Origin of the sequence: Nostoc sp. CCY0012, from assembly GCF_963920855.1 — a bacterium.
GTDB lineage: Bacteria > Cyanobacteriota > Cyanobacteriia > Cyanobacteriales > Nostocaceae > Cyanocohniella.
On record NZ_CAWUDM010000038.1, the window covers coordinates 1 to 55,201 of the forward strand.

At 41.2% G+C, this 55,201-nt stretch carries 50 protein-coding genes, 1 tRNA gene and 1 pseudogene; 23 read left to right on the plus strand and 29 right to left on the minus strand.

Going from position 1 to position 55,201, the window contains the following annotated elements; all coding sequences use genetic code 11:
• Positions 1–197: 197 nt before the first annotated feature.
• Both ACM0OS_RS12875 and ACM0OS_RS12880 read right to left on the minus strand, forming a co-directional pair.
• On the minus strand, positions 198–1,535 hold the full coding sequence (locus ACM0OS_RS12875; protein WP_414543583.1) for a TRAP transporter large permease: 1,338 nt from the start codon (positions 1,533–1,535) through the stop codon (positions 198–200).
• Complete coding sequence (locus ACM0OS_RS12880) at positions 1,519–2,073, minus strand: TRAP transporter small permease subunit (RefSeq protein ID WP_414543629.1); 555 nt, start codon at positions 2,071–2,073, stop codon at positions 1,519–1,521. Before ACM0OS_RS12880 ends, ACM0OS_RS12875 begins: the two co-directional genes overlap by 17 nt.
• A 225-nt stretch (positions 2,074–2,298) precedes the next feature.
• Here ACM0OS_RS12880 and ACM0OS_RS12885 point away from each other — a divergent pair, with 225 nt between their 5' ends.
• The 4 genes from ACM0OS_RS12885 to ACM0OS_RS12900 all read left to right on the plus strand — a co-directional run bounded on the left by ACM0OS_RS12885 (position 2,299) and on the right by ACM0OS_RS12900 (position 6,461).
• On the plus strand, positions 2,299–2,898 hold the full coding sequence (locus tag ACM0OS_RS12885) for a cytochrome b/b6 domain-containing protein (RefSeq protein ID WP_414543584.1): 600 nt from the start codon (positions 2,299–2,301) through the stop codon (positions 2,896–2,898).
• A gap of 165 nt (positions 2,899–3,063) precedes the next feature.
• Complete coding sequence (locus ACM0OS_RS12890; protein ID WP_414543585.1) at positions 3,064–3,771, plus strand: molybdopterin-dependent oxidoreductase; 708 nt, start codon at positions 3,064–3,066, stop codon at positions 3,769–3,771.
• A gap of 30 nt (positions 3,772–3,801) precedes the next feature.
• Positions 3,802–5,241, plus strand: a complete 1,440-nt coding sequence (locus ACM0OS_RS12895; protein ID WP_414543586.1) for a bifunctional orotidine-5'-phosphate decarboxylase/orotate phosphoribosyltransferase — start codon at positions 3,802–3,804, stop codon at positions 5,239–5,241.
• Positions 5,242–5,360: 119 nt separating this feature from the next.
• Entirely contained in the window at positions 5,361–6,461 is a 1,101-nt protein-coding gene (locus tag ACM0OS_RS12900) for an AI-2E family transporter (RefSeq protein ID WP_414543587.1), read from the plus strand.
• 17 nt (positions 6,462–6,478) lie between these two features.
• Here ACM0OS_RS12900 and ACM0OS_RS12905 read toward each other — a convergent pair whose 3' ends face one another.
• The gene (locus ACM0OS_RS12905; protein WP_414543588.1) at positions 6,479–7,000 is read right to left on the minus strand and encodes a DUF4174 domain-containing protein; all 522 of its coding nucleotides are present in this window, start codon (positions 6,998–7,000) and stop codon (positions 6,479–6,481) included.
• Between the two features lie 241 nt (positions 7,001–7,241).
• Here ACM0OS_RS12905 and ACM0OS_RS12910 point away from each other — a divergent pair, with 241 nt between their 5' ends.
• Positions 7,242–8,594 (plus strand): histidine phosphatase family protein, encoded by a 1,353-nt coding sequence (locus ACM0OS_RS12910; RefSeq protein WP_414543589.1) that lies wholly within the window; start codon positions 7,242–7,244, stop codon positions 8,592–8,594.
• A gap of 145 nt (positions 8,595–8,739) precedes the next feature.
• Here ACM0OS_RS12910 and ACM0OS_RS12915 read toward each other — a convergent pair whose 3' ends face one another.
• Entirely contained in the window at positions 8,740–10,149 is a 1,410-nt protein-coding gene (locus ACM0OS_RS12915; RefSeq protein ID WP_414543590.1) for an MATE family efflux transporter, read from the minus strand.
• Positions 10,150–10,290: 141 nt separating this feature from the next.
• On the opposite strand from ACM0OS_RS12915, the gene ACM0OS_RS12920 reads away from it, so the two are divergent.
• Both ACM0OS_RS12920 and ACM0OS_RS12925 read left to right on the plus strand, forming a co-directional pair.
• Positions 10,291–11,106 carry a helix-turn-helix domain-containing protein gene (locus tag ACM0OS_RS12920; RefSeq protein ID WP_414543591.1) on the plus strand — a complete coding sequence of 272 codons (816 nt, stop codon included), beginning with the start codon at positions 10,291–10,293 and terminating at the stop codon, positions 11,104–11,106.
• The gene (locus tag ACM0OS_RS12925; RefSeq protein WP_414543630.1) at positions 11,096–11,176 is read left to right on the plus strand and encodes an AraC family transcriptional regulator; all 81 of its coding nucleotides are present in this window, start codon (positions 11,096–11,098) and stop codon (positions 11,174–11,176) included. The genes ACM0OS_RS12920 and ACM0OS_RS12925 overlap by 11 nt, the downstream gene beginning before the upstream one ends.
• Before the next feature lie 102 nt (positions 11,177–11,278).
• Here ACM0OS_RS12925 and ACM0OS_RS12930 read toward each other — a convergent pair.
• The 10 genes from ACM0OS_RS12930 to ACM0OS_RS12975 form a co-directional block, all read right to left on the minus strand.
• A tRNA-Ser gene (locus ACM0OS_RS12930) sits at positions 11,279–11,363 on the minus strand.
• A 75-nt stretch (positions 11,364–11,438) separates the two neighbouring features.
• On the minus strand, positions 11,439–12,548 hold the full coding sequence (proB, locus tag ACM0OS_RS12935) for a glutamate 5-kinase (protein ID WP_414543592.1): 1,110 nt from the start codon (positions 12,546–12,548) through the stop codon (positions 11,439–11,441).
• A 226-nt stretch (positions 12,549–12,774) separates the two neighbouring features.
• Positions 12,775–13,314 carry a YqeG family HAD IIIA-type phosphatase gene (locus tag ACM0OS_RS12940; protein WP_414543593.1) on the minus strand — a complete coding sequence of 180 codons (540 nt, stop codon included), beginning with the start codon at positions 13,312–13,314 and terminating at the stop codon, positions 12,775–12,777.
• Between the two features lie 99 nt (positions 13,315–13,413).
• A complete protein-coding gene (locus ACM0OS_RS12945) occupies positions 13,414–13,986 on the minus strand; it encodes a DUF3727 domain-containing protein (RefSeq protein ID WP_414543594.1) in 573 nt (190 codons plus the stop codon).
• Between the two features lie 139 nt (positions 13,987–14,125).
• Complete coding sequence (ruvX, locus tag ACM0OS_RS12950) at positions 14,126–14,602, minus strand: Holliday junction resolvase RuvX (protein ID WP_414543595.1); 477 nt, start codon at positions 14,600–14,602, stop codon at positions 14,126–14,128.
• 1 nt (position 14,603) lies between these two features.
• Positions 14,604–15,842 (minus strand): N-acetyltransferase family protein, encoded by a 1,239-nt coding sequence (locus tag ACM0OS_RS12955; RefSeq protein WP_414543596.1) that lies wholly within the window; start codon positions 15,840–15,842, stop codon positions 14,604–14,606.
• Positions 15,843–16,077: 235 nt separating this feature from the next.
• The gene (locus tag ACM0OS_RS12960) at positions 16,078–16,278 is read right to left on the minus strand and encodes a hypothetical protein (RefSeq protein ID WP_414543631.1); all 201 of its coding nucleotides are present in this window, start codon (positions 16,276–16,278) and stop codon (positions 16,078–16,080) included.
• Positions 16,279–16,530: 252 nt separating this feature from the next.
• Positions 16,531–18,117, minus strand: coding sequence for a DUF4335 domain-containing protein (locus tag ACM0OS_RS12965; RefSeq protein WP_414543597.1), 1,587 nt, complete (start codon positions 18,115–18,117; stop codon positions 16,531–16,533).
• Between the two features lie 27 nt (positions 18,118–18,144).
• Entirely contained in the window at positions 18,145–18,750 is a 606-nt protein-coding gene (locus ACM0OS_RS12970) for a DUF3038 domain-containing protein (protein WP_414543598.1), read from the minus strand.
• Between the two features lie 351 nt (positions 18,751–19,101).
• Complete coding sequence (locus tag ACM0OS_RS12975) at positions 19,102–21,501, minus strand: endonuclease MutS2 (protein WP_414543599.1); 2,400 nt, start codon at positions 21,499–21,501, stop codon at positions 19,102–19,104.
• A 451-nt stretch (positions 21,502–21,952) separates the two neighbouring features.
• Between ACM0OS_RS12975 and ACM0OS_RS12980 the strand changes: the two genes are divergently transcribed.
• From ACM0OS_RS12980 to ACM0OS_RS13005, 6 genes and pseudogenes are all read left to right on the plus strand, one after another.
• On the plus strand, positions 21,953–22,609 hold the full coding sequence (locus ACM0OS_RS12980; RefSeq protein WP_414543600.1) for a DUF1449 domain-containing protein: 657 nt from the start codon (positions 21,953–21,955) through the stop codon (positions 22,607–22,609).
• A gap of 199 nt (positions 22,610–22,808) precedes the next feature.
• Entirely contained in the window at positions 22,809–24,743 is a 1,935-nt protein-coding gene (locus ACM0OS_RS12985) for a flotillin family protein (RefSeq protein ID WP_414543601.1), read from the plus strand.
• A gap of 189 nt (positions 24,744–24,932) precedes the next feature.
• Positions 24,933–26,096: a GuaB3 family IMP dehydrogenase-related protein gene (locus ACM0OS_RS12990; RefSeq protein ID WP_414543602.1), complete on the plus strand. Its 1,164-nt coding sequence runs from the start codon at positions 24,933–24,935 to the stop codon at positions 26,094–26,096.
• A 331-nt stretch (positions 26,097–26,427) separates the two neighbouring features.
• Positions 26,428–26,775, plus strand: a pseudogene (gene trxA / locus ACM0OS_RS12995) (thioredoxin); the annotation flags it as partial.
• A 348-nt stretch (positions 26,776–27,123) separates the two neighbouring features.
• Complete coding sequence (locus tag ACM0OS_RS13000) at positions 27,124–28,194, plus strand: LOG family protein (protein WP_414543603.1); 1,071 nt, start codon at positions 27,124–27,126, stop codon at positions 28,192–28,194.
• 934 nt (positions 28,195–29,128) lie between these two features.
• Positions 29,129–31,675, plus strand: a complete 2,547-nt coding sequence (locus tag ACM0OS_RS13005; protein WP_414543604.1) for a PAS domain S-box protein — start codon at positions 29,129–29,131, stop codon at positions 31,673–31,675.
• 20 nt (positions 31,676–31,695) lie between these two features.
• Here the strand turns inward: ACM0OS_RS13005 and ACM0OS_RS13010 are convergent, their stop codons facing one another.
• Positions 31,696–33,948 carry a tetratricopeptide repeat protein gene (locus ACM0OS_RS13010; RefSeq protein WP_414543605.1) on the minus strand — a complete coding sequence of 751 codons (2,253 nt, stop codon included), beginning with the start codon at positions 33,946–33,948 and terminating at the stop codon, positions 31,696–31,698.
• A 436-nt stretch (positions 33,949–34,384) separates the two neighbouring features.
• Between ACM0OS_RS13010 and ACM0OS_RS13015 the strand changes: the two genes are divergently transcribed.
• Together ACM0OS_RS13015 and ACM0OS_RS13020 are read left to right on the plus strand one after the other, a co-directional pair.
• Entirely contained in the window at positions 34,385–35,848 is a 1,464-nt protein-coding gene (locus ACM0OS_RS13015) for a DUF2157 domain-containing protein (RefSeq protein WP_414543606.1), read from the plus strand.
• A gap of 24 nt (positions 35,849–35,872) precedes the next feature.
• Positions 35,873–36,505 (plus strand): GDYXXLXY domain-containing protein, encoded by a 633-nt coding sequence (locus ACM0OS_RS13020; protein WP_414543607.1) that lies wholly within the window; start codon positions 35,873–35,875, stop codon positions 36,503–36,505.
• Between the two features lie 43 nt (positions 36,506–36,548).
• On the opposite strand, the gene cysK is transcribed toward ACM0OS_RS13020, so the two are convergent.
• Positions 36,549–37,493, minus strand: coding sequence for a cysteine synthase A (gene cysK, locus ACM0OS_RS13025; RefSeq protein ID WP_414543608.1), 945 nt, complete (start codon positions 37,491–37,493; stop codon positions 36,549–36,551).
• Between the two features lie 1,003 nt (positions 37,494–38,496).
• Here cysK and ACM0OS_RS13030 point away from each other — a divergent pair.
• The 6 genes from ACM0OS_RS13030 to ACM0OS_RS13055 all read left to right on the plus strand — a co-directional run bounded on the left by ACM0OS_RS13030 (position 38,497) and on the right by ACM0OS_RS13055 (position 41,493).
• Positions 38,497–38,922, plus strand: a complete 426-nt coding sequence (locus ACM0OS_RS13030) for a hypothetical protein (protein WP_414543609.1) — start codon at positions 38,497–38,499, stop codon at positions 38,920–38,922.
• Positions 38,923–38,963: 41 nt separating this feature from the next.
• On the plus strand, positions 38,964–39,230 hold the full coding sequence (locus ACM0OS_RS13035) for a hypothetical protein (protein WP_414543610.1): 267 nt from the start codon (positions 38,964–38,966) through the stop codon (positions 39,228–39,230).
• A gap of 2 nt (positions 39,231–39,232) precedes the next feature.
• Positions 39,233–39,544 (plus strand): hypothetical protein, encoded by a 312-nt coding sequence (locus ACM0OS_RS13040; protein WP_414543611.1) that lies wholly within the window; start codon positions 39,233–39,235, stop codon positions 39,542–39,544.
• A 227-nt stretch (positions 39,545–39,771) separates the two neighbouring features.
• The gene (locus tag ACM0OS_RS13045) at positions 39,772–40,128 is read left to right on the plus strand and encodes a hypothetical protein (RefSeq protein ID WP_414543612.1); all 357 of its coding nucleotides are present in this window, start codon (positions 39,772–39,774) and stop codon (positions 40,126–40,128) included.
• The gene (locus ACM0OS_RS13050) at positions 40,125–41,129 is read left to right on the plus strand and encodes an LLM class flavin-dependent oxidoreductase (RefSeq protein ID WP_414543613.1); all 1,005 of its coding nucleotides are present in this window, start codon (positions 40,125–40,127) and stop codon (positions 41,127–41,129) included. The genes ACM0OS_RS13045 and ACM0OS_RS13050 overlap by 4 nt, the downstream gene beginning before the upstream one ends.
• Entirely contained in the window at positions 41,122–41,493 is a 372-nt protein-coding gene (locus ACM0OS_RS13055; protein ID WP_414543614.1) for a hypothetical protein, read from the plus strand. The genes ACM0OS_RS13050 and ACM0OS_RS13055 overlap by 8 nt, the downstream gene beginning before the upstream one ends.
• A gap of 40 nt (positions 41,494–41,533) precedes the next feature.
• Here ACM0OS_RS13055 and ACM0OS_RS13060 read toward each other — a convergent pair whose 3' ends face one another.
• On the minus strand, positions 41,534–42,214 hold the full coding sequence (locus tag ACM0OS_RS13060) for a Coq4 family protein (protein ID WP_414543615.1): 681 nt from the start codon (positions 42,212–42,214) through the stop codon (positions 41,534–41,536).
• Between the two features lie 459 nt (positions 42,215–42,673).
• Here ACM0OS_RS13060 and ACM0OS_RS13065 point away from each other — a divergent pair, with 459 nt between their 5' ends.
• Positions 42,674–43,042, plus strand: a complete 369-nt coding sequence (locus ACM0OS_RS13065) for a Crp/Fnr family transcriptional regulator (protein WP_414543616.1) — start codon at positions 42,674–42,676, stop codon at positions 43,040–43,042.
• 16 nt (positions 43,043–43,058) lie between these two features.
• Here ACM0OS_RS13065 and hypB read toward each other — a convergent pair whose 3' ends face one another.
• The 12 genes from hypB to ACM0OS_RS13125 all read right to left on the minus strand — a co-directional run bounded on the left by hypB (position 43,059) and on the right by ACM0OS_RS13125 (position 53,519).
• Positions 43,059–43,922 carry a hydrogenase nickel incorporation protein HypB gene (hypB, locus tag ACM0OS_RS13070; protein ID WP_414543617.1) on the minus strand — a complete coding sequence of 288 codons (864 nt, stop codon included), beginning with the start codon at positions 43,920–43,922 and terminating at the stop codon, positions 43,059–43,061.
• Positions 43,913–44,254 (minus strand): hydrogenase maturation nickel metallochaperone HypA, encoded by a 342-nt coding sequence (hypA, locus tag ACM0OS_RS13075; protein WP_414543618.1) that lies wholly within the window; start codon positions 44,252–44,254, stop codon positions 43,913–43,915. Before hypA ends, hypB begins: the two co-directional genes overlap by 10 nt.
• 21 nt (positions 44,255–44,275) lie before the next feature.
• The gene (hypE, locus tag ACM0OS_RS13080) at positions 44,276–45,367 is read right to left on the minus strand and encodes a hydrogenase expression/formation protein HypE (protein WP_414543619.1); all 1,092 of its coding nucleotides are present in this window, start codon (positions 45,365–45,367) and stop codon (positions 44,276–44,278) included.
• 58 nt (positions 45,368–45,425) lie between these two features.
• The gene (locus ACM0OS_RS13085; protein WP_414543620.1) at positions 45,426–45,641 is read right to left on the minus strand and encodes a tautomerase family protein; all 216 of its coding nucleotides are present in this window, start codon (positions 45,639–45,641) and stop codon (positions 45,426–45,428) included.
• Between the two features lie 54 nt (positions 45,642–45,695).
• Positions 45,696–46,832 (minus strand): hydrogenase formation protein HypD, encoded by a 1,137-nt coding sequence (hypD, locus tag ACM0OS_RS13090; protein ID WP_414543621.1) that lies wholly within the window; start codon positions 46,830–46,832, stop codon positions 45,696–45,698.
• Between the two features lie 133 nt (positions 46,833–46,965).
• Positions 46,966–47,226: a HypC/HybG/HupF family hydrogenase formation chaperone gene (locus ACM0OS_RS13095; protein ID WP_414543622.1), complete on the minus strand. Its 261-nt coding sequence runs from the start codon at positions 47,224–47,226 to the stop codon at positions 46,966–46,968.
• A 30-nt stretch (positions 47,227–47,256) separates the two neighbouring features.
• Positions 47,257–49,653: a carbamoyltransferase HypF gene (gene hypF, locus ACM0OS_RS13100; protein WP_414543623.1), complete on the minus strand. Its 2,397-nt coding sequence runs from the start codon at positions 49,651–49,653 to the stop codon at positions 47,257–47,259.
• Between the two features lie 53 nt (positions 49,654–49,706).
• On the minus strand, positions 49,707–50,888 hold the full coding sequence (locus ACM0OS_RS13105; RefSeq protein ID WP_414543632.1) for a hypothetical protein: 1,182 nt from the start codon (positions 50,886–50,888) through the stop codon (positions 49,707–49,709).
• A gap of 77 nt (positions 50,889–50,965) precedes the next feature.
• Entirely contained in the window at positions 50,966–51,799 is an 834-nt protein-coding gene (locus tag ACM0OS_RS13110) for a NifU family protein (protein ID WP_414543624.1), read from the minus strand.
• A gap of 220 nt (positions 51,800–52,019) precedes the next feature.
• A complete protein-coding gene (locus tag ACM0OS_RS13115; protein ID WP_414543625.1) occupies positions 52,020–52,244 on the minus strand; it encodes a hypothetical protein in 225 nt (74 codons plus the stop codon).
• An 8-nt stretch (positions 52,245–52,252) separates the two neighbouring features.
• On the minus strand, positions 52,253–52,519 hold the full coding sequence (locus ACM0OS_RS13120) for a hypothetical protein (protein ID WP_414543626.1): 267 nt from the start codon (positions 52,517–52,519) through the stop codon (positions 52,253–52,255).
• Between the two features lie 16 nt (positions 52,520–52,535).
• On the minus strand, positions 52,536–53,519 hold the full coding sequence (locus ACM0OS_RS13125; RefSeq protein WP_414543627.1) for a hypothetical protein: 984 nt from the start codon (positions 53,517–53,519) through the stop codon (positions 52,536–52,538).
• Between the two features lie 652 nt (positions 53,520–54,171).
• Between ACM0OS_RS13125 and ACM0OS_RS13130 the strand changes: the two genes are divergently transcribed.
• A complete protein-coding gene (locus ACM0OS_RS13130) occupies positions 54,172–55,134 on the plus strand; it encodes a hydrogenase (protein ID WP_414543628.1) in 963 nt (320 codons plus the stop codon).
• Positions 55,135–55,201: the final 67 nt, after the last annotated feature.

The following is a 55,201-nucleotide window of genomic DNA, read 5'->3' on the forward strand; positions in this document are numbered from 1 at the left end:
CAGGGGGGCAGGGTGCAGGGGGCAGGGGGGAAAGAAATTCAGTGAGTACAAACAACAAACATCTTTAGACTTCTTGCAAAAGTCGTGATTTTCAAACTCTTCATTGCGTCTTTGCGCCTTGGCGTGAGATTATCCTTTTGACAAATCTCCAACACAAGGCAAGGAATCAGCCCGGCCCATCTCCCAATCCCCAACCCTTACCGTCCCAATGAAGGCAAAAAACTCACAATACCTGGGAAGATGATAATTAAGACCAAAACCAACATTTGCAGCAAAATAAATGGAATCACACCGCGATAAATATCAGATGTGCTGACTTCTGGAGGGGCGACACCACGTAAATAAAATAAGGCAAAACCAAAGGGAGGTGTGAGGAAGGAAGTTTGCAGATTTGCTCCCAAAATCACACCATACCAAATCAAGTCAATGCCTAACTTTTCGGCAACTGGTACAAACAACGGCACAACTATAAAGGCAATCTCGAAAAAGTCGATAAAAAAGCCGAGAATAAATACCGTTGCCATGCTGACAATCAAAAAGCCGATTTCGCCGCCGGGAAGATTGGCGAGGACATCAAACATAAATTGATCACCATTCACTCCTCGGAATACTAAGCTAAAGGCTGTGGAACCCAACAGAATGAAAATCACCATGCTAGTGATTTTTAAAGTGGCATCACAAACTTGACGCAGAGATTCTAAAGTTAATTGACGGTTTGCAGCAGCCAAGGCGATCGCACCAGCACAACCTACAGCACCGGCTTCTGTGGGAGTAGCAAAGCCAAAAAAGATACTCCCTAATACTAATAAAATCAGGATCAACGGCGGCAGCATCACCTGAATTATCCTTCTTCCCAAAGCTTTACCGCCAATTTCTCGCACCTCGGCAGGCAAAGCTGGTGCTAATTCTGGTTTTAAAAATGCCACTATCAGCACATGCAAGGCAAATGCACCTGACATCATCAAACCGGGAATCAACGAACCGATAAATAAATCACCTACCGAAATTCCCAACTGATCGCCCAATACCACCAAAACTACACTCGGTGGGATAATTTGCCCTAAAGTACCCGATGCCGCAATTACACCAGTAGCTAATTGTTTGTTGTATCCATAGCGCAGCATAATCGGCAGGGAAATTAACCCCATGGCCACAACTGTCGCTGCTACCACACCAGTAGTTGCAGCCAACAACGCACCCACCAACACCACAGCTAAAGCTAGTCCGCCACGTAAGCGTCCCAACAAAATCCCCATTGTTTCTAATAGTCTCTCAGCTATGCCAGATTTCTCCAGCATTGACCCCATAAATATGAAGTAAGGGATAGCTAAAAGAGTGTAATTTGCCATGATGCCAAAGATTCGCTGGGGCATGGCGGTAAGAAATATGGGGTCAAATACACCGAGGGAAATTCCCACAATACCAAATAAAATTGCCACCCCACCCAGGGAAAAAGCCACAGGATATCCCAGCGATAACAGCACCAAAGCCCCGGCAAACATCACTGGCCCCAGCCATTCATAATCCAGTGTCATGTTGTTCCTCCTGGGGTTCTAGTCTGCCTTGAAGAATTGCCACATTTTTGATTGCTTGAGAAATTCCCTGAAAAATCAACAACACAAAGGCGACAATAATCATGGTTTTAATAGGATAGCGAGGCAAACCATCAGGGTCTGGGGATGTTTCCAAAATTTGCCATGAAGCCACGATGGTATCCCAAGAAAAAAATATTACCATAATGCAGAAAGGAATCAGAAAAAATACTGTCCCCAATAAATCTGCAAGTGCTTTCCGCCGAGGTGGCCAGTTACTATAAAAAACATCAACACGGACGTGTTCATTGTGCTTTAAAGTGTAACCTGCACCCAATAAAAAAATTAAGTCAAAAATATACCATTGCGCTTCTATGTAGGCGTTGGAAGTCAGGTTAATGCCAATAAACCTGCCTAAGTATCGTCCTACAACATTCCATACACCAAGTATGACCATGACTAGCACCAGCCAATTGGTAAATCGACCAATGACTTCAGTGCAGGTATCAATAATTCTGGATATTCTTAATAATTTTTCCAAAGATTTCCTCACCTCTTGAATCAGTGTAAATGTAGTGTACAACTCAAGATTGCAGAGAAATAGCCCCTTGATTCTTCTCTCTTCGCGTGCTTTGCCATTTGTTCGCTCCTGATTGGACACAATTATCGGGGATAGCTCAAAAATTCTTTACCCTAACACGTTCCGACTGTCTCCCTCAAATCGTAGGATAAGAACAGAAGGATGGGTCAACTGTAGATTTAACCAATGACTTCAACTATTCCCACTAAAAATCGCAACTTACATATTCAAGCCATAGGGGCTAAGATTTTCCACTCCGTTAATATTATTAGTTTATTTCTCATGCTCACCAGCGGGTTACAAATCTATAATGCTAACCCTGTTTTTGGTGGACGTGCAGGTTTACATATTCCACCCATATTTACATTAGGAGGTTGGTTAGCGGGGGGTAGACACTGGCATTTTGCGGCGATGTGGTTATTCTCGCTGAATCTCTTGTGGTATGGAATTTACATTTTAGTTACTCGACGTTGGCGACATCGGTTTGTCGGTACTAATGACTTCAAGGCTTTACAAAAAACTCAAAATTCTCGCCGGGTAATTTATGCTTGGCATCGCATTGTTTATACAGCAATTATTCCTATTTTATTGTTGGCTTTGTTGACGGGGATAGGTATGTATAAACCTGCTCAATTTCCTTGGATTGTGGATATGTTTGGCAGTTGGGAAGCTTTGCGAATTGTTCACTTTTCTTCAGTACCAATGGTGATTGTGTTTGTAGTTGTTCACTCTTTGTTAGGGCGAAAAGCAGGGGGTTCTCAATTGACTGAATCGATGTTTTGGTAAATAGAGTTATGTGGTGTAGCTATCAAGTATTTTTTTTGAACTAACCGCAAAGGGCGCGAATTAAGAAAAAGAATAAAAGAGAGTTGTTTAGGGTGGGTTTTGCCCCGCAAAACCTTTTCTAAGTTTCTTTCAAAAATATAATACGAATCCTATAGGAACAGTTCAATGAGTTTAATTCATCTAAAACGTCGTCAATTTTTGCAGGTTTCAGGATTATCTGCTGTGAGTTTGCTTTTGGGTGGTTGTGGTACACCAGCATTTGAAGATTTGGTAGGTCAACTTTCTGAACCACTGAACCGTAAAGTAGGTAAATTAATATTTAATCCCCAAAAGCCTGTACCAGAATTTTATCTCAGTGAAATTGAACCGGAGGCGTTGATAGTTAATACTTTTAGATCTACCCCTATTATTGAACCAGAAAATTATCGTTTAATTGTCGATGGTGAAGTTAACAATCCTCTCAGCCTCACCCTGGCGGAGATTTATAATTTACCTTTAACTTCGATGATTATTCGTCATGTTTGTGTGGAAGGTTGGGCAGCAATTGTGCAATGGGGTGGTGTTTGTCTTAGAGAAATTATTGCCCTTGCTCAACCTAAGGCTAATGTTCAGTATGCTTATTTTAAATCGGCTGATGGTTATTATGAAAGTTGGGATATAGCTTCAGTTTTACATCCTCAAACTTTATTAGCTTATGAAAAAAATGGTGAACCTTTACCTATTGATAATGGTGCGCCTTTGCGTTTAGCTGCGCCTATTAAACTGGGTTATAAGCAAAGTAAGTGGGTGACTAAAATCTCACTTGTGAGTAATTTATCTCAATTTAAAGGCTACTGGGAAGATCAAGGTTATGACTGGTTTGCCGGAATTTAGAAAATTATAATACATAAATTAATCAAATCAATGAACTTTTTTGATAAATTACAGCGTAATATCACCCAAAACCAAAGCTTACTTTTTGTCGGTCTTGACCCAAATCCGGAAATGATATCTGCTGAGTACACATCTGGGGATATCATCTCTGATTTAGAAAATTGGTTACAATTTGTTATTAGTGAAACGGCTGATTTTGTTTGTGCTTATAAACCAACTTTAGGATTTTATGAAGCTTTAGGTATTCCTGGATTAGAACTATTACAGAAAACTTTAGCGGCTATTCCTGATCATATTCCTATTATTCTCGATGCTAAACATAGTGATTTAAATACAAGTACTGTTTTTGCGCGCACTGTATTTACAGAATGGCAAGTAGATGCAATTACTCTCAGTCCCTATACAGGACAGGATCATGTAGCACCGTTTTTAGTTTATCCTGATAAAGCAGTATTTATTGTATGTTGTACTTCTAATCCTGGAGCAGAAGCTTTACAGCAATATCCCACCAAAGAATCACCTCTTTATTTGCAGGTGGTTAAGGAATCAAAAAATTGGGGTACTCCAGAACAATTGGGCTTGGAAGTAGGTACTACAAAGCCGGAAGTTTTAGCACGTATTCGGGCGATCGCACATGAACGGATGATTATGGCACGTAGTATTTGGGCTGAAAAAAATAACCTGAAACAAATTTTAGAAGCAGGCTTAAATGCTAATAATGATGGGTTATTAATTCCTGTGCCTCAAGATATGTTGGCTAGTGCAGATTTATGCCAAAATATCCAGAATTTACGCGAAGAAATTAATCAAGCAAGAACTACAATTGTCGGTGATGCTTCTAGCTGTGATCTATGGTTACCTGATGTTTGTGTTTTGAATCAGCATCCTCAACAAGACTTGATTTTGCTACTTTATGACGTAGGTTGCATTATGTTTGGCAACTTTGTTCAAGCATCGGGAGCTACTTTTCCTTATTATATAGACTTACGTAAAATTATTTCCAATCCCCAAGTTTTTAATCAAGTACTTAAAGCCTATGAGGAGATTTTGCAGCGCCTGAATTTTGATAGAATAGCAGGTATTCCTTATGGTTCATTGCCAACTGCAACTGGTTTAGCTTTGCGTTTGCACTATCCCATGATTTTTCCGCGAAAAGAAGTTAAAGCACACGGAACTCGGCGGTTAATTGAAGGGAATTTTCATCCGGGTGAGACAGTGGTGGTGGTTGATGATATTCTCATTAGCGGTAAAAGTGTGATGGAAGGTGCAGCAAAGTTGCAATCCGCAGGGTTAAAGGTGGAGGATATTGTGGTTTTGATTGATCATGAACAAGGAGTAAAAGATAGGTTACTAGAAAATGGTTATCGGGGTCACTCAGTTTTTACTCTTTCGGAAATTACAGAAACGCTTTATCAAGCAGGGAGAATTAATCAGGAGCAATTTTTAGCGTTTAAAGAAGGCGAAGGTTAAACAATTTTAAATTTATCTAACTACTCCCAAAGGGGGTTTTTTATATAAAGCCTGTATTTGCATACTACATATATGCAGATAATTATCAAGATGTTTAAAGATATTTATAGTTATAAACCATGACTATTTCACTTGAACAATTACTTAAATGGTTAATTTTGACGCTACTGTTTCCTTTAGTATTTTTAAATGGTTGGCTAGCGTTTCAATTTTTTAAATCTTTTCAATCCCTGGTGACAGTTTTTATATTGGCAACTTTGTTGGCTTTTATTTTGAACTACCCTACTTTGTTTTTTCAGCAACGTGGAGTTAAACGAAGTTATGCTGTAGCGTTAGTTTTTTTATCAGCTTTGGCGTTATTATCGGCTTTGGGAATAATTTTGTTACCAATTATTTACCAACAAATGAACGAAATGGCACAATTATTGCCACAATGGATTCATTCGAGTGAGGAAAAACTACAACTGCTAGATAATTGGGCTGTTAGCCGCGGATTACAAATTAATGTGAGTGAGATTATCAGTCAATTCACAAATCGTTTACCAGATGAAGTAGAGAATTTAGCTGATAAATTATTTAGTATTTTTATTGAAACTATTGATAGTATTTCTGATATTTTAATTACAGTAGTATTAACCTTTTACCTGTTATTAGATGGGCCGAGAATTTGGGAAGGTTTATTTAAAAAATTACCGGGGAATTTTGCTCAACCAGTCCAGCGATCGCTTCAGCAAAATTTCCGTAATTACTTAATTGGTCAGGTAACTTTGGCTTCGTTGATGGGGTTTTTACTCACTCTGATATTTCTCCTATTCCAAGTGCCGTTTGGATTAATATTTGGTTTGGGGGTGGGTGTTTTTAGCGTAATTCCCTTTGGAGATATCGTCAGTATCGGTGTAATTACCTTAATCATCGCGTCGCACAACTTTTGGCTAGCAGTGAAGGTTTTAGCTGTTGCTGTGATTACGGATCAGTTAATCGACCAGGCGATCGCACCGCGTCTTTTAGGCAAATTTACCGGACTTAGACCAATATGGGTGTTAACTGCTTTACTAGTAGGCACTTACATTGGCGGGTTGTTGGGATTGTTAATTGCTGTACCCATAGCTGGTTTTCTCAAAGATGCCTTGGATGGGTTTTCGGTCTTTAATGATAGCGATGGCATAATTACAGGTACAGAAACAACCGAGATGTTAAATCAGGAATCCATCTCTTCATGAGAATAGGCTATTTTTGGCTAGCGATCACCCTGCATTTCTCTTTGACGCATGGGCATGGCATCAATTTGTTGAAAAATTACCTCTGGGTTAATGGGGTTATCTTCACGGCGCTTTGATTGCCCATCCTTACCTACCAGAATAGTTTGGAACTTTTGAGGGTCAACATTGAACTGCGATCGCACTCTGCTAATATCCTCATCATCCAGCTTTTTCCCGGCGGCGCGACTTGTGCCTTCTGTGAATATCTCAACTAACAATAAATCGCGCTCTTGGAAATCAGCTTGTTTACCCTGAAAAAGTTGCATTTGTCTCTGGTAAGCAGGGCTGTTTTCATTAGGGGCAAACACCAGTAACAGGCGGTTTTTCCATTGGTAAGAATTAAGGTCAAAAGCCATATTATTTTTCTGATTGACAGCTACATAATTATTCATGGCTGTGGCTTCTAACCTGCCTGAACCTCTATCGAGAAATTGAGTTGGGATTAAATAGCTGGTTGTAGAAATCAGCAGCAGTGACAACATTGAATGATGAAGCAACATGGTTGATACGGGTTCTCAAATGATAATTAGCCCAAAACTTTAGCCTACATGACCTAGCAAAAACTAAATTCAACCCTACGGATGAATATTTCTGTCAAAATGCAGATAGCAATGTAACTTAATGATCAACCAGACTCTCACACCCAAAGGATATATGGATTTTTGAGTCACTCATATATTCGTGAGATGTATACTGCAATCGTTGTAAAATTAGTCCTTTAGATAGAGGAGGGCAAAATAGATGACTCGTGTCATCATTGTGCGCCACGGACAAAGCAGCTACAATACCGAGCGGCGAATCCAAGGACGTACCGATGTTTCAAAATTAACGGAAAAAGGTTGTAATGATGCCAGTAAAGTAGGCAAAGCCCTCAGCAATATTTTATTTACTGCGATTTACAGCAGTCCTCTCCAGCGAGCAAAAAAAACAGCAGAGATTATCTCCAGTGAATTAGCCAGTCACGATGGAAAGTCTCCTGTTCCCCAAGTTTCCCCAAAGCTGATGGAAATTGATTTGCCATTGTGGGCAGAAATGCTGAGTGCTGATGTCAAGCAGAAGTTTACCGAAGACTATCGCACCTGGAAAGAACACCCCCACGAATTGCGGATGTTAGTTGAAGAACCAGAGGGAACAAGAGAACATTTTCCGGTTCTGGCTTTATACAAACAAGCGCAGCAGTTTTGGCAAGAAACTTTATCCCGCCATCCAGGAGAAACCATTCTCATAGTTGGGCATAACGGCATCAATCGCGCCCTCATTAGCACAGCATTAGGTATTCCCCCCAGTCGTTATCATTGCCTACAGCAATCGAATTGTGGCATCACCGTCTTGAACTTCGCTGGAGGCTTGGGTGAACCAGTCCAACTAGAATCCATGAATCAGACGCAACACATGGGAGAAACCTTTCCCTCATTGCGACCGAATCATCAGGGAGTGCGATTGTTGTTGGTACGTCATGGAGAAACCGAGTGGAATCGTCAAACCAGATTTCAAGGACAAATTGATATTCCTCTCAACGACAATGGTAAGCAACAAGCACAAACAGCCGGCGAATTTCTGCGTGATGTAGCCATAGACTTTGCTGTTAGTAGTTCTATGCTGCGCCCGAAAGAAACAGCAGAACTAATCTTGGCTCATCATCCTCAGATAACTTTGGAATTACAAGATGGTTTAAGAGAAATCAGTCATGGACTTTGGGAAGGTAAATTAGAAACAGAAATAGACCAAGAATTTCCCGGAGAGTTACATCGTTGGCGCACAGAACCAGCAAACGTCCAAATGCCAGAAGGGGAAAACTTGCAGCAGGTTTGGGAACGTAGTGTTGCCACTTGGCAAGATATTGTACAAGTTGCATTAACAAATCAACTCAAAACTGGATTGATAGTGGCTCACGATGCTACTAATAAAACCCTACTGTGTCATGTTTTAGGTTTATCCACAGAAAACTTTTGGCATTTCCGCCAAGGTAATGGTGCAGTTAGTGTAATTGACTACCCCAATGGACTCGATGGTTTGCCCGTACTGCAAGCAATGAACATTACCTCTCACTTAAGTGGAGGCGTACTCGATAAAACAGCAGCTGGGGCATTGTAATTGTCATAAAAGTTAGTTTGGGAGGTCATTGAAAACAAGATGTTGAGCCAGTCTCTATCTCAGCATCTTCGCAATCATATAGTATCTTTTCTTGCCCGTCCCTGCTGTAAACAAATAGTTAATTTGTCGGTTAATACGCTCATTTTTAACTAAACAGTTTAGCTCCAGTTTGCTTTGAGGTTAGCTTTTGAAAGCGCCAAATAAAGACCACTGCTGCGATCGCCACTGCAATCATTAGCCCCAACCATAGACCTACGCCGCCTAAATTCCATCTAAATGCCAACCAATAACCACTGGTTAAACCAATGCACCAATAAAACAAGAAACTGAGCAGCATCGGCACACGAGTATCCTGTAACCCTTGCAATGCACCATAAGCAATTTTTTGTACCCCATCGAACAGATGCGCGATCGCTCCAACCTGCATCATGCAAATAGCCAGCGCTACGATAGACGCGTTCTCTGGTGCAAGAACATCGATATATAGCCCAACAATTTGTCGAGGAAATAGCAAAAGTGCGATCACAATCATGGCTGTCCATACACTTCCAACAGCAAGACTAATGCAACCAGCTTGTCTGATTCCTGCCACATCTTGCTGTCCAACCCACTGACCAATTCGAGCAGTTGCCGCAAATGACATTCCCAGTGGCACCATATAAATCAGATTGATCGTTTGAAAGACAATTTGGTGTGCAGCTAACTCATCCGTTCCCCAGGTAGCCATCAAGTAGCTAACCGCTGTGTACACACCAATTTCTAGAGCAGAAAATACCCCAATTGGCACCCCTAGTTTGAACAATTGCCAAAGTATCTGAGGCTGGAATTGAGGCCAGCACCAGAAGAATTGGTAAGCTTTAAATTGTTTGTGTCTCAACAGGTAAAGAATCAGTACCCCAAACATTCCCCACCACGTCAAAGTACTGGCTAAAGCTAGCCCTACCAACTCTAATCGGGGCAATCCGAATTTGCCAAAGCCCAGGATATAGTTGCCTAAAATATTAAATCCTGTTCCTGTAATTACAATCACCAAAATGGGACGAGCCTGAGATAGACCTGAAACCACGCCTCGCAACATGGCGAATCCCAAAGCAGGAAACAATCCCCACAGCATGATATCAAGATAACCTGTTGCTAATTCCACCGTGGTTGCAGCTTGCCCCAGCCGACTCATTAATATATCGAGATGAGCGATCGCAATCATCATGGGAATTGCCAATAGCAACGATAGCCACAACCCTTGTCGGGTAACTTGTTCAATACGAGTTTTGTTACCTGCTCCGTATGCTTCTGCCACTAATGGACTGACACCCATTACCACGCCACTTGCCGTCACCAGGAATGAGAAGAAGGTAATGGAGGCTATTGCTCCAGCCGCTAGGGTTTCTCGTCCCAAATGTCCCATCATCACGGTATCGACAAATCCCGTTGCCAGTTGGGCAACTTGAGCAGTGGCTAAGGGAATTGCTAGTTGCACAAATGCTTTGAGTTCTGTACGAATGCTCAATTGACGAGTATTTGGGGTGGTCATGCTCAAGACAATCTCCAGCGTCATAATCTGTAATTCAATCGGCTATAATCACAGATTAGGGAAGCTTAAGGCTCTGAACTATCAAAATCTTCTCAGATTTTCAAAATACTGCTCTCAGTTCTGCAAAGGGCGATGAGCTGCGCCCCACCGTAGGCGATCGCACTGATGGCAATCTCTCATTCCTCAATTAACCAGAATCCAAGATTACCAATTGTTTCCAGTCACAATCTAGGTTGGAAGTCTGTTGTCGTGGAAGAGTATCAGCAGCCATCTGGTGGTATGAAGTTTCCCGCAGAAGTCGATCCCGTCATTATTTTGATCCTGACGACTCAACCTCATCGAACTCATGAGAGTGTGGGTAATTACCACCATATCGGCCTGTATCGCCAAGGTGATCTTTGCATTACCCCATCTGGCATCCCCAGCAGCTACTACGCTGAAGATAATCATCACTATCTGTATGTACAAATTTCCTCAATGTTTCTTCAACAGGTTGCGGAGGAAGCTCTCGAACTAAATCCCAATCGAGTAGACGTAATGCCTGCATTTCAGGTTCGCAATCCTCAACTAGAGCAACTTTTGCGGCTATTGCAAATAGAGCTGCATCAAAATGGTCGCCTGGGACGCTTATATATTGATTCATTAGCAAATGCCCTGGTAGTAAACTTGCTTCATGATTACGCTGCTACTCACCCCCGTATTACTCAATTCAATCGGGGATTGGGCGATCACAAACTGCTCCAGATCACACATTATATTGATGAAGCTTTAGATCAGGATATTAAACTTGCTGATCTGGCTCAATTAGCACAGATGAGCCAGTCTCATTTCAGTCGTTTATTTAAACAATCGATGGGATTATCGCCCCACCAATATCTGCTGCAACAGCGAGTTGAACGAGCAAAGCAACTCTTGAAACACACAAACCAGTCTTTAGTGGAAATCGCTTTGGCTTGCGGGTTCGATAGTCATATTCGATAGTCATAGCCACTTTACCAGGCAATTTCGACAAATCACAGGAATAACTCCCAAAACCTACCGCATAAACTAAGCGATAAGCAAGGACGGCATAGCGCCGCTTACCGCACTTCGGGGTTGGGGGTGAAGTTCTCTATTTTATTAAATCTGCATTACTGGCAAAGTGCTGTAAAAACGGAGAGGGGGGGATTCGAACCCCCGTTGGGTTGCCCCAAAACGCATTTCGAGTGCGTCACCATGAACCGCTCGGACACCTCTCCAGATATTAATTCATATTTGTGAATGCAGGAAAATGCTATGACTGCATATCCTTTGTCATCATAGCATTACCATAGCTAAGTCAAAACTAAGTTATCTCTGTGAATTACGGTTTCTGCACCTACATAGCCCAAAATTGCAGCAATTTCTCGAGAATGGCAACCGCGAATTTTTTGCAGTTCATCGCTGCTGTAATTGACTAGCCCTCTGGCAATTTCGTTACCTTGGGTGTCGCACAATTGCACAGCTTCTTGGGTGTCAAATTCTCCTTCTACTGCCTTAATCCCAGCTGCTAATAAAGATTTTCCTGACTGGGCGATCGCGGCGATCGCCCCTGTATCTAAGTATAATTTCCCTGTAGGTATTAAACCATAAGCTATCCAGCGTTTACGGGCAGAAGTTGGTTCTGGCTGTGGTTGAAAGTGAGTCCCCAAAGGTTCCCCTTGGATTATTTTCTCGATATTATGGGGAAATCTGCCTTGAGTGATGACGGTACGCACTCCAGCCGCAATGGCAATTCTGGCCGCAGCAATTTTGGTTACCATCCCACCAGTACCCCATTGAGAACCTTGTGAGCCTGTCTGCACTTGTAATTCTGCTAATTCTTGGAGGCTAGTTACTAAAGATATCGGTTGAGCATCGGGTACGGAACGGGGATCGGCAGAATATAGCTTATCTACATCGGTGAGTAAAAACAGCCAGTCTGCTTCTACTAAGCTGGCTACTAATGCGGAAAGTGTGTCATTGTCGCCAAATTTCAGTTCGTCTACGGCTACGGTATCATTTTCATTCACCACGGGAATTACTCCTAGTCCTAAAAGTTCCCGAAATGTGTTGTAAATGTTGAGATAGCGACTACGCTGTACCAAGTCGCTACGTGTCAATAGTACTTGAGCAATGGGTTGTTGCAAGGTAGTAAATAAGTCATCGTACACCCGCATTAACCGCCCTTGTCCCACTGCTGCTACTGCCTGTTTAAGTGCGATCGCCTTGGGACGTTCAGTTAATCCCAATCTTGCACAACCTACTCCCACAGCACCAGAGGAAACCAAAATCACCCGATGGCCTTGCCGTCTTAAATAGCACAATGTTTCTACTAAGGTCGCAATGGTGGAAAGTGCTAGTTGTCCGGTTTCCGGTTGAGTCAGGCTAGATGTGCCAATTTTGACGACAATTGTTTTGGTCATTGGTCATTGGTCGTTGGTCATTAGTTATTGTTGATTTACATTAAAAATTGTAAAGCGCCAACCACTCTATAGGTGAGGGGCGACGCTTTACGGGTTTATTGTTAGTTGTTATACGCTAGGGTCTTTATTTAGGTGACTCCATGTTATTAATAATTATGATCCCCGATTTTTTTACACCAGTGAGTTTTCTTAAGTATTTCTTTAGATTTAGTTTCCTGACAATTTGTCAACTTTTGTGAATCTTTGATTCTTTTGGGGTGATGGATGCTCCCAAAATTTCTGATACCCAAACTTCAAAATTACGGATGGGGTGCGTGCGGAGAGCCATATCAGCATGAACGATAGGTTCCACTAAAATGGTAAACATACCTAGTCTATTACCTGCGATGACATCGGTAAACAGGCGATCGCCTACCATCCCTACTTCCTGTACTGGTAAATCCATAGATGTGAGTGCAGCTCTTATTTTGCGTCGTGATGGTTTGGCTGCACCTAAGTAATAAGGCAAATCAAGCGATCGGGCTATGCCCCCAATCCGTACTTCACTGAGGTTATTACTGACCAAACATAACTCCACACAAGTCCGAATTTGTGCTACCCACTGTTGCAGTTCTGGCGAAGCTACTCCCACTGTAAACGGGACTAAGGTTTCATCTACATCCAGCACCAGCCCTTTCAGCCCATATTGTTGAATAATTGCAGGTGACAGGTTCAACACTGAACCTTCTAATATCAAGTCAGGCTGTAAGAGCTTGTTCCAAATCATAGTCAAATTTCCAGAGGGAACTGTCAAAATTATAGACGCTACAAACAACCCGCAGCTAACCCAGAGTACCAGGTATAGTGCGGGTTTTCAGTTTCACATCTACTCAACTTCGTTAAAAAGATGTTCTTCTAACAGTGGCTGTACTTTCCGAAACTCCTCAGGAGAAAGTAATACAGGCTCACCTGTTGCGGATATCCGGGCGAAAAACAACAGTGGATCAAGGGGTGTGTAAATTGCGTACTCTTGATCTTCATGATAGAAAATAGCAAGTAACTGCAATTGTTCTGGCTCTAAATCCGCTTCTTCATCCTCGATTTCTAAGGTGAACACTTCTGACTCTTCAACTGCGGGTAAATCACCTGCTACTGTCAGAGCATAGGCTGTGTTCTTGACTATAAGATTCTGTTCGGCTAAGACAGCTTGAGCCGTGCTAAAAATTTGGTTAATAATGGCATCATCATCTACCAAAACTGCCTCTTCTTCCTCTTCTTCACCTTGCCAAGCAAAGATTTCTATAGGAGAGTCTACAGGTAGCAGTAGAACATATTCTTGTCCATCTACCGAGAGCGAATGTTCAACATAACATTCCAGGGTGCGCCCTGTTTCATCGGACAAAGTGATGGAACCTGCATGAGCATGATCATTTTCTTCAGGGAATGGAGAGGAGAACATAGCCGGAGTGTTAAACTTTATAAATACCAGCGCCGTACAAATTTCTTTACTGCTTCATGACCAATATAGTGTCAAAAAAATAGCTTCAGAACTAGATACAAGTGTTGGTTTAGCTTTCAGAATATCATGTTAAAAGGTATCAATACTCTAAGGCTACCACCGATTTGTGGGAGTTGGTGCGCCTAGTGTCTAGCCATTGTTGCAAAATTAAACATGCTGCCTTACGGTCAATTAAACCTTTATGACGTGATGGCGAACGATTTTCTGCTATTAGCATTTGCTCGGCTTGGAAAGAAGTTAATCGCTCATCTACATATTCCACAGGTAAATTGAGAGCCTTTCCTAGCTTTTTAGCAAACTTTTGTACTTGACGCGCTTGGAATCCGATAGAGCCATCCATTGAGTAAGGTAAACCCATCACCAGGACTTGCACCTGACGCTCATGCACTAGATAACGGATTTGCGCCACATCTCGATCAAATGATGTGCGTTCTACGGTGGTAATACCTGTAGCAATCAAACCAGTACCGTCGCACCCTGCTACACCAATCCGCTTGCGACCGAAATCCAATCCCAATGCGGAAATAAAAGCCTTTGGTTGCTCTTGAGATGTCAAACTAGTTCTCCTGCTGTGTATCGGTTGACTCAGGGAGAGGTAATGGTTCTATATGACCGTTGTTGCACCCAAAGGCAATAGGTTCTGACTTGCTGGGAATTTGTCTTTCTGATAATGGCTGTTGTCTGGGTTTTATCCATGACATCCCCCCTGGTATGGGTTTACGCGCAGGTTGTAAGCCTTGTAGCACCTCAGTCCACTGAATACCTTCTAAGGAGACAAATTTAGACTCCCGTAACTTATGCCAAACTGAGCGCGACATAATTAAGGTGTGTTCTATGCGTTTGGCGCCAATACGCTCTAAATATTCTTCGCGCTCTGCTTGATAGTCAGAAGATGCCAGTTGTAACCCTTGTTGGGGAAAATCTTGAGCAATCCGCGCTAATTGGGAAAGCAACTCTGGATACAGCCACGTGTAAGCAGGGTGGACTGTGAGCGTAGCGACATGAGGAGTTTTACCTTTGCGGTCAAGTTGCACTTGAAAATAACCAATGGCTGCTTTACGTTGGGGTTCAAACACATAGCCACTGACAGTTTCTGTTTTGGTTAACCACTGCTTGACAGCATCTGTTAAAACGCCAAATAAACTGGTTTTAAAGTCCCTGGTGTTGCGGTCAAATACCTGACGGACTAAAGGCGGCATGGATGCTGTATCTAATTGATACAGTAACTGAGCATCGGCATTACTTACAGGGAGAAGATTGGGTAAATCAGGTTCCGCTTGGGCTAATTCCGCTAGCAATTCCGGCTCAATTTCCCAGTAGGTCATTTCTGCTAGACGCTGAAATCCATTTTGCCGATACAGCGCTAGGGCATCTTTATCATTAACATTAACTTCTAGCAACCAAGTCCGAGCTTCTAACATCGACTCAAAGCAGTGACGTAACAATTGTGAGCCAATTGCTTGCTTCTCCACAGCCCGATCTAGCATGACTCGATCAATCCGCCATGTACTGCGTGTACGGTTAAATGGTGATACTTGAATCATGCCTAATAGTGTCCTACCTTGCTCTGCTACGTAGGCACAGAAGCGATATTGTAGGGGATTAGGAAACCAACTCAAAAATTTCAGTAATCCATACCAACGACGTAGCCACTGCATCTGATTGATGGCCAAGTCAGCTTCTTTAGGGGAAAGAGCAGTGAATGAGTCTTGGGTAATTTGCTCAATTCCGTCCAGATCCCGGTATTGGACTGGCCGGATGACAACGCTGAGGTTTCGAGGAAGTAATGAAGTCATTTTATTTTGAGCTGCCATTTAGCCTTAACTTACTGGGTTAGAGGAATTGCTGCAATAGTTATCTTAGCGGCTTTCCGCTCTTGGCTATTGTTTCCAAGGGGTGATTTTTGTAACTTAATACTAAATATAATTTGTAAAAAACTCAAAAAAGCAGAATTGCTGGACACACTTCTAGTGTTGACCTGACAATAATCTGCTTTTATTCTATAAAATTTTGATGGAAGTTGGTCTTTACTTATAACCCTTGCCGGGAGATTAGCTTCTCAAAATTGGCTTGAGTTTGGTGAAGCATTTCTTCTCGACTATCTTCTAGGGTTTGTTTCAGGGTTGGAACCAGATTGCGAGCTTGCAGAGTCATATGAAGTTGTAAGTGGGCTACATATTCACTGAAATCTTCATTTGTGACAACTGCGTCTGTAGATAAATTTGATCCCATTACCACTGTGTTCTCCTTCTCTTAATGCTTGTTCTTTCTCCACATCATCAGAACTTATCACGTTGTTTTACCTAGCTTTTTAATTCGCAATGAAGTTTAACGATTTTTTAACTTAAGAAATGTGGATTGATGGTGCGGCGCTTGGCGACAACACACCATACTGGCGTGGCCAGGCTTTGTGAAACCCAACCTACCAGTAATAGTACAAGGTGTGTATCAGTTTTGTAGATGACATCAAGACAATTGATTTACTTATTCATTCTCCGGAAAGGTTTGGACTTTGCCATCGGGACTGAGAACAACTCGAATACGCATATTTTGTCCGGATTTATTGGCAGAAACAAAAGATTGACCAATTGTCGGCATTCCGGCACTCTCGATATGTTCTCTTGCTGCCCGATTCAGGGGTAAAATTCGTTCGACTGTACCATCAACACCCACCAGTACACTGTATTCTAATGTTTGGGCAAATCCATTAGGTGGCTGCCAACGTTTGGTGAGTTGTTCTCTAGCTTCTGCTACTTGAACTGTGTCAAATAAGGTACCATCAGGAACGGCTTCTGGAGATGGAGGTGTTATGGGTTGACTATTCAATCTATCGAATGAATTAGTATCAACTGCCGCATTAGGATTATTTATAGATGAATTGATTGCTGCTTCCAGTTGCTGTGGGTTGACTGGTGTTTGGGTAAAGTTATTATTGCTGGAATCGTTATTGGATATGTTGGGTAAAGACGGAGGAATTGCCGCAATATTGGGTGATGTGGCTCTGTCAGCAGATAAACTAGGCGGTAAACTTCGTCTTTGGGGAATCGTAGTTTCAACTTGAGATAGATTTGGCTGAATCGCAGTTTGCTGATCGGGAATTGTTTTAGATGCTGCACTTGAGAAATTGCTAGTCCTACCCTCAAAGATAGATAGTTGGTCTTGTGCAGATGGTAGAGAGGTTGGGGAGAAACCAGAACCGAGAGACGGTGAGGAAGGTATTATTGGTTGTGGAGGCAAACTAGCTGTGGGCAATGGTGTGTCTGCGCCAAACAGCGGTAGCGATCCTAAATCATCGGGAATTTTGATGTCAGATGGTGTTGTGGAAAATTCGGGGGAAGGGGAGGATTCTAGAGCAATTTCCGTTTCTTGGGGATTTCCCGATTGTGCTATTTGAGGCTGTTTTTGCCGATTGTTATTGGCATATTGCAAAGTCATCGGTAGTAAACCTACACCCAATACCATAACGGCGGCGATAGGCGCCCAGGCTGGCAATCGCAAAGTTAATTTATTGTTATTGAGATTTGGTAACGCCATGACATCAGCAGAGTATTCGTCTAAGGCAGTTGCTAAATCAAATAGTTGCAGCAGACTCAGTTGAATTACAGAACCGGATGACTGGTTGGCGAGGGAACCAAGATACAGATGATGAGTTAAATAGTTGCCTGGTTCTAAGTAGATTCTGCCTCCTGGTAATTGGGAGGTCAAAGATGGAAATGTTTTAGTAATTGGTAATGGAGTTTGGCGAAAATCTGTAAACTCCGAGTCCTGAGAAACTTTACTAGAATCCTGGGGTTCAGAAAGACTCAACCAAAAGCTATCGGGAGGTTGCTGTAAGAATCCTTGTACGTAATTAGTAACAGCGTCACACAAAATTTCTAGTTGGTCACGATCGCCTCGAATGGGGATTCGGCGTTCTTCTGGTAGTTGCGGATCATCAAAGTGCAGCTCGAAGGTTAGCTGCTTAATTACAGTTTTCCCCATCCAACGGGACAAAGGCGAACTTTGCGCCAAGATTTCTAGGGTGCAAGTCGGGGGTGTGTAGCGACGAATGACAGAATTTGATGGTGGCATGGCAGGAACGGCGAGGAAGACTATTATCTAAAGTTTTGCAGAACGGTCTATGAGTGCTAACCAAAGACGGCGGTGACCACCAGGCGCACTGTAAAACAGTAAATCTACAAGCAGTTTGAGCGCCAAGTTGGTCAGTAGATCCGTGGATATTTGGTCGTCCTCTTCCATCCGTTCTTGGTAGGTGTTGCAGAAAGCATCGATGTAATCTCCAAGTAAGGCAGCCTGATGAGGTTCCCGTTTGTTTTCCGCCATTTGTTCTAGTAGACCAACAGCACGGCGAATTAATTCTTGGTGCTGTTTGGCGAGGTAGCAGATGATGAGAACAAGCGATCGCGCTTCTTCTACATCTAGCTTTTTTCGCCCACCTTGACCTTTACGTAGGGGATTGGACTGACGCAATCGCCATAAAGCTACCCGGTCTGGCACTCTCGACTCTAAATTCAGATTGATTGCCGCAGAGAGCATAGCCTCGGAACCAATACCAGTTAAAGTTTCTAGCGCCAACAGCACCAAGTCTAACTGGGTTTTGATATTGTCCCATTGAACTGTGTTTGGGGCTGGAAGCTTAATTAAATCCTCCCATTGGGGATTTGGTGTGGCTGAATCGGTGGCCGAGTGCATAACTTTTAGCATAGGTGATCAGGCTGTAGGGGCTTGTGCTGTTACCCATTTTGAAACCAGACTCTGAAAGTTCAAGGTTGGTTTCCCATCGCTATTAGCTATTAGCTGCTGCTAGCTTTGCTCAATTTGGTAAACAGCAGTAGTCTTTGTCTTACTCTACTAGATGAAAATTTATTTTCAACAAATTTTATCGATCAAACCGATGAAACTCTTTCTAGTCGCACCTACTGGCTCAGTGTCAATGTATAAATAAACATTACTTAATCTAGTTAATATCTAATTGCTAATAGCTAATAATAGAGAGGATATTATTAATTAGCAATTAAAAATTATTAACTTACATAAGTGATTTTTGTTGCCAGTTTATTTAACATAAGCAACGGTGACACCACTACCGCCATCTGCCTGTTCAGCTGGTTCAAAATTACTAACTCTGGGGTGCTGTTGCAAAAATATGTGAACGCCTTGCCGCAATTTTCCTGTACCGTGTCCGTGAATAATCCATATCTGGCCAGAAGCTTCCGAAATTGCCTTGTCTAAAATAATTTCTGCATCACTGACTCGTTTACCGCGCAAATCCACTGTATTTTGAGAAGTGCGAATTGCTGGGGCTGCTGGAGGTGGTGGAGTCACTACTTCTGGCGCTGGTTTCTTTTTCGCCACTGGTTCGGCTTTTTGACCATCCAAAGATTCGATATCTTCTAGCTTGACGGTCATCTTCATAATGCCAAAACGGACACTAAATTCACCATCCTCATCGGGATTGGTTAACACTTCTGCTGTTTGCCCAAATTGCGAAATCCGCACGCGATTGCCTACTTTGGGCATAAACCCAACTTTCGGTTTTGGTGGTACTTTCGGCTGATATTTTTGGGAAATTTGATTTAACGCATCGGTGGCTTGCTGGGCATCTTGGGCTTTGGGTGTGCCTTTTTGCAAGCGGCGAATTACTTGGGCAATTTCACCTTTGGCTTGGGCGATCGCTTGTTGTACGGCGACTTCTTGATCAGCCCGCAAAGCTTTTTCTCGCTCTTGTAAAGTTTCGGCTTTTGCGGATACTTCTTTGTATAAACGTTCCGCTTGCTGCAATAACTTCTGCGCTTCCTCGGCTTTAGTTTCTTGACGGCGGCGTTGTGCTTCTAACCCCGCAATTACTTGGTTAACTTCGTCTGTCGCCTCGCCTACTTGATTTTTGGCTTGTGCCACAACTTCGGGTTTTAGCCCTAAACGTTGGGCAATTGTCAAGGCATTAGAACGCCCAGGAATCCCCCAAAGTAGACGATACGTAGGCGAAAGTGTACTTTCATCAAATTCCACCGAAGCATTTTCAAACCGCGCATCTTCGTATTTCAGCGCTTTTAATTCACCAAAGTGGGTTGTGGCAATAGTCAACTGAGCATGATTAGCCAGATATTGCAGCAAGGCGATCGCTAAAGCACTACCTTCCACGGGATCAGTTCCCGCGCCCACTTCATCGAGAAGGATGAGGGAGTGGGGAGTAGGGAGTGGGGAGTGGGAGGATGCCTCTAAAGCGTCTAAAATGCGACTAATGCGACGAATGTGTCCGGAAAATGTCGATAAACTTTGTTGCAGTGATTGTTCGTCACCGATATCAGCTAATACTTGGTCGAACCAAGGCATTTCTACAGGTTCACGGGCAGGGACAAATAAACCTACTTTGGCCATTAATGCGGCTAAAGCTAGGGTTTTTAAGGTGACTGTTTTACCCCCTGTATTGGGGCCAGTAATTGTTACGACTCGAATATGTGGACTAATAAGTAAATCTACGGGAACTACAGCTTGTCCATGTTCGTGCTGCTGCTGCCACACTAGTAGGGGATGCCGTAATTGTCGCAGAGTAGTAATTTCTTGTTCCTCACGGTTAATAAATCGGGGGGGATTGGCTCCTAACCAAAAACTATACCTGGCTCTGGCTGTGGCTAAATCCAAGGTGGTGACAATTGCTAGCAACCGTTCTAAATCGGGTTTAACTGCGGCGACTTGCTCTGTTAAGGTGCGGCGAATTGCTTCTTCTTCGGCTTGTTCTCTTCTAATGATCTGCCGCAGTTGGTTACCCAAAGGCACTACAGAATTAGGTTCTACGTAGAGCGTGGCACCACTGGTAGAAGTATCATGCACAATACCGGGGATCGCGTCTTTTTGGGGCGCTTTTACGGGGATCACAAAGCGATCGCTGCGTTGGGTAATTAGTTGTTCTTGGACTGCTCCAGATTTAGCTTGTAATATATTTTGTAGCTTTTGCGTAATTTGCGTACGTGTTTTCCGCAAATCGGTGCGAATTTCTCCAAGTTTTAAGCTAGCCCGATCAGTTACTTGGCCGCGTTCATCAATACAACGGTGAATTTCCTGTTCTAGTTCAGGATAAGTCCGCAAATCGGCTACCAATGCGGCTAAAATAGGCACGTCTTCTTGGTTGTCAATGACACGCCGTAAGTTTCTCGCCCCCGCCAAGGTAGTAGCGATAGCTAGCAGTTCATCTCCTGCCAAAATCCCACTGCGTTCGGCTCGTTCTAGAGAATCGCCAATATCTTGGATACCCTCAAACGACAATCCCGTGGTTAAACGAGTTTCTAGTTGGTAAATTTCTTTAGTTTGTTTTAATAACTGCTCACTTGCTGACTGAGACGCAGGTATTGTTAAATGCAGTGATGCGATCGCCCCGAGTTTAGTAGCCGCAAATGTGGAAAGATGCTGGCAAAGGCGATGCCATTCTAGTAGTTCTAAGGTTTCCGATTGGATCAAGGCTTCACTATCTAATCTGAAAGTATGGTAGCAATTCTCGCCCCTATAAGGTTAAACCTAAAAGCAGAAAATTTGGCTTGATCTCTATCTCCAGAGTCACCTCTGTTTCTGCCCAGGGATGATACTTACTTCATCACTGAATATTGCTATTAATATTTTAAGGCAAATTTAAGATTTTCGGGAATCTGGGAAAATTTCTATTTTATTCACTGCAAATATTTTTTATTTATTTAATTTTTACTATTTTTTGCTACAGATTTTAAATAAATATATTCTTTTATAAGAATAAAAATTATTTTGGAAATAGACGATGTAATCTTTGATAGCAGTTCTTTTTTATGAGGTACCAAAAACAGTAAACTGAGCTTGTCGCTTAGTTGTAAATGTAATATTCATCCCATAAAATTTAGTGTAACAGAATTGCCCACTCATAAATCATTCACAAAATATTATGCTATTTAGCCCAGCCAACTTACCCTATTGGATTTTTTTGGGGATGGGAGTATTGCTATTTTTGTTCGTGATTATTTCTGGTGGGGGAGATGGAAATACAGATGCAGATTTCGATGCAGATACCAACGGTGAATTGAACTTCGAGCAATTTCTCGGATGGGCAGGTATAGGCAAAGCTCCACTCATTTTGTTATTAGCAACAGATTTGAGTTTGTGGGGTATTTTGGGCTGGATGTTAAATGTATTCCTGAGTAGCTTCATAGGAAATTTCACTAACTTTTTCGGCAGTATTATATTATTTAGCTCACTGATTATCAGTTTATTGCTGGGAAGATTAATAGCGCAACCAATGGGCAAAATTTTTGCAGAATTTGGTGAAGATACAAGTAGCGATCGCTTAGTTGGTTGTGTGGGTACTGTTACTTCTTTTTACGTACCCATTGAAAATCAGGAAAAAATTGGCCAAGTAGATGTGCTAGATCCCAAACGTAATCTTTTAACCATTAGTGCGGTTTTACCAGCATGGGCAACTGTAGCACCCCAACGCGGTGAAAAAGTCATCATTATTGAATGTCAACCTCAAAAGTATCTAGTAATTGCCAAAGATAGTGCTGATGAAGAACGTTGGTTAGCCAACTCGACTTTGAAGAATTAAATTTATGCCTTAGAGGATGTTTTAAAAGTCCTCTTTTCGGTATCAAAATTTTTAGATCCCTCTAAATTTAATTCCGGTTCCCCCGTTTTTTCTACGCCGAAGGCCCATCCCCGAAGGGGTTTAGGGGGGTTAGGGGGGATCTTAAAGTGCCTAAAGTCACAGCAAAAAACTTTTCAAACACGCTCTTAGGAGATAAAAGATGTTATTCTGGTTAACCTTTATTCAATCTTTACCAAGCGTTACACCAATTCAATTACAACCCCAACAGCAAAAAACAACATCAACAGTTGCTACTATTCCCGTTAAAATTAACCCTACTATTGCTCAAATCAACGGTGTGTTAGTGTTTCCAGGAGTGATTGCGGCTGTAGTTTTATTACTGCTATTGAGCCTCTATGCTTATACGCGAGTTTATGAAGTGACACCCAACAACGAAGCTTTTGTGCGGACTGGGGGTCTATTTATGAAAAAAAAATCGGTGATTCTTTATGGTGGTTGTATTGTTTTACCAGGATTTCATCAGTTAACCCGTGTACCTTTGCGAGAAATTTCTATTGATGTGGAACGCACCGGAAAATTGGCTGTACGTACCAAAGATTATTTAAGAGCAGATATTAGAGTAACTTTTTATGTATGTATTAATGCCTCCGAAGAAGATGTATTAACAGCAGCAGCGCGCTTATCTCAAAATGGTAATAGAATCACACCTGAAGATATTAAAAATGCTTTAGAAAAACGTGCAGATGATGCTATTAGGGCAGCAGCGAAAACTAAAGATATAGCAGAAATTGATTCTGATAAGTTGGGATTTGCTCAAGAAGTCCTGAACTTAGTAGAACCAGATTTAAAAAAGGTAGGATTAACTCTCAATAATATTGCCATTTCGGAAATATTAGAAAGCGTCACCTACGATCCAGATAGCTTTTTTGATGCCCAAGGTGTACGTTTACGCACAGAAATTATTCAACGTTCCATTCAACAAAAACGAGAAGTTGAATTATCAACTCAAGTAGCTATCGAGCAAAAAGAACTAGATGCCCAAAAGCGATCGCTACAAATTGCCCAAGAACAAGAAAGCGCTAAATTAGGACAAAGGCTACAAGTAGAAGCCCTAAAAGCCCAACGAGAACGGGAAATTCAAGAAGCCAAAGATAAAGAAGCCGCAGCAATTCAACGCAGCAAAATCTTGCAAGAAAAATTAGTTGAAGAAGAAGAAATTCGCCGAAAATTATCTTTGCAGCAAAGTCAAATCGAAGCCGATATTGCCCTAGAAGAACGCAGTAAACAGCTCAAGGTAGCCCAAGCCCTGCAAAAACAAGAAGCAGAAATTGCTGAAATTGAGCGACAACAAAAAGTAGAATCGGGAAGATTGCAAGCACAAGTGCAGATAGTCGAGTCAGAAAAACTAGCACGCATCGCCCAGGAAGACGTAGAAATTGCCATCGCCACTAAAAAGCGTCAAAGTTATCTAGCACAAGCAGAACAAGCCAAAGCCCAAGAATCTGTGAACACAGCAGGTGAAATCGAAAAAGCCGAACGCGTCAAACGCTTATCCACCATTGCGGCGGAACGAGAAGCCGAAGAAAGAGGCATAAGCGATCGCAACGTTATCGAAATTGATGCCTTTCGCCGTCGTCGTCAAGCAGAAATCGCCCAAGAAGCAGCAGAATTAGAAGCTGAAGCCATTCGTATCCTCGCCGCAGCTAACCGCGATAAAGTCTTAGCCGAAGCAGAAGCTTTACAAGTAAAAATCGCCGCAGAAAATACTATTAGTAACGCCAACCTCACAGCCAAACTTCTCACATCAATTTGGCCAGAATTAGCAGATAAACTACCAGAAATTGTCACCGCCCTCGCACCACAACCAGGAGTTTTAGGAGATACTCGGATTTATTCATTCCCAGGTGCCAACGGTAGTAATGGTAGTCAAGATATTAATAAATTATTACTCTCTACAAGTGGACTTTCTTTAATCAACACGTTACTTGAAGAAGGTAAATTAAGCGAACTGATTGGTCAAATTAGTCATTTAGTGCGCGATAATCAGCCAGGAATGACTGATAAGCCCAGCAATCTTTCCCTGATAACGAACCCAATACCAACTATCAATCAACACAATACAGAAGTTGACTAATTAAAACCCTTATATTTGAGGTGAAAAACAACTTTAAACCTGGTTTTTTCCATCCCCAGTTCCCAATCTTCATTATCCCTAATCCCCACTTCGTGGGGCCCCCAAGTTTCCCAATCCCCAAAAAAAATCGCTCCAAATCCCCCCACAATTTGATACCCTAGCTTAAACAGATTTGAGAAAAGTTAAAGCGTGGAAATTCAACTTGGGCGGGGAAAAACAGCTCGTAGAGCATATGGAATTGATGAAATTGCTCTAGTTCCCGGTAACAGAACACTAGATCCGAGTTTGGCAGATACTAAGTGGCGGATTGGCAATCTGGAGCGAGAAATCCCCATTATTGCCAGCGCTATGGATGGCGTAGTAGATGTAGGAATGGCTGTACGTTTGTCACAGTTAGGAGCCTTAGGCGTTATTAACTTAGAGGGTATCCAAACTCGCTATGCTGACCCAGAACCGATTTTAGATCGCATTGCCTCTGTCGGTAAACAGGAATTTGTTGCCCTCATGCAAGAACTGTATGCTGAACCCATCAAGCCGGAATTAATTGAACAACGTATTCAGGAAATTAAACAACAAGGTGGTGTAGCAGCCGTCAGTGCTACCCCAGCCGCAGCTAGTAAATACGGTGAGGTGGTGGCAAAAGCTGGGGCAGATTTATTTTTTGTGCAAGCTACGGTAGTCTCTACAGCACATCTATCTCCTGAATCCATAGTTCCCCTCGATTTGGCAGAATTTTGCCGTTCCATGCCTATTCCTGTAGCCTTAGGGAACTGTGTGACATACGAAGTCACATTGAATTTATTGAAAGCTGGGGCGGCGGCTGTCATGGTAGGAATTGGCCCTGGTGCAGCTTGTACTTCTCGTGGTGTATTAGGTGTAGGTATCCCCCAAGCTACTGCGATCGCCGATTGTGCCGCAGCCAGAGAAGATTATTACCAGGAAACTGGTAACTATATCCCCATCATTGCCGATGGCGGTTTAATTACTGGCGGTGATATTTGTAAATGCATCGCTTGTGGTGCTGATGCTGTGATGATTGGTTCACCCTTTGCTAGAGCCGCTGAAGCCCCAGGCAGAGGCTATCACTGGGGAATGGCAACTCCTAGCCCAGTACTGCCCCGTGGTACCCGCATTAGTGTAGGCACAACTGGTAGCTTAGAGCAAATTCTCATTGGCCCGGCTGGATTAGATGACGGTACTCATAATCTTGTGGGAGCCTTAAAAACGAGCATGGGGACATTAGGAGCTAAAAACATTAAAGAAATGCAGCAAGTTGAAGTGGTGATTGCTCCTTCTCTGTTAACCGAAGGTAAAGTTTACCAAAAAGCGCAACAATTAGGGATGGGTAAATAATAGCGAGTAGGGATGAGGAAATAATTAATAATAAATAAATTTTTTCCCATACCCCATGTTCCATGCTCTATACCCCATGCCCTAATTCAAATTCTTAAGAAAATTTTTCCAGACTCTCAAAACAATCTCTGGAAAAATCACATATGTCGCCTACAATAGAGATAGCGGAGACGCATGTTTCCGTTCACTCCTCACACCACACTCCGCCCGGACTACTGTTCGGGCGGTTCCTTATGTATATACATAATTTCTTTAGTTTCGTTGCAAATGTACATTCTTCACTTCGTAGCTCCTGTTTTTGCTATGGTAGAATTTTCACGAAACTCAGAAATATAATCGGCAAAGGTTTTTAGGCATGTCAGCAGCCGCACAAGTGACGGATTCTAGTTTTAAGCAAGAAGTACTCGATAGCGATGTACCCGTTTTAGTTGACTTTTGGGCCCCCTGGTGTGGCCCTTGTCGGATGGTAGCTCCTGTTGTTGAGGAAATAGCTTCTCAGTATGAAGGTCAAATCAAAGTTGTTAAGGTCAACACTGATGAGAATCCTAATGTTGCCAGTCAGTACGGTATCCGCAGCATCCCCACTTTGATGATTTTTAAAGATGGGCAAAAAGTTGATATGGTGGTCGGTGCCGTGCCTAAAACTACATTAGCTAACACGTTGGAAAAATATCTTTGAAACTCAATTGGCCACAAAATCCTGTTGAGTTGTGCCTGGTTTTTAGGTTTAGGTAAACATTTGTTAACAAGTTTGCGAGACGCGAAACTTCGCGTCTCAATACAACTTTCTCCTGTGGTCAACAGTATGAGATTGTCACTGCTAAATTAATACGTTATGGGCTAGTACCGCCGTGAAGTCAAAAGTCAAAATGTTATCTTTTACCACCAGCACCTTGGTTAATTTTTTCCTTGAGGTGCTTTTTAATGTCAACGAGCATCAACAGTCCTGACTCAAGACTGGATACAGCGGTTGTAAATTCTAGCCCAAAATTAGGTAGAATGTAATGCCATTGTAGCCAAAGTTCTCATGACCTCATCTGCGTCGTTTGACACATTAGAGACTCTCCAGGCGGATATCGCTGAACTATTTGATCGCTTACCGACGTTAAAAAATCGGCAACTAATTCAGCAGGCACTGGCTACTATAGTGCGTCTAGCTGAGAGCGAGATTGAACGTCTTGACTGGAAAATTTTATCGGCTGCCTTAGCAGATATGGAGCTGGGTTTCCAGCTATTTTATGACTACCGACACGTCCGCAAAGTAACTATCTTTGGTTCGGCTCGTCTATCGCCAGAAACGCCAGAGTATAACATGGCTCTGGAATTTGCCCGCTGTGTTTGTCAAATGGGATTCATGGTGATGACAGGCGGTGGTGGTGGCATCATGCAAGCGGGCCACGAAGGTGCTGGTCGGGAAAATTCCTTTGGACTGAATATTCAGTTGCCGTTTGAGCAGCAAGCGAACCCATTTATTGAAGGTGATCCCAAGCTGATTCACTTCAAGTATTTTTTCACCCGTAAGCTATTCCTCCTGAAAGAAAGTGATGCCGTGGCTTTGTTTCCTGGCGGGTTTGGCACGCAAGATGAAGCATTTGAGTGTATGACCTTAAGCCAAACAGGTAAATTTGGCCCTGTTCCCTTAGTCTTAATTGATCATCCTGGTGGAGACTACTGGCGGTCTTGGAGCGAATATATTGACCAACAATTAGTCCAAAAAGGTCTTGTGAGTCCTGAAGACCCTAGCCTTTACACAGTTACCGATAACTTGGAAGTAGCTTGTAATGCCATTACGGGTTTTTACCAGGTTTATCATTCTAGCCGCTATGTCGGTGACCAGTTGGTAATCCGCTTGAAAACTGATTTATCTGATGTTGAAGTAGAGAAATTAAATGCTAACTTCAGCGACATTCTAGTGAAAGGAAAAATTGAAAAAAGTCAAGCATTGCCTCAAGAAAATCAAGACGAAACAGCAGATTTACCCCGGATTGTGTTGTATTTTAATCAACGTGACTTGGGTCGCCTGTATCAGATGATTGCGGCAATTAACCAGATGGGTACACCTTCAATAGAAGATAAAAAACATCCAGAAAGGAAGTAAATTTAATTCCCGCTACCTGCGGTAACGACTGTGGGTAAAGCGGAAATATAACTGGGCGATCGCTTGGCCTAAATTAGGCAAATAATCACAACTGCATTGCCATTTTTTTTAAATTTATTACCTTAAATTAAGCAAAAAATAAACTTTTAATAACGTTAAATTTGTAGCCTGCTAACAATAATTTTCTATCCCTCCATCAAGAGTTATTGCTGTAGGAAAGCCGAATGATCGCAGCTAAACCATCTCAGTCGTCTAAGCAAGCTAGCAACGACGGGAGTTCTATGAGTTAGATTACAGTATTTATTTCCACCATTAAATAATCTACTGTATGTTTAACTTTTGACGGTATCTGGAAAACCTCTCTCCTGCGAGGAAATGGAATTTGAATCCCTAGTTTGAAACTTAGAGGATGTTTTAAAAACCCTCTTGTTGGTTGTAAAACATTTTAGATCCCCCTAAATCCCCCTTCAAAAGGGGACTTTGATTCTAGTTCCCCCTTTTTCAAGCGATGCCCTGAGCAGTTCGGCAGGCTCACTGTGTCACTTGTCGAAGGGGGAGGTTAGGGGGGATCAATAAGTGCTTAAAATCACAGCCAAATACTTTTCAAACAACCTCTTATATTTACGTGGAATTTTCCACATGATGTGAAAATTCAGTACTGTATATATGCTTGTATTATTCTTAACAATTAATGGCTGAAAAACGTCAATCTAATTAAGTTTTGATTGCACAAACTTATATCTTCACAATAATCTCACAAGTGTAATGTATTCTACTATAGTTGACAGCACCTAGTCATCTTTTTCCTTGTTTGGTATTCATCCTTGAGTTAGATGAATAAATATAAGGGTGCTATATATACAAATTCTCCAGTCTACTTTTTTGTATGAGATTTTCACTGGAAAACAAAATTAGAAGCCTTTTTGGGCTGGCAATGCTGATTTTGATTATAGTTAGTGGTTGTTCTTTCTGGAGTGCTACTCAGCTTAGTAAAAAAGTGGAAAGAACGACTAACAGCCAACAAGTAGCAGAGCAACTAAAAGACTTATTATTACAGATAGATGATGCTGAAACTGGAGTAAGTAACTATGTAATTACAGGCGAAAAAGATTATTTAGAGCCTTATTTATTCATAAACGAAAATATTGGCAAAAAATTCCAAACCTTACACTACATTACTGGCAATACTCCTAATTTACAGCAGATAAAAACTCTGGAAACTGTCATTGCTGAAAAACTTGCCACAAGTCAGCAGATAATCGATATACAGGAATCACAGAATTTTTCCTCTGCACAAAAAATTGTGATGATGGATAGAAGTCAAAAGCAGATGGATACTATCCGCAGGATTATCCAGAATATGCGGAGACAGGAAAAGCAAGAATTTAAGCAATATTTATTGGCAGTAACTACAGATTCTCAAAATACCAGAAATGTGGTCTTAATCAGCAGTTTTATGGCATTAGCTCTCATACCTTCCGGTATCTTTATGATCAATCGAGATATTGCTTTCCAGAAGCGGATAGAGGCAGAACTCGTTGCAAGTGAAGAGCGCTTTAGGCGTGCATATAATGATGCCGCAATTGGTATGGCATTGGTAGCACCAAATGGACGTTGGCTATCTGTAAATTCTGCGTTATGTGAAATTGTTGGTTATTCTGAAGCAGAGTTATTAAATATCACTTTTCAAGCAATTACCCATCCCGAAGATTTAGATACTGATCTCAATTATGTACAAAAAATGCTGGCGGGTGAGATTCGTACTTACCAAATGGAGAAGCGATACTTTCACAAGCAGGGATATATAGTCTGGATACTTTTAAGTGTGTCTTTGATGCGTGATCCTCAAGGACAACCACTATATTTAATAGCTCAAATTCAAGATATAACTAAACAAAAATTAGCACAAGAAGCGTTGCGTGAGAGTGAGCGGCGATTTCATGCCATTTTCAATCAGACATTTCAATTTATGGGCCTCCTAAAACCAGATGGGACTTTACTAGAAGCTAACCAAACAGCATTGGATTTTGCTGGGATAAAATCGATAGATATTGTCAATCGTCCGTTTTGGGAAGCGCAATGGTGGACACTTTCACCCGCAACCCAAGAACAATTACAAAATGCGATCGCCTCTGCGGCTACAGGTGAGTTTGTCCGTTATGAAGTAGATGTATTGGGTGCAGGAGATACAGTTACAACTATTGATTTATCTCTAAAACCAGTTTTCGATGAGTCGGGAAATGTAGTATTGATTATTCCCGAAGGTAGAGATATCTCTGGGCGTAAACAAGCAGAAGCAGAATTGAGAAAGGCTAAAGAAGCCGCAGAATTGGCGAATCAAGCCAAAAGTATGTTTTTAGCTAATATGAGCCATGAATTACGTACTCCCCTCAACGCAATTTTAGGCTTTACGCAAGTAATGAAACGCGATCGCTCTTTGACTCCTAAACAGCAAGAACATCTGCAAATTATCAGCCGCAGTGGTGATCACTTACTCGGTTTAATTAATGACGTTCTCGACTTGGCCAAAATTGAATCGGGATACATCACCCAAGATGACAAGAGTTTTAACTTAAATCTTTTATTACAGTCTGTTGTCCAAATGCTCAAGCCTAAAGCTGAAGCAAAAAAATTGCAATTCAATTTTCACAGTGATGACAAGTTACCTCAGTATGCGATCGCAGATGAGAAAAAAATCCGTCAGGTACTGATCAACTTGTTGAGTAATGCTATTAAGTTTACAGAAAATGGCAGCGTGACGCTGTGTGTACAACCCAGTCCACAAGAGGAACAACAAAATCAAAGCCTGTGGTTATCCTTTGAGGTAGAAGATACGGGAGTCGGAATTGCACCTACAGAAATCAACACAATTTTTGACCCCTTCTTTCAAACCCAATCGGGAAAAAATGTTACAGAAGGTACAGGTTTGGGGCTAAGTATTTGTAATAAATTAATTCAATTTATGGGGGGTAAAATTACTGTTAAGAGTAAACTTGGTCAAGGTAGCAAGTTTCAGTTTGATATTCCCGTCCGCATAGCTGAAACTAAATCAGTATTGCCACAAAATCAATATCAGCAAATATATCGATTAGCACCAGGACAGGAATCTTATCGCGTTTTGATTGTAGATGACCAAGCAGAAAACCGTTTACTGCTGGTATCATTATTGACTTCTTTGGGTTTAGAGGTGCGTGAAGCCACAAATGGTCAAGAAGCCGTAAATATGTGGCAACAGTGGCAACCCCAGCTAATTTTGATGGATATCCGGATGCCTGTGATGGATGGTTACGAAGCAACTAAGCAAATTCGTGATACACCAGAAGGTAAAGCAACCATTATTATTGCACTCACCGCATATAGTTCGACAGGCGAACGCACGTTAGCATTGAATGCAGGTTGTAATGATGTAGTGACTAAGCCATTTCGAGAAGAGGTATTATATACCAAGATGGCAGATTATTTGGGGTTGCGGTATGAGTAATTTCAGCACTAAAGTGCTGACTACGAACTAATGATTTCCCGAAAGCTTCTATCGTCGGCAATTTCATCAAAATCAATGTCTGATGCGGCATCTTCTTTATATCGGGGATTCAGTTGAATGGCTTGTTGGAGACTTGCTAAAGCTAATTTTAGTTGTCTTTGTAGGGCATAACAGGCGGCTTTATTGTAGTAGGCACTAGCATAATCGGGATTCATTGCCAGTGCTTTGTTAAAACTCACGATCGCTTCATCATCTTCTCCCAATCTCACCAAAGCATAACCGCGTTTATCCCAGACTTTGGGAGAATTGGGGTTAATATTTATGGCTTGATCAAAACTAGCGATCGCATCTTCATATTGTTCTAACTCTATCAAGGACAGACCGCGATTTAACCAGACCACAGGATCATCTGGTTTAACTTGGGTTGCTTTATCGAATGAGGCAAAAGCTTGTTGATGCTGTCGTAGTTTACCAAAAGCCACACCGCGATCGCACCAAGCTTGGTGATAATCTGGCTGAATTTCAATGGCTTTTTCATAAGAAGCGATCGCATCTTGGTAGCGTTGTAGTCTACCTAAGGTTAAACCACGTTTTAACCAAGTTACCGGATCACTGGGCTGGATTTCTACGGCTTGATTATAAACTGCGATCGCATCTACATACTGTTTTTCAGCAAAAAGTTTATCTGCTTCTTGAATATAATTTTCGGCTGATAATTCTAGTTGTGGTGGCTGTATTTGTTCTGTTTCAGCCACAGTTGGTAGCTCCATGTCAGCCAATTCTTGTAATATCAGATCCTTACGTTGTTGCGCGTCTACTTGTAACTCTGAAAGTTGAGAGACAAAATCTGTTTCTAACTTTTCTAATTTTTCTAAAATCAGCAGTTTTTGTTGTTGAGCATTGGATTGTAATTCAGAAAATTGTGAGACAAACTCTGAGCCTGATTGTTCTAAATTTTCTAAAATTTGCTGTTTGCGGTTTTGTGCGTCTATTTGTAATTCTGATAATTGAGATTGAAACTCTGATTGTAATTGTGTCAAACTCTCTAGAATGTTTTCTTTTTGTTGTTGGGCATTAGACTGTAATAAAGCTATTTCCGCCTTAAATAAACTTTCTAATTCCTTGATGTTTTCAATAGTGATATCTTTTTGTTGATTAGCATCTGTTTGTAAACTGCCTAAGCTTTCAAATATTGTATTTTTTTGCTGCTCAGTCTCAGACTTCAAAGAACTTTCTAATTCCTTGATATTTTCAATAGTGATATCTTTTTGTTGATTAGCATCTGTTTGTAAATTACCTAAACTTTCAAATATTGTATTTTTTTGCTCCTGAATTTCCGACTGTAAATTAGATACTTCTGATTTCAATAAATTTTCTAATTCCCTGAGATTATTTAAAACGCTATATTTTTCTTGTTGAGCATCTATTTGTAAGCTTGATAAACTTTCTACAATGTTATTTTTGTGTTGTTCAGTTTCAGAATGTAAGCCTGAAAGTTGAACTATAAATTCATGTCGAGATGTTGCTAAATCTTCTAGATTTATATTCTTTTGTTGTGTGACTTCTCCCTGTAACTCAGATAATCTTTCAGCAGTCTCATCTGCTAATTTGGCTAAATTTGCCAACGTTGTCTCTTTTCTTTGTTGCGCCTCTAATTGCAACTCAGATAGCTGGACACCAAATTCAGATTCTAAGCTTTCTTGAATTTGTTTAACTTTTATTTCTAATTCTGCCAATATATTATTTTTTGACTGCAATAACTCCGATGATAAATTAGCTAAATTTTCTTGCTCTCTGGTGATATTCTGTTGTAGCGTATCAACTTCTTTTTCTAATTGTCGATTAACTTTTTTAGATTCTTGAATCAAATTTTCGGCATCTTGTTTAACAATAGTTAGCTGATTTTGTAAATTTTCCATTCCCTGTAGCTGCGCCATTGCTCTAGCCACAATTTCTCGAATTGCTACTCGTCGTAATAGCCAAAATAAAGCAATCACGGCTACAGGAAACAAACTCAAGATGACTAACCAGACATTGAACAGGATAGTTGTGCTAGTAACCGGACGCTCCAATTCAGTTTGAACTTGCGCTTGAGTGGGAACTTGCGCTAACTCTACCCGCTGCTGATGCGATTTAATCTCCGCCGTATTCGCCTCTGGAGAAACGGATAGCCTAGTTTGTCCACTAACAATATCAGCAGACAGCAACAACGGCGAAAAGATAATGGCACTTTTCAACGCTAAGGTGAGGATAACTTGGTTTTTGCGCTTCATGAAAATTATCCTGATGTTCTGGTCAGTTTGGGAAGTGGCAAGCCTATCTCCAATCTATACCAAAATCCCATTTTGACAGGTAGCGGCCAGAAAATGATCATTACCTGGCGGTCAAGTTGGTTTTTTTCCGTAATTCGTAGTTCATCAATTGTGGTCAGGATAACTCTATTGCTAAGGAATGTGGATTTAATAAACCTCACCCCCAACCCCTCTCCTTACCAAGGAGAAGGGAGACTTTGACGCAAGTCAAAGGCGGGGTGAGGTCAAAAACTAGACTTGCATGTTATTTAATTCATATTCCTCAGGGAACAACAAAAATTACTCTATGTCTAAATAGTTATCTTTACATCACCGTAAAAACACCACTTAGTATTGTTGTAGAGATTAGATAATTTACTGTTTGTCCAACCCTAAGTATACCTATCCCAGGAGGGTTATGATATTTGATAATTTTCGTCGCCAATTGCGTAAAGAAGCGCAATTATGGCAAGATGAAGGACTAATTGATAACAATTTATACCAACAACTTGCCCAAAAGTATCAATTTAATAGTTTAGAAACTGCTGCACGCGATCGCTTCGTATTTATTTTGATCGCAGTGGGTGCCATATTATTAGGTTTGGGTGTAATTACTTTCGTTGCTGCCAACTGGCAAGCTTGGAGCCGAGAAGTTAAAGTAACACTATTGTTAAGTATATTCCTCGGCACTAATATTGCAGGTTTTACCCTGTGGAACTCATCCAGCAATCTCCCCTCTAGAGATAGAAAACGCCGCCAACGTGTCTTAGGAGAAGGCTTGTTACTATTAGGTGCGTTAAGCATAGGGGCGAATATGGCACTGTTAGCGCAGATGTTCCATATTGGCGGTTCTAGTTATCAACTTTACTTAGGCTGGGGATTGGCTGTGTTATTCATGGCCTACGGTTTGCGCTTAACTTCCTTAAGTATCCTTGCCCTAATTTTGTTCCTCATGGGGTATTGGGTAGGAATATTTGATTGGAATATTTCTCGCAACGAGTGGTCATGGGGGCGACTCATTATAGAACATATGCCCCTAGTAATCACTGGGTTATTTGTTCCTCTAGCTTACTGGTGCCGTTCTTTAGGAATTTTTAGAGTTACAGCGATCGCCTTTGTGATAGCCTGGCAATTTCATCTCCGGTCATTGCAAGTTCTCACCTATATTAATGTGTCACCTTGGTTTGCTATAGCTGCCTTTGTCCTGCCACCAGCATTATTGTGGAGTTATAATGACCGATTTTTTAGGCCAATCAATTCTCTAAAATTTCAACCTTTTGCACAGGCTCTTGGCTTAGTCTTTTTGAGCGTCATGTTTTACATACTTTCCTTCCGGTGGGTGTGGGAAGCACGTACAGTTGCTTCCGCAAACGACCTCATAAATACACTTTTAAGTAATTGGCTACCCTTAATAGATGTGGCGATTTTTACATTGATAGCATTATGGCAATGGTGGGAATTACTCCGCCCCAACAACCGCGATTGCGCGGAGCGCAGCACCAGAGGCGATCGCCAACAAACAGATATTAAGACTATAGTCATTGGTGGCTTACTTATCGTCACCGCCTCAACTATCTTTGTACATCAAGCCCTCAACCCCATTCCAGTACTTGCTATCTTTGCTTTTAACGTCCTCTTAGCAGTCTTTGCGTGTGGACTAATTCGAGATGGACTGGAATTAGGTCAAAGACGCGCCTTTTGGGGTGGCATAGTTTTACTAGCACTGCAAATCATCAGCCGGATGTTAGAGTACGAAACCGCCTTACTCTTCAAATCTCTAGTCTTTCTTGTGTGTGGTGCAGCAGTAATTATCGCCGGACTGTGGTTTGAACGTTATTTATCTTCTCTCCCAGATGCATCGTCTGAAACTCATCACTCATAAAACCTTTGCGTTTAAATTCATCTTATGACCACATCACCTTCCCCAACCCCAGAAAAGCCTTTGCTTTGGCGGTTTGTAATTCCTTTGTTAATTCAAGCAGGATTCATCTTAGCAGTACCAGCCCAAGCAGTTTACACCCTCATGACTGGGAGAACAGCCGTTTTACAAACAGTACCAGTAGATCCTTATGATTTGCTGCGTGGTTACTCAGTCATCCTTAATTATGAAATTTCCCTTACCAGCAATTTAAAAGAACTTCCCGGATGGACAGAACTAGTCAAACAACATCCGAGTTCTGATCAACAATTTGAATTAGAATCAGGAACTAATTTATACGTGATTCTGGAAGAGCAAAAATCTACTGGTGAAGTTCCCCAGGCTTGGAAACCTGTAAGAGTAAGTGGAGAATTACCAAGTTCTCTCAATGACAATCAAATCGCCTTGAAAGGTATTAGTAGCTATAACTCAATTTCCTACGGCTTGGAAACTTACTACATCCCAGAAGACCAACGTAACGACATTAATAATGATATATCCACAGCCAGACCCCTCAAACCAGGACAACCGCAACCCATAGTTGTAGAGGTGAAAGTGAATCCTCAAGGTAACGCTGTGCCTTTAACTATGTGGGTACGCGATCGCAGATATAATTTTTAGCTGAACACCATTCCCACAAATTTCCGGGACATCATCTCAGTCCCTACACCCTTCCCAAATCTTGGAACATGGGCGTGCTGAGGTAACGTTCACCAAAGGAAGGCTGAATCATCACGATTAACTTACCGCTATTTTCTGGACGTTTACCTACCTGAAGCGCAGCACACAAAGCAGCACCGGAGGAAATTCCAGATAATAAGCCTTCTTCTTTTGCTAAACGCCGTCCATAGGTCATAGCTTGTTCATCGCTGACTCTAATTACTTCGTCAATCAATTCCAGACGTAATACATCTGGGACAAACCCAGCACCGATACCTTGAATTTTATGAGGCCCGGCTTCACCACCGGAGAGGATGGGACTATTGCTAGGTTCTACTGCTACAACTTGTACACTGGGCTTACGTTGTTTTAGAATCTCTGCAATACCAGTAATTGTCCCACCAGTACCGACTCCGGCAATGATGATATCTACTTCCCCGTCGGTATCTGCCCAAATTTCTTCGGCGGTGGTTTCTCGGTGAACTTTGGGGTTAGCTGGGTTACGGAATTGTTGCAGCATCAAAGCATTGGGAGTATTAGCCACAATTTTTTCAGCTTGACGAATAGCTCCCCGCATTCCTTCTGCACCTGGTGTTAATTCTAAATTTGCACCGTAGGCTTTGAGCATCGAGCGTCGTTCTTGGCTCATTGTCTCTGGCATAGTTAAAATCAACCGATAGCCACGGGCAGCTGCTACCATCGCTAAGGCAATACCTGTATTCCCAGAAGTGGGTTCTACTAAAATTGTTTTTCCTGGCTCAATTAAACCTTCGGCTTCTGCGGCCAGAACCATGCTGATTCCTATGCGGTCTTTTACGGAAGCGGCTGGGTTCATACCTTCGAGTTTGACAACTATTCGAGCCGCTACTTCTTGAGATTGAGGGATTTTATTTAGCTGAACTAAAGGAGTTCTACCAATAAGTTCTGTGACATCTTTAGCAATTTTCATAAATTAACTCCTACGATTTTTCATCTATTGCCAATTCTTTGCCGATAACAATCAACTTGTATGTATTTAATTTATATTCGCGCGTCAATGTAGGTTTAGTCTATCTACTCAAAAAACAAAATTTATGATCTCAAAAATCAATTTGCTGTAATTCTCTCATTCATTCTGCTCGCATTATGTTTTTTAGTTACTATATTGCCCTTAAATAAGTTTAAATTGATAATTTTTACTACTTTTGGCTAGACTTGATTTTTGGATTTTTCGCTTACCCTGTAAGCATTTGAGAGGAAATAGCTTTATCTATGAAACAGTGCAATTTTGATTTTTATCAATTATATTTAGTATACTAAGCTGCATTTTATTAAAATAATTAATGGTTTTTTTTAGTAGTTTAGTGTACACTCACCACATAATCTATTTGCTTGAGTACAAGTTTAAAAAGCTAAAAATCAGCATAAAACCTGTCATTCAGTACCGCCCCATATAGCTTTGAGCTTGAGTGCATAAACGCCAGAACCCCACCTCATGAATACTAGTACCCCACCTCAAAAATACTAGTACCCATACCCCTAATAATTTGTTGAAGCCTGATGAAATAACAGTTGTAGGCTTTGAGTACAACTTTAATGAATTTAATAATCTTAATCTAGCTAGGCTAAACTCTGATAGAGAGAGGCGGCTGATATAAATTTTGTAGGATTTACGCAGAGATTCCCCTCTACCCCCCGAAATTCACTGGGTTTTACCCAAAGAATGAGGGGGGACTTCTTAACTCCTCTTTTTATCAGGTTCCCAAAATTTCCGAGTTAGAAGGTGTTATTCCTAAGCTGATAATTATAGCGTTTGTGGAAAATTGAGTAATTTTCTAGTAATCAGTGAATATCCTAGTAACTGATAGATGTTTAGTATCAAAACTGTTTGAACAGTGGAAATAAAAATCTGCTTAGGTAAACAGCAACAGAGATTTTTCTGGGTGCATAATACCTAACGAGGGAGAGCAAATATGAAATTAAAACTTCTAAATGTTCTCACAGTTTGCCTAATTACTTTAGTAGTATTTTCTCCAGGACTAGTAGTATTTAGCATTGTTTGGGGACGGCACGTAGAGTTTGTCAGGATGCAGAATTTAGCCTGTGATCTCAACAAAAAAACTACAGGTGATACTGACTTCGTTTCTCCAACAACAGGCAAAGATTTATCTCAATGTCAGACTAATATTACAATTTCTGACCGCAACGTCGTGAACCCAATATCAGCTGCTGCCGAGCAATATAAACTTGTTACCATCCTGCAATGGTTTGTCTTAATTACCCCTATTTTTGTGGGATTAGGAATTATTGTTTACGACAGGTATCTTGTTTATCGTGCTGCTATCTTAAAAGAACAAGTTGAAATGTTGGAAAGGCTTTGGCAGCAAAGTATCGAGTAATCATCAATTCTTAGTTTGTTTCTTAAAAAAATCAAAACATCATGACAGAAGAACGCCAAATCCAATATTTCGATTTGATTGACCAGTTGCTAAAATGTCCCAACGGTCAAGAACCAGAAATTTTAGAAGCTCAACCAGAATTGATTGATGCTGGCTTTGTGGAGACAATGCTGCAAGTAGCAAGTACATTTGCACATCAAGGTAATCAAGATGGCGCCCAGTTCTTATTTTTTGTTGCTCGTGAATTAGCTAAACAACTGGGTTTATATCCTGAAGCGCCAAATTCTGAAGTGACAAATAAGGAGTAAAAATGCTATTGACTGAAACCGACGCTGGACAAATTGCGTTAGAGTTCCTCATGGCAGACTGGAACATCTCAGAAGATCATAGAGAGTGGTTTACATTCTTTAGCTCTCGCCTTGTGGGTGAGAGTTGGTACATTGTGGAATTGGGTGTAGAAGGGTTTCCCGATAGGTGGTTTATTCAAGTTTACGATACGGGAATGTGTGACCCGAACTATACATTTATTTCCCCTGTACCTGGTTCAGATGGGTTTATCGATTTTGTAGATGTGCCAGATATGGTAGCTGAAGTTTTGGTTGCAGAGCGTAAGGCTCGATAAATATAATTCGTAATAGAGCCTCCGGCACACTTCGTGAACGTAATTCGTAATTCGTAATTATGAAAAAATAATTATTGTATCTGAGGTGATTCTAAATAGAATTAAACCTCATTTTTTTTGATAATTTGATTAACAAAATGGAATAAAATCTGTAATTTGTCATGCTTAATTGACAAAAATATGTTATATTAAATAGCGTGATGAGCGCTACAGAAATATGAAGTAAAATGATTGCTGAACATATCCTAGCGAAAGAATTCACAAGAGTCGTCAGTCACTATTATCCAAAACTTGGGGAAATACTGGACGGGTGTCATGTGAAAGTCATAACCTGTTTTTGGGGACGACCAGCTAGACGTTTGCAATATATAGGGATTTACTGTAATGAAGAAATGCTTCCCTATGTGCAAGCCCACGTAAATATACTCCGGGAACTAGCAGATAATATGGGGCTAGTTCAAGTGGTCTGTATGAATGCGAAACGATTACTACGCGATCCGATGTCGAAGTTGAAGCATTCCAATCCTCGCTTATGGTTGGAGCTGCAATGGCTGGCAACTGAAAATAACAATTGCCAACAATGAAAACTGGACTTTTCTGCAATTACGAAAATCATCATCAAGATACCCGGCGCACGATCTTTGAACAAGTGGCGCTGGTGCAACAGGCGGAAAGCTTAGGTTTTGAAGAAGCCTGGGTGAGTGAGCATCATTTTAATGAGTTCAATCTCAGCTCGTCGATGTTGCTGTTAATGTCACACTTAGCGGGACTTACTTCAACTATTAAACTAGGTACGGCGGCGGTGTTATTGGCATTTCACAACCCCATTCGGGTAGCGGAAGATATTGCCACGCTGGATAATTTGTGCAATGGCAGATTGTTATTTGGGGTTGCTAAGGGTGGCCCTTTTCCTCAACACAACAAGCATTTTGCTACCCCAATGGGTGAATCTCGTGCCAGAATGCTAGAGGCCACGGCATTGATTCAGCAGCTGTTATATGAAACTGACGTGTCATTTAACGGACAGTATTATCAATGCGATCGCCTGACAATTTATCCCCAACCATTGCAGTCACAAATTCCCGTTTATGTTGCTACTGGTGATGATCAAGGCATAGAATTTGCTGCCAAAAATTCCTTTGGTTTAATGGGAGGGCCACCCTTCTCTTTAGAGAGATTAAAAAATACTGTGGCTAAATATAGAGCTTTCAATACTAGTGGTTCCGAAAAACTGGTATTGGCACGCTTTTTTTATGTAGGTAAAACCTACGATGAAGCAGTGAGTGAGGCATTACCATTCATTCGCAAATTCAGCCAAAAAATGCAAGCCAACTCGGCTGAAGTAATGCAGAAAAGTGCAAATCCCAACCAAAAAGCATTTGACCGCACAAACATTTGTTTCGATGAAGACTATTTGATTGAAAACTCAATTATTGGTGATGTGAGGACTTGTCGAGACAAAATTAAGAAATTTCAAGACGAGTTAAATCTCGGTACATTAGCACTCAAACCCGCCTCTTTTGTTTTGCAAAAAAACTTAGAGAGTTTGCAGCGCTACAGTCAAGAGGTTCAGAATTATGTCTAAATTACATTTGCTTCCTCCCGATGATTTGCCACCTACCCAGATGACAAAACAGGATGGAATGCTGCATCTGGAACTAGAAAGATCCACTGGTAGATGCTTTTTTCAGGCTTGCGATCGCATCACGCAAGTCCTATTGTCTAATTGTCAGTGGTATCTCACCAAAAATGGCACAACCTTGATGTTGATTGTTGATTGCCCTGACTTAGTATCTTACTGGCACATAGTCAGCAATATACCCCAATTAGGCAATCGATTAGAAAGGTTTACCCATAACGCCAAAATCCGCGTTTATCCTCCATTTGGTAAAGGCGCACCATTTGAAATCAGCGTCAATGAAATTTCAGCTTATCGAGATTGGCTGTAAAATTACCCCTTCCCCGCCGTCGGGGAGTGGGGATGAACCTCTAGCCTCTAGCTTCTATTTCCATTCCCAACTTGGCGCGAATTTCACTAAGTTGGACATCCCAATATTGATCCCATTTTTGAGCAATCAACTTACCTGAAGTTTGGGAACCTAGATTATAGCCCCGGATAACTTCAGACATTAAGTATTGGAAATTATTTGGTTGATAAAGACTAATCATCACCAGACCAAAACTGATAATCATTGCACTGATAGGAATAGGATTTTGACCTATAAAAAAAGCTTGTAATCCAATTTCACCAATTTCATCAGTATCAAATTCTGCAACTATGTGATAGATATCATGAGTGCTTCTCCAAAGCATCTTGAGATATGAGATATCATCAACAACAGGAACTTTTTTGTAAAAGTGAGGATTGAAACCTGTTGAGCGAATTTTATGAGCATATACATGACCCAAGGTTCCCTCTGGTAGCTGGCTTAACTGATCTAGATTGTAAGGTTCCGGTAGCCAGCGTTCTTGAAACAGGATATTGACTTCAGGATTTTTTTTCAATTCATTAACGGCTAGCTGTGCCATTTCTGTTTGATCAAGTGCGTCTTCAAAATCAAACACGGGGTCAGCATTGCCATCATCAGTTTTCAGGGTGCTAGATGCCAGAAATTTAATAATGTAGGTAAGGAGTCCTTTATTTGGGTTGCAAGTAATTACATTGACCATAGTTATTCTCTGCATTGAAATATAGCTTGATTCAATGAACCCTGAAGTGCATTAATTAAAAGTTACACGTTGTCGGTAAAAGAAGAATATGCATTATTTATTTTTGTTTAAAAAAAATTAATTTTCATTGAACTTCAGGGGGATTGCATAAATCTAGAAATTATTGTTTATTAAAAGATTACAGATAAACGCTAAATTTGACTTGATGTACAAATTCAAGCTCAACAATTTAGTTAAAATTAAATAATTGTCAATTAAGTATTATTTGCCAAAATGGCAATTGAGTAAAATTTATTTTCTGTAATGATGATTATTATCAGCTGATATACACACTCTAAATTGATGATTCTTCAAGTATATGGTATAAAATAACCTAAACTTAATTATTACTTAAACTGCTATTAACAATAAAGTTCAGGCTCAATCATAGACTTTCTTTATACTTCAAAAAAGAAAGTTATGTTAGACCCCGTACAAACTATTACCATCTTTCAAAAACAACCAGATCCTAAGATATTCACCGCCAATCAGGTGATTTTTGACCAAGGACAAACTGGTGATTATATGTATGGGGTGCTAGACGGAAAAGTTGATTTATCAGTTAATGGCAAGGTTGTAGAGATAATTCAACCAGGAGATGTGTTTGGTACTGGTGTATTGGTTGGGATAAAAAACAGAACTTACACAGCTACAGCGCAAACTGATTGTAAACTGGCTTTCTTGGATGAACATCGGTTTTTGTTTGCTGTCCAGGAAACACCAATGTTTGCACTCTTAGTTATCCGAAGTTATTCCGAACGTCTGAGTCGTTTAAACCATCAAGTATAAATTTTATAGTATTAAGTTAGGCAGAATATTGAGGTGACAAATAAGCCACTTTTTCCCTCAGCCAAGCATACCAATTATCTAAACCCTCTCCAGTTGTGGCAGAAACTTGGAAAATCTGCATTTGCGGATTGACTTGTCGTGCATATTCTATACATTTTTGGACATCAAACTGCACGTAAGGCAGCAAATCAATTTTTGTGAGAACCATGATTTCACTAGCACGGAACATATGAGGGTATTTAATTGGTTTATCTTCTCCTTCTGTCACGGAGAGAATGACTACCTTTGCTTGTTCGCCTAAATCAAATAAGGCGGGACAAACTAAATTACCTACATTTTCAATCATCACTATCGAATCTAGCGGCGGGTTTAATTGTTGTAAACCCCTATCAATCATCGATGCATCTAAATGACAACCTGTACCAGTATTGATTTGAACGACTTTACAACCAGTTTCTTGAATTTTTTTAGCATCATTAACCGTTTCTTGGTCGCCTTCAATCACACTAATAGACAACTGATTTTTTAAATCATTGATAGTGCGAGTTAAAAGTGTTGTTTTCCCTGCACCTGGAGAACTCATTAAATTTAATGCTAGAATATTTCGACCTTTAAACCATCCCCGATTTTGGGCGGCTATCAAGTTATTTTTAGCTAAAATATCCTCTTCTAAAGATATGGTTGTATTATGTATTTTGGCATGAATTTGAGGTGCTTCATGGTGAGTTTGATGATGATGAGAATGAGTGATTACAGTACCATCAGGTAAAGTGTGAGTATGATGATGGTGATTGTGTTTATGATTATGTTCCACAGCACCAGTTTCTAGATTGGTAATTTTGCCTTCAGCATCATCAGAACAACCGCAGGTTACACACATAATTCCTCGATTTCAATTTCTTTAATTTTTAATTCTTCACCAGCTATTAAATCTAATTGTGTGCTACCACAATTACATATACCAAAAGGCTTATCTAAAATGAATTCTGTACCACATTGACGACACTTAGCCAAACCAGGAATTTCTCTAATTTCTAATGTTGCGCCTACTAAAACAGTACCTTGAGTACAAATATCAAAACAAAATTGTATCGACTCAGGCAAAATTGCCGAAAGTTGACCAATTTCTAATACCACGCGTTGAACTTTTGCACCTTTAGCGTGTTCACTGACAATAGCGACAATATTTTGTGTAATTCCTAATTCGTGCATAAAATTATCTTCTTTCTTCTTTTAACAAATGCGTGGTAATTGGTCACCCACCAACATATCAACAACTCTTTCAGTACCAAACACTGTTTTTAACAACACAACTCCTGTAGGTGCAGAAATAACTTCACCAATCATACAGGCATCTTTTCCGGCAGAATGTAACTTCATAGCTGATAAAACAACTTCTGCATGTTCACGTTTTACCACCACCACTAATTTACCTTCATTCGCCAAATACAAAGGATCTAAACCTAAGATTTCGCAAACTCCTTTAACCTCTTCTCGTACCGGAATAGATTCTTCATTGAGTCTAATTCCTACCTGAGAACTAAGAGCAAATTCATTTAAAACTGTAGCCAAACCGCCGCGTGTAGCATCTCGCATGGCGTGGACTTCAGGACAAACATTAAGCACAGTTTCTACTAAACTATGTAACGGTTGACAGTCACTTTCTATATTCGTTTCTAAAGCTAATTCACCACGGGCTATTAAAATTGCTGTGCCATGATTGCCCAATTCACCATTAGTAATTACGACATCTCCGACTTGAATATTCTGGGCAGAAATATTCACCCCTGCGGGAATTACTCCAATACCGGCAGTATTAATAAACAGTTTATCGGCTGCACCACGATGTACAACTTTAGTGTCACCTGTGACGATTTGCACGTTAGCTTTTTGGGCGGCGAGTTTCATGCTAATGGCGACACGCCTTAATGTTTCTACGGGTAGACCTTCTTCTATGATGACGCTACAGGTGAGATATAACGGTTTTGCACCACTAACTGCTAAATCGTTAATAGTGCCATTAACGGCTAATTCACCGATGTCGCTTCCGGGGAAAAATAACGGGTCTACTACGTAAGAATCGGTGGTAAATGCAAGCCTATCACCTTGTTGAGTGAGGTGGGCTAAATTTAGGCTGGCTTGGTCTTCTAATTGAGAGAGAATGGGATTATCAAAGTTATTGATGAAGATATCTTCTATTAAGTCGTGCATGGCTTTACCACCGCTACCGTGGGCGAGGGTGATATGGGTGTCTCGCACTGTGGATGGGCGTTGGCGGGATTTTTGTATGTTTTGAAAGAGGGGGTTTGGGGAGGAAAAAATCATTTTTAATAACGAACCGCAAAGTACACAAAGTACACGAAGTAAGAGGGAAAGAAATAATTTAAACGCCTTTTTCTTTATGTCTGCCGCTATGTTTGTCAATGTGTAATTGACCGCCTACTGCCCAGTTTTCTCGTTCAAATTCGTCGATATGGATGGTAATCCATTCTGGTTTGGAACCTAAGGTTTCAATGAGTGTATCAGTGAGTGCTTTTACTAGTTGGCGTTTTTTTTCGACTGAGTGACCTTTGGCAATTTGTACGGTGATAAATGGCATTATGATTTTCTCCGGTAATTGATGATGATGTGGGGAGTTAAGATATAATCCCTTTTAAATTCTTACTTCTTCGCGTTCTTTGTGTGCCTTGCGGTTGGTTTTGCCATATTTGTAATAAGCTGCACAAGCACCTTCAGACGATACCATGCAAGTCCCAATAGGGCTTTCTGGCGTGCAAGCCGTACCAAATACTTTACATTGCCAGGGTTTTAAAACTCCTTTAAGAATTTCTCCACATTGACAGGATTTGTGGTCGGCTACTTTTAAATTAGGTAGTGTAAATTTAATTTCGGCATCAAATTGGGCATATTCAGGACGAATTTTTAAACCAGATTCAGGTATGTCACCTAAACCACGCCACTCAAAATTTTCTCTAACTGTAAAAACTTGATTGATAGCTTGGATTGCTACTAAATTTCCGGCTGGTTCTACTAATCTGTTATATTGATTTTCCACTTCGCAACGATTTTCAATTATTTGCTGTAATAGCATCCAAATTGATTGGAGAATATCTAAAGGTTCAAAGCCGGAAACAACGATGGGTTTATGATATTTTTGACAAATAAATTGATAAGGGTCTGTACCAATTACCATGCTGACATGACCAGGTCCGACAAATCCGTCTAGTTGCAGGTCGGGGTTATTTAGTAAGGCTTGGAGGGCGGGAATTACTAAGACATGGTTGCAAAACATACTAAAGTTAGTAATGTTTTCGGTAGCTGCTTGGAGGATGGTGAGGGCGGTACTGGGAGCTGTGGTTTCAAAGCCTAAGGCAAAAAATACGACTTCTTTATCTGGGTTGTCTCTGGCGAGTTGCAGGCTATCTAATGGGGAGTACACCATGCGGATATCTGCGCCTGTGGCTCTGGCTTGCAGTAGGCTGGTGGTGGAACCGGGAACACGCATGGTGTCGCCAAATGTGGAGAGGATGACGTTATGATTTTGGGAGATAGCGATCGCATCGTCTAATCTTCCTTTGGGCATGACGCAAACTGGACAGCCAGGCCCGTGTATGAGTTCTATGTTGGGGGGAAGGATTTCTTCTATACCGTATTTAAATATGGAGTGGGTATGTCCACCGCATATTTCCATGATTTTGATGGGTTTTTTTAGTTGTTGGCTGAGTTGGGTGATTTGTTTTTGTAGGGCTAGGGCTTTTTCGGGTTCTCGAAATTCGTCTATGTATTTCATAATCTGGAATTAAATAAGAGTTTTCGTGTTGCTGATTGAAAATATGAATTTGTCGGGCTTACGCCCCGCTGCGCTAACACGCAAAGGCGCAAAGGCGCAAAGGTGCAAAGGTGTAAAGAACAAGACTAGAGGTTTAGTTAGTTAGTTCTGCTTGGGCGGCGGCTAGTTCTTCTAGTAGTTGTAGGGTTTCGGCTGCTTGTTGTTCGTTGATGCGGTTCATGGCGAAGCCTACGTGTACTAATACCCAGTCTCCTATACAGGTTTCGGGGGGGTGTTGTTCGTCTACTATGCAGGCTATGTTTATTTGGCGTTTGACTCCGGCTATGTTGACTATGGCTAGTTTGTTTTTAATGTCGCTAATTTCGATGATTTGACCGGGGATTCCTAAACACATTTTTGTTTTCCTGAAAAGGCAGAGGGGGTATTAAGAATCTATAAGTTGGGCGGCGGTAATTATGGCTTGTCCCAGTGATATATTACCGTCGTTAGGCGGGACTATGCTATGAGTTAAAACGTTGATTCCTAAGTTTTGTAGTTGTTTGGTAACTTGGGTTAATAAAATACAATTTTGAAATACTCCTCCTGTTAAAATTACTTGTTTAATTAGATTTTCTTGACACAAATGTTTGACTAAATTAACAATGATATGAGCTAGACTTTGATGAAATTTCGTGGCTATGACTGATGAAGGTATCTGCTGTTGCAAGTCATGAAGTAAGGCTTGCCACATGGGTTTGGGGTCTATACAATAAATGCTATCGGAAAAATTAAGCTGAAAAGGATAAATTAGCGTTTCTTCATGATTATTTAAGTTGCTAGGATCTACTAAGGCTTCCATTGCGATCGCAGCTTGTCCTTCATAGCTACATTCTTCTGGATAAATACTGATGGCGGCGGCTACGGCATCAAATAATCTGCCTATGGATGAGGCTAAGGGTGAGTTAATTTTTTTCTCTACAAGTTGATTTAAAAGTTTAATGGGTTGTTGTTGCAGAAATTTGATTATCTCTAAATCACTATATTGTTGTTGGCAATCATCCCAAAAATTAGCACTAACTAAGTGAGCATATGTATTTCGCCAAGGTTGATAAATTGCTTTTTCGCCACCAATCATGGCCACTGGTTTAAATGTTGCTAGTCGTTTAAATTGACGATAATCTGCTAAGAGAAATTCGCCACCCCAAAATGTACCATCTATGCCATAACCTAAGCCGTCTAAGGCAATGCCTAAAACTGGGGAAGAATCTAAAGGTAAGTTATTTTCTGCCATGCAAGCAGCAATGTGGGCATGATGATGTTGGATATGATGCAGCTTGATTTTATTAGTAAATGCTAATTCTTTACCGAGTTTAGTTGAGAGATATTCCGGGTGTTTGTCAACTGCGATCGCTTGCGGTTGATGCTGAAATAAATTTAAATATAAGTTGAGGGTATCTTGATAAGAATTAAAAGCCGCAGCGTTTTCTAAGTCACCTAAATGTTGAGAAAGAATTGCTTCATTTCCCCGCAACAAACAAAAGGTATTTTTTAACTCGCTTCCCATCGCTAATACTGGCGGAGTTTTATCAAATCCGGTGGGTAATTTAATTGGTGCAGGTGCGTATCCTCTCGCACGACGAATAACTTGTACTTGATGATTAATTACTCTGACAACTGAATCATCAACTCGATTGACAATATCCCGATTATGTAAAAGAAAATAGTCAGCTATATCACCTAATTTTTCCCTAGCATCTTGATTATCAAGACATTGTGGTTCATCTGCGACATTTCCACTTGTTAATACAATCGGTCGATTCATGCGCCTTAAAATCAGATGATGCAAAGGCGTATAAGGCAACATAAAACCCAGGGTACTTTGTCCCAAAGTGACTGAAGGCGCAATGGAATAGTGGGGAGTAGGGAGTGGGGAGTAGGGAGTGGGGAGTTTTGTGTTTGTCCCCAATCCCTTTTTCTGTAATAAAACAATTGGGGCGGCTGGACTATTTAATAATTCCTCTTCTTCAGTATTAACGAAACAATATTCTGTAATTATCGATAAATCTCGCGCCATTAAAGCAAAAGGCTTATGATATCTTTGTTTACGCTGACGCAATTTCTGTACAGCCGCCTCTTGAGTTGCATCACAAGCCAAATGAATCCCACCTAAACCCTTAATCGCAACAATTTCACCCTTCTGTAACAAAGTACAAACAGCATCCACATCATCCATCATCGAAAACATAGAAGCCGTCACAGGCTTACCATCAGCACGTTCTAACCAAGCCGTAGGGCCGCAAGTATGACAAGCTACAGGCTGGGCGTGAAACCGACGATTTTCCACATCATCATATTCCCCCTCACATACAGAACACATAACAAACGCAGACATACTGGTATTGCATCTGTCATAGGGAATCGCCCGAATAATACTCAAACGCGGGCCGCAATGAGTACAGTTAGTAAAAGGGTAACGATAAAACCGACTAAAAGGGTCAAAAATTTCTTGCTGACACTGAGGACAAGTAGCCGCATCCGGCGCAATTTCCGTATTTATCGAACCACTTACACTCCCAACAATCACAAAATCATCAAACCTCACCTCCCCCTCATAACGACTTCTAACTATCTCCTCAATCTTCCCCAACCGAGGACACTCCACATATAACCTCCGCACAAACTCCGAAATAGCCTCCTCACTTCCACAAACCCGAATCAACACACCCTCACCATCATTCCCCACCTCCCCCAACAACCCGCAAGCCCTCGCCAACCGATAAACAGTCGGACGAAAACCCACACCTTGAACAGTCCCCCGAACCCTAACTTCCTCAGTTACCATAAACTATCTTGCCTTCCTTTCTTCGCGTCTTTGCGCCTTTGCGTGAAACACTCTTACCTCATTCCCCACAACAAAACCCGATTATTCCCAGAATCAGCAATCACCGCCGTACCACCACAAACCTGCACCCCATAACACCAATTCAAACTATCCCGCTTCGGCAAACCAAAATCACGATTTTCACCCTTACTTGTAAAATCCCTTTGCCCCACCACCACATCCGCCGCAACACCATTTAATAACAGTAACTCCCGCCTTCTCCATCCTAACAACCGAGAATTAGCAGTATCAGCTACCACCAACAAATCATCAGCCACACCCACACCATAAGGCATACTCAAACTACTAGCATGAGGAAAATAAACCCCTTGATTCATCTCCACACAATCAAAACTTTTTTGCCCTAAAACTACCGCACAAGGAGTATTATTTTCAATTGGTATTCCCTCCCAAATCATCACCCGATTATTACCAGCATCAGCCACAACCAAATCATCGCCCCACACAGCAATATCATGACACCATCGCATACTCGCAGCAGTCGCTGAACCGCCACCATTTTCATTGCGAGATGTCATATTTGGTTGTCCCAAAACTAAATCCGCAGATTGACCATTTTCTGTAGGTAATTGCTGCCAAATTAACACCCGACGATTACCAGTATCCGCTATAAATAACTGTCCTTGATGATAGAAAACCCCATAAGGCCAATGCATAGTATTAGCATCTGCTTCTTGACTTCCCCGATTTGGTTCATTATCAGTAAAATTAACTTGTCCTAATACCAAATCCGCCGGTACATGACTATCTACTGGGACATTATGCCAAATCAAAACCCGATGATTCCAAGCATCAGCCACAGCTAAACCTGCACCACAAGCACATATCCCCGTAGGCACACTAAAACTCGCCTTTCCCGGCGTACCCTTAGCATTTTGTCCCTCATGATAAAAATCTGGCTGTCCAATCACCCAATCAGCCGGTTGACTATCTGCGGTAGGTAAATTTCGCCATCCCAATAAGCGATGATGTCCTGTATCTGATACCCATAACGGCCCAGTTGGTGATAATAAACAAGCACCACGAGGCCCAAACATATTAATAGGACTAGGTGCTATGGGTATCGCTAATATCTCTGGGGCAATAATATTACCTAAAACCACCTCTGTACCCTGAGATGATAAATTTAAAACATGGGAATTTGACGCAGCATTAATACTATTGGGAATATCCATTAACCGCAGATGAACACTGATAACCATTTAAATTCATCGGCGTTATGACGCGTGTATCAGCAGTTGCAGTTTTGCTATCAAATTGAATATTTTGGCAATTTTACAAACACCTTTTCACCTTTAATTTGTACTGGATATGACTGAAGCGAAATTCCCGGAGTAGTTAAACATTCACCAGTAGCTAATTTGTACTGAAACCCATGTGATGCACAAGTGATGATACCATTATCTAACTTGCCTCTATCTAAAGGTGTTGCTAGGTGACTACAAGCATTTACATAACATTTAACTTCTCCACCTTGGCGGTATAAAATCAGGGAATTTTTCCCAATTTCACCCGTTAATATCCCAAATTCAGGAATTTGATCAATTGTTGTCGCTTTCACCCAAGTAGTAGGCTGAGAAGTCAATGGAGATTGAGTATCAATAGATGTTTGACTGACTGCAACCACCTGAGTAATTTCCGGGCAATAATTTTTAATTGCTTGTTCCACACTTTGAGTTAAAGTCAAAGTTGAAGTAGGACAATTACTGCAATTACCAATTAACCTAACTTCCACTGTATCTGGTGGTTTAATTGCTACAAATTCCACATCTCCATCATGGCTTTTTAAACCTGGGCGAACTTCTGCTAGGGCTGCTTGCACACGTTCTATAAGTGGTGGTTGTGGTGGCTTGACTAATTCATGATAAAGCAGAACTGCATACACAACTTCATCATCAACGGCCTGACGCAAAGCTGACATTGATTCTTGTTTTAAGTCTTTAATCAAACGCGTCAATGCTTCTTTATGCAAAGCTTCAATCGCCCTTTTTAACCCCACAGCCACACACCTTTGGCTTTCATCCCATTGAGAGATAATTGCCTCAAAGCGATTGATTTCTTGCACTAATTCTTCAAGTTGTGTCATTAATTATAGTAGAAAAAACAACTATGTCAAGCAATGTAAAATAATTGTAATTTAGTTCGTAGTAAGGGCTTTAGCCCTTATTTGAGGAATTTGAGGACTAAAGTCCTCACCCTACGGGTGATGCCTCCGGCACGCTGACGCGAACGTTAGTCACTCATGGGGGAAACCCCCAAGACCGCGCTAACTCACTACAAACTTTTAATTATTTACGACATCATACTTACTTCATTTTGAAGTCTTTTAAGAGGAATGGCATTACTAAACCTGTCGCTAAACTAGCTGTAACTATTGATGACCATAAAGGACAGTTAAATTGCGACAACAATAGCAGAATGATAGAACCAATACTGGATGCGATCGCAATTTTTACAACAAACTCTAAAGGGTCACGAATTAGCTTACCTTTAAAAAATAATTTGGCAGAAAACCAACCTATTTCTATCATGGTTACTCCTAATAATTTGGTAATAAATTCAAGACAGTAAAACCTAAAATCATCGCGGGAATCACACCTGCTGGGCCAAATAATGCCCCCAGGGTTGCGGAAAATTGATACCCTATATCTTTACCTCCTAATATCATTCCGCCAATAGCACCCCCAACCATAGATAAGGCTGTTGCTATGAATATCCACGCAAATTCTGTAGCTATGTTTAAGTCGCCAGCTATTAAGCTTGTGAGAAACTCTCTCACAGCAGGATTGCTCAAAATATCTGTCATAATCTATGTTTCTCCTTCAGTAATTACTAGCCCCTAACCGCATTTCCACTTCCAAATCTTGTATTGCTTGGGCGACTGCTTGGGCTTGTTCTGTTTGTTGATTTTGGGTGAAAATTTGCCAAGATTCTTGATAGTAAGCACGCGCTTGTAAGAGATTTTGCGGATTACCTGCTTCGGGTTTTTCGGGGTTGTCGGGTAAGTTGAATAAGGCGTTGGCTTTGTTGGAAATTGTGTTAGCGTACTCTAAAGGTGTATCTCTGGGGTTACGCACTTTTAACGCTTCGTTGTAAGCTGCGATCGCTCGCAAGTTATTATCTAGAGGATGGGAACTCACTAGATATTGCAAGGCGTTACCCAGGTTGTTTTGCAGCATCGCATATTCCCTGGGATGATCAATCAGGTTAATATGCTTCAATGCAACTTCAAATGACTGCACAGCTAATCCCTGACGCAAGTATTCTCGTTCTGATGCCATCGGCATGGAAAGATAGGCGATCGCAATATTGTTGTATAAAATGGCGTATTCTTGTGGGTAATTTTCCCAGGTAAAGACCCGCAAAGCTTCATGATATGCTTGGATGCTATCTGTAATCCGTGCCAAATTTAACGGTACTAAGGACTGCAATACCAATCCAAAATTCATCTGTGCTTCTGCTACTTCTTCAGGTGAGGCTAATTCCTGTAAAATCGGCAACGCTTCTTCATAACCTGCTTTTGCTTGCAGTAGCAGTTCCGTCCCCGCATCAGGAATTGTTTGTAACGTCCCTGACATTCCTACTTGGGTGCGGGCTTTTAACAAAGGATATTCCTCGCCACACATCTCATGGGCGCGGTAATACAAAGAAACCGCATTCCGCAAATCTTGGGCAGTTTTCGGCTGCTTTTGAAAACCTTGTGCTATCTCAATCAGCATTTGGATTTTTTCTGCTGTCGTCGCTGACTCCGATGCAATAGCTGCGATCGCCGCCTTTACTGCTGAATCTGTAATGCTGGGGGTCATAACTGCCGTACTCTAACCAATTTGGGAATTGAGAATGTCAACGCCCACCAAAGATAGAGACACGCGATCGCGTCTAATCAGGGGCTATACCGATTTACGCAGGTTGTGAGTAGTTCAGGCGTTCCCCTTTGTTGCCTGAAAGTAGGGGGCTAGGGGCTAGGGGCTAGGGGCTAGAGGCTAGAGACTGGAGACTAGAAAAATTTATCTAATACTTAATACTCAATACCTGATGCCTAGTACCTGATACCCAATAGTTATTCCCTACCATTGAGTGAATCAATTTTTTTACTATAGGATAATCTACTGACAAAATTCTAGGGGGGAATTGCTAATATTAATGTCAGCTTTAAATACTTAAAGTTTTGATGAATTTATTTTCTTTAATAATTTAACTATTTTGCTCATAAAATCATGCAAAGTGTTTTTTATTTGACATACTTATTTTTCATTTTATGCATTTATAAACTATTCTACGGACTAGCCCCTAGCCCCTAGCCTCTAAAACCCCACGAATAATTAATTTTTATTTAATGAAAGATAATTATCTCAAAAACCATTTTATATTAAAAAATAAATACTGATAAACAGGTGATACTCTACAAGCTTTATCACCCAGATCATGCATGGTAAACAATCAAAAAATATGTAGCTAATGACTAATGTACTATGGCTGCAAGGTGGTGCTTGTTCTGGTAACACCATGTCTTTTCTGAATGCCGAAGAACCGACGGTCTGCGATTTAATTGCTGACTTTGGCATTAAGGTACTTTGGCATCCATCTCTAGGATTGGAACTAGGCAACAACTTACAAACACTCCTATGGGATTGCATCTTGGGCAAAATTCCCCTCGATATTTTGGTATTTGAAGGCAGTGTAGTTAATGCCCCCAATGGTACCGGTGAATGGAATCGTTTTGCCGATCGCCCGATGAAAGACTGGTTAACTGACCTTTCCCAAGTTGCTAAATTTATCGTCGCTGTGGGAGATTGTGCGACCTGGGGCGGAATCCCAGCCATGTCACCCAACCCCAGTGAATCACAAGGTTTACAGTTTCTCAAGCGTCAAGCAGGTGGTTTTTTCGGCAAAGATTTTGTTTCCAAAGCCGGATTACCTGTCATCAATATTCCTGGATGTCCCGCCCATCCCGATTGGATTACGCAGATATTAGTAGCGATCGCCACTGGACGCATAGCCGACATCGCCCTAGACGAACTACATCGTCCTCAAACTTTCTTCAATACCTACACCCAAACAGGTTGTACCCGTAACGTTCACTTTGCCTATAAAGCATCCACAGGTGAATTTGGTCAACGTAAAGGCTGTCTATTTTACGACTTGGGTTGTCGTGGCCCCATGACTCACTCATCCTGCAACCGGATTTTGTGGAACCGTGTTTCCTCCAAAACCCGTGCGGGGATGCCCTGTTTAGGTTGTACAGAACCAGAATTTCCCTTCTTTGACCTCCAGCCAGGAACCGTCTTTAAAACCCAAACAGTTATGGGGGTTCCCAAAGAATTACCGCCAGGAGTCAAAAAGAAAGATTACGCCGTCCTGACAATGGTCGCCAAAGATACAGCCCCACCTTGGGCAGAAGAAGACTTTTTTACAGTTTAGGGACAAGGGGACAAGGGGACAAGGGGACAAGGGGACAAGGGGACAAGGGGACAAGGAGACAAGGGGA

Bases quoted from the DNA above. Each gene is read 5' to 3' on its own strand.
- ACM0OS_RS13110 (WP_414543624.1), bottom strand. From the start codon at position 51,799: ATGACACAACTTGAAGAATTAGTGCAAGAAATCAATCGCTTTGAGGCA.
- ACM0OS_RS12940 (WP_414543593.1), bottom strand. From the start codon at position 13,314: ATGATTTGGAACAAGCTCTTACAGCCTGACTTGATATTAGAAGGTTCA.
- ACM0OS_RS12970 (WP_414543598.1), bottom strand. From the start codon at position 18,750: ATGCTAAAAGTTATGCACTCGGCCACCGATTCAGCCACACCAAATCCC.
- ACM0OS_RS13115 (WP_414543625.1), bottom strand. From the start codon at position 52,244: ATGATAGAAATAGGTTGGTTTTCTGCCAAATTATTTTTTAAAGGTAAG.
- ACM0OS_RS13065 (WP_414543616.1), top strand. From the start codon at position 42,674: ATGTTAGACCCCGTACAAACTATTACCATCTTTCAAAAACAACCAGAT.
- ACM0OS_RS13030 (WP_414543609.1), top strand. From the start codon at position 38,497: ATGAAATTAAAACTTCTAAATGTTCTCACAGTTTGCCTAATTACTTTA.
- ACM0OS_RS12890 (WP_414543585.1), top strand. From the start codon at position 3,064: ATGAGTTTAATTCATCTAAAACGTCGTCAATTTTTGCAGGTTTCAGGA.
- ACM0OS_RS13050 (WP_414543613.1), top strand. From the start codon at position 40,125: ATGAAAACTGGACTTTTCTGCAATTACGAAAATCATCATCAAGATACC.
- ACM0OS_RS12960 (WP_414543631.1), bottom strand. From the start codon at position 16,278: ATGGGATCAAATTTATCTACAGACGCAGTTGTCACAAATGAAGATTTC.
- ACM0OS_RS13085 (WP_414543620.1), bottom strand. From the start codon at position 45,641: ATGCCATTTATCACCGTACAAATTGCCAAAGGTCACTCAGTCGAAAAA.
- hypA (WP_414543618.1), bottom strand. From the start codon at position 44,254: ATGCACGAATTAGGAATTACACAAAATATTGTCGCTATTGTCAGTGAA.
- ACM0OS_RS13130 (WP_414543628.1), top strand. From the start codon at position 54,172: ATGACTAATGTACTATGGCTGCAAGGTGGTGCTTGTTCTGGTAACACC.
- hypF (WP_414543623.1), bottom strand. From the start codon at position 49,653: ATGGTAACTGAGGAAGTTAGGGTTCGGGGGACTGTTCAAGGTGTGGGT.
- ACM0OS_RS13005 (WP_414543604.1), top strand. From the start codon at position 29,129: ATGCTGATTTTGATTATAGTTAGTGGTTGTTCTTTCTGGAGTGCTACT.
- ACM0OS_RS13020 (WP_414543607.1), top strand. From the start codon at position 35,873: ATGACCACATCACCTTCCCCAACCCCAGAAAAGCCTTTGCTTTGGCGG.
- ACM0OS_RS12900 (WP_414543587.1), top strand. From the start codon at position 5,361: ATGACTATTTCACTTGAACAATTACTTAAATGGTTAATTTTGACGCTA.
- ACM0OS_RS12915 (WP_414543590.1), bottom strand. From the start codon at position 10,149: ATGACGCTGGAGATTGTCTTGAGCATGACCACCCCAAATACTCGTCAA.
- ACM0OS_RS13010 (WP_414543605.1), bottom strand. From the start codon at position 33,948: ATGAAGCGCAAAAACCAAGTTATCCTCACCTTAGCGTTGAAAAGTGCC.
- ACM0OS_RS12905 (WP_414543588.1), bottom strand. From the start codon at position 7,000: ATGTTGCTTCATCATTCAATGTTGTCACTGCTGCTGATTTCTACAACC.
- ACM0OS_RS13095 (WP_414543622.1), bottom strand. From the start codon at position 47,226: ATGTGTTTAGGAATCCCCGGTCAAATCATCGAAATTAGCGACATTAAA.
- ACM0OS_RS12910 (WP_414543589.1), top strand. From the start codon at position 7,242: ATGACTCGTGTCATCATTGTGCGCCACGGACAAAGCAGCTACAATACC.
- ACM0OS_RS13015 (WP_414543606.1), top strand. From the start codon at position 34,385: ATGATATTTGATAATTTTCGTCGCCAATTGCGTAAAGAAGCGCAATTA.
- ACM0OS_RS12985 (WP_414543601.1), top strand. From the start codon at position 22,809: ATGTTATTCTGGTTAACCTTTATTCAATCTTTACCAAGCGTTACACCA.
- ACM0OS_RS12945 (WP_414543594.1), bottom strand. From the start codon at position 13,986: ATGTTCTCCTCTCCATTCCCTGAAGAAAATGATCATGCTCATGCAGGT.
- ACM0OS_RS13040 (WP_414543611.1), top strand. From the start codon at position 39,233: ATGCTATTGACTGAAACCGACGCTGGACAAATTGCGTTAGAGTTCCTC.
- ACM0OS_RS12895 (WP_414543586.1), top strand. From the start codon at position 3,802: ATGAACTTTTTTGATAAATTACAGCGTAATATCACCCAAAACCAAAGC.
- hypB (WP_414543617.1), bottom strand. From the start codon at position 43,922: ATGTGTGTAACCTGCGGTTGTTCTGATGATGCTGAAGGCAAAATTACC.
- ACM0OS_RS12885 (WP_414543584.1), top strand. From the start codon at position 2,299: ATGACTTCAACTATTCCCACTAAAAATCGCAACTTACATATTCAAGCC.
- ACM0OS_RS12965 (WP_414543597.1), bottom strand. From the start codon at position 18,117: ATGCCACCATCAAATTCTGTCATTCGTCGCTACACACCCCCGACTTGC.
- ACM0OS_RS12920 (WP_414543591.1), top strand. From the start codon at position 10,291: ATGGCAATCTCTCATTCCTCAATTAACCAGAATCCAAGATTACCAATT.
- ACM0OS_RS12955 (WP_414543596.1), bottom strand. From the start codon at position 15,842: ATGACTTCATTACTTCCTCGAAACCTCAGCGTTGTCATCCGGCCAGTC.
- ACM0OS_RS13045 (WP_414543612.1), top strand. From the start codon at position 39,772: ATGATTGCTGAACATATCCTAGCGAAAGAATTCACAAGAGTCGTCAGT.
- ACM0OS_RS13125 (WP_414543627.1), bottom strand. From the start codon at position 53,519: ATGACCCCCAGCATTACAGATTCAGCAGTAAAGGCGGCGATCGCAGCT.
- cysK (WP_414543608.1), bottom strand. From the start codon at position 37,493: ATGAAAATTGCTAAAGATGTCACAGAACTTATTGGTAGAACTCCTTTA.
- ACM0OS_RS13120 (WP_414543626.1), bottom strand. From the start codon at position 52,519: ATGACAGATATTTTGAGCAATCCTGCTGTGAGAGAGTTTCTCACAAGC.
- ACM0OS_RS13055 (WP_414543614.1), top strand. From the start codon at position 41,122: ATGTCTAAATTACATTTGCTTCCTCCCGATGATTTGCCACCTACCCAG.
- ACM0OS_RS13035 (WP_414543610.1), top strand. From the start codon at position 38,964: ATGACAGAAGAACGCCAAATCCAATATTTCGATTTGATTGACCAGTTG.
- hypE (WP_414543619.1), bottom strand. From the start codon at position 45,367: ATGATTTTTTCCTCCCCAAACCCCCTCTTTCAAAACATACAAAAATCC.
- ACM0OS_RS13000 (WP_414543603.1), top strand. From the start codon at position 27,124: ATGACCTCATCTGCGTCGTTTGACACATTAGAGACTCTCCAGGCGGAT.
- proB (WP_414543592.1), bottom strand. From the start codon at position 12,548: ATGACCAAAACAATTGTCGTCAAAATTGGCACATCTAGCCTGACTCAA.
- hypD (WP_414543621.1), bottom strand. From the start codon at position 46,832: ATGAAATACATAGACGAATTTCGAGAACCCGAAAAAGCCCTAGCCCTA.
- ACM0OS_RS13060 (WP_414543615.1), bottom strand. From the start codon at position 42,214: ATGGTCAATGTAATTACTTGCAACCCAAATAAAGGACTCCTTACCTAC.
- ACM0OS_RS13105 (WP_414543632.1), bottom strand. From the start codon at position 50,888: ATGGATATTCCCAATAGTATTAATGCTGCGTCAAATTCCCATGTTTTA.
- ACM0OS_RS12980 (WP_414543600.1), top strand. From the start codon at position 21,953: ATGCTATTTAGCCCAGCCAACTTACCCTATTGGATTTTTTTGGGGATG.
- ACM0OS_RS12875 (WP_414543583.1), bottom strand. From the start codon at position 1,535: ATGACACTGGATTATGAATGGCTGGGGCCAGTGATGTTTGCCGGGGCT.